The sequence below is a fragment of the Mycobacterium sp. NGS62 genome, assembly GCF_059812285.1.
In genome coordinates this window covers 1,026,219-1,077,279 of the sequence record NZ_JCALCK010000001.1, presented here as the reverse complement: position 1 = coordinate 1,077,279, position 51,061 = coordinate 1,026,219, and the positions used below count along the sequence as shown (strand labels likewise).

Below are 51,061 nucleotides of genomic sequence, written 5' to 3'. Positions count from 1 at the left end.
CAAAAAAGGGCACCCCACAAAGGTGCCCTTTTTTATTTCCAAAAACGCTAGTCGAAAAGGGTCAGCGTCGCCGATTTGCGGCTTTTCTCTAATTCGAGCAGCGTTCGTTTACGCTGCAGTCCGCCGCCATAACCGGTGAGGCTGCCGCTTGCACCAATAACTCGGTGGCAGGGCACGATAATCGCGATCGGATTTCGTCCATTGGCCAGGCCGACCGCGCGAGCGGCTCCCGGCGCGCCAATCTGTTCGGCGATCTCTCCGTAGGACCGGGTTTCTCCATATGGAATCGTCATCAACGCCTGCCACACGCGCCGCTGAAACACGCTGCCCGCCATGCTCAACTCGATGTCGAAGTCGGTGCACTCACCGGCGAAATACGCGTTGAGTTGGTCGACGGCCGCTGGGAAGGCGGTGTCCTCGGGCACCCAGTCGGCGCGGCTCGGCTCGTAGGTCTGGTCCACCATGCGCAGGTTCGTCAGGACATGGTCATGGCCCGCCAAGGTCAGCAGGCCGATCGGGCTGTCGATGGTGCGGTAGTAGATCATGCGATCTCCTTTGATGGCCAATGGTTCACCGGGTGGTCCAGCGTCGTCCACAGATGCTGGGTGGCGTAGGAACGCCAGGGCCGCCAGGCCTGGCTGCGAGCGATGAGCGCACGCTGTCCGGCAGGCAACCCCAATTGTTCGGCGGCCAGCCGCAGCCCAAGGTCGCTGGCGGGAAAGGCATCTGGGTCTCCAAGTCCACGCATGGCGATCACTTCTGCGGTCCAGGGTCCCACTCCGGGCAGCGCGAGCAGCTGCCGCCGGGCACCCTGCCAGTCGCAGCCCGCATCCAGCGTCAGACTGCCGTCGGCCAGCCCGGTGACAAGCGCTGTCAGCGTTCGGCGACGGGCGGCCGGAACGGCCAGGTGGGTCGGGTCGATGTCGGCGAGCTCCTCGACCGACGGAAAGGTATGCGTCAGCGCTCCGCCGACGTCGTGCACCGGCTGCCCGTAGCCGGCGACCAAGCGGGCTGCATGGGTTCGGGCGGCCTTCGTCGAGACCTGCTGACCCAACACGGCGCGGATAGCCAGTTCGTTTTCGTCGACGGTGCGGGGGATCCGTTGTCCGGGCGCCTTGGCCACCACAGCAGCCAATTCGGGGTCCGACCCCAAGACGTCGATCACCGCTTCCGGATCGGCGTCCAGGTCCAACAAGCGTCGGCAACGGGCGATAGCGGTCGTCAGATCGCGAAAGTCGTCGAGTACGAGCTGACAGCGGACGTGGTCTGGCGCCGGCGTCAAACTGACGATGCCGTTGCCGGACGGAAGCCGAAGCGTGCGGCGATACCCGCCATCGCGTACTTCTTCGCATCCGGGTATGGCACCGGCGGCCAGATGACCGAAAACGCCGTCGTAAGCGAACGGTGTCCGTACCGGCAGACGTACCGATACCGCTCCCGGCGAGCCGGCGGCGCACCCGAACCGGGCTGCCGCGCGCTTGCGCAGCGACGTCGGCGTGCTGTCGCACACTGTGCGCAGCGTGTCATTGAACTGGCGAATGCTGGAAAACCCCGCGGCAAAAGCGACGTCGCTCAACGGCAGATCCGTCGTCTCGATCAGCACCCGGGCCGTTTGGGTCCGTTGGGCGCGGGCCAGGGCAAGTGGGCCGGCACCTACCTCGGCTTGCAGCAGGCGCTCGAGTTGGCGCGTGGTGTAGCCGAGGTGGCCGGCCAGGCCGCTGACCCCTTCGCGGTCCACGGTGCCGTCGGCGATAAGCCGCATCGCCCGCGCGACAATATCGCCGCGCACATTCCACTCGGGTGAGCCCGGCGATGCGTCCGGACGACACCGTTTGCACGCGCGGAACCCGGCCCGCTGCGCGGCCGCCGCGGTCGGATAGAACCGCACATTGCGGGCGAGCGGGGGGCGGGCCGGACAGCTGGGACGGCAATAGATTCCGGTGCTGAGCACCGCGGTGACAAACCAGCCGTCGAACCGGGCGTCCTTGGACTGCACGGCCCGGTAGCAGCGGTCGAAGTCTTCATGCACGATTGCCACAATTACACCTGACCACCGACATCACTGGCGGAAAAACGACATCGTGGTGGATTGACGGGCCGGATCCGGCTACCCGGGTGACGCGATCCTGGTCGGTTGGTCGTGGCCGCGCAGCGTCACAGTCTCGCCCAACGTCCAGTGGTCACGTTCGCTGTCGGTCGCGCCGTCCAGTACCTCCGAGGACGCCAGCAATCGGGTGGGATGCGATTTGGCCAGGTCGCACAGCCGGGCCGCCTCGTTGACCGGCTCACCGATCACCGTGTACTCGAACCGCTCCTTGGCGCCGACATTGCCGGCGACGACCTCTCCGGCCGCCACCCCGATGCCGGCCAAACATTCCTGCACTTCGCTGCCGAGCCGCCGTGCGATGGCTCGCGCGGCGGCCAGCGCCTCATCTTCGGGGTGTTCGAGGCGATTGGGGGCGCCGAAAACCGCCAGCGTCGCGTCGCCCTCGAATTTGTTGACCAGCCCGCGATGGCGGTCGACTTCGTCGACGATCACGGCAAAGAACCGGTTGAGCAGTTGGACGAGTTCGGCCGGTGGTCGGCTGGTCACCAGCTGTGTCGAGTCCTCGATATCGACGAAAACCACTGCGACATGGCGCTCTTCGCCGCCCAACTGCGGCCGCTCCCGTTCGGCGGCAGCGGCGACCTCACGCCCGACGTGCCGGCCGAACAGGTCGCGCACCCGCTCTCGGTCCCGCAATCCGGCGACCATCGCGTTGAATCCACTTTGCAACTCGCCCAGCTCGGTCCCGTCGAACACCACCAAGTCGCCTCGCAGGTCGCCCTGTTCGACGCGCTTGAGCGCCGCGCGCACCACCCGCACCGGTGTGGCGATCAGCCAGGAGAGCAGCCACATCAGCGTGAAACCGAAGATCAGTGTTGCCACCGACAGGATCAGTACCGCAACACCGAATTGCGTCTGGGTCAGATTCCGCAGCGTCAACGCAAAAAACGCGGTCAGTGCGATGCCGACGACGGGGACGCCCGAACCGAGCAGCCACACCACCATGGTTCGGCCCATGATGCCCGGCGCGAGCCGCCGCGGTGGTGGCCCGGCCTGTAGTGCCTGGGCGGCCACCGGACGCAAGGTGAATTCGGTGATCAGGTAGCAGCCGGTACCCACCAGCACGCCGCAGAAGCTGGTCGAGAACACGACCTGCGGGATGAACAGGCTGTTGTGCAGGCCATAGAGCGCCGTGAACAGCGCCGCACCGACCGCCCACAAACCGAAGGTGACGATGGCGACTCGTGCCGGGGCCTGAAATGTGTTGCTCTCGTCGGCCTGGGTCGGGCTGCGTTCCTCGATTGCCCATCGCAGTGCGGTGACGGTGCGCCGGGTGATCCAGTAAGTGCCCAGTATCAGAGCGACGACGATGTAGGCCGGTACCAGCGCGTATGTAAGCCATGCCGGTGCATCGCTGAAGACGCTGGGCACCGGAAAGGCGACCGTCAGCAACAGCGCGTCGACGCCCATTCCGATGAGATTTGTCCCCACAATGAACACGGTCAGGATGACCTGAATCCGCACCCGGCGACGGGCCTGGCTCTCCGAAACCCGTCCCAGCAGCCAGGAGCCGTATGCCGGGGTCTCGGACAGCCGACCGCTTTGCCGGGTCACGCGCTCCAGGACCCGCCCGAGACGCTGTGCCACCGTTTTCTTGGCCATCATGGTGGCGTCAGCCTAATTTGTCCGGCGGCCGGACCTTAAGGTGAGTCGGGTGCGTCTCGTGATCGCCCAGTGCACGGTCGACTACCTCGGTCGGCTCACCGCCCATCTACCCTCTGCGCGCCGGCTGCTGCTGTTCAAGGCCGACGGCTCGGTCAGTGTGCACGCCGACGACCGCGCCTACAAGCCGCTGAACTGGATGAGCCCGCCGTGTCGGCTCTCCGAGGACCTCGACGGTCCGCTGCCGGTATGGGTGGTGGAGAACAAGGCCGGCGAGCAGTTGCGCATCACCGTTGAGGGGATCGAGCACGACTCCAGCCACGAGCTCGGCGTCGATCCCGGATTGGTCAAGGACGGTGTCGAGGCGCACCTGCAGGCATTGCTCGCCGAGCATGTCGAACTGCTCGGCACCGGATACACGTTGGTGCGCCGCGAGTACATGACCGCGATAGGACCGGTCGACTTGCTGTGCCGCGACGAGCAAGGGCGCGCCGTGGCCGTCGAGATCAAGCGGCGCGGCGAGATCGACGGCGTCGAGCAACTCACCCGCTACCTCGAGTTACTGAACCGCGACAGCCTGCTGGCGCCGGTGAGCGGAGTATTCGCCGCCCAGCAAATCAAGCCGCAGGCGCGGACTTTGGCTGTTGATCGCGGAATTCGTTGCCTGACACTCGATTACGATCAAATGCGGGGTATGGTCAGCGACGAGTACCGACTGTTCTGAGTCGGCAAATAGACTGGGCCAATGGCCCGCCGCCGTACACCGCAACGCCGACAGCAGCCGCTACGGTCGCTGCCGGTGGCGCGGCGGATGGAAACCGGACCCGATGGCCGTCAGTACGAAGTTCGGCCGGTGGCCGCCGCCCGGGCTGTCAAGACGTATCGCTGTCCCGGCTGCGATCACGAAGTTCGTTCCGGCACAGCACATCTGGTGGTATGGCCGGCTGATTCAGGAGAGGCCGGGATGGAGGACCGCCGGCATTGGCACACGCCGTGCTGGGCCCACCGCGCAACCCGCGGGCCCACCCGAAAGTGGTCTTAGTGGGTCAGTGCGATCCGTCGGAATCGGCTGCCGGCTCGACCAACTCGATCAGGACACCGCCGGCGTCTTTGGGGTGGATGAAGTTGATCCGGGAATCCGCGGTGCCTCGCCGCGGTGCGTCGTAGAGCAACCGAATGCCTTGGTCGCGTAGCCGTGCAGTCAGCGTGTCCAGATCGCTGACCCGGTAGGCCAGCTGCTGGATGCCCGGGCCGCGTTTGTCGAGGAATTTCGCGATCGCCGACGACTCGTCGATGGGAGCCATCAACTGGACCTGCGCGCTGCCGACTGCGGCGCCGCGCACCGCCAGCATCGCCTCGCGGATGCCCTGGTCCTTGTTGATCTCCTCGTGCAGCACGATCATGCCGAGCGTGTCGTGGTACCAGGCAATCGCCGCATCCAGATCTGCCACCGCGATGCCGACGTGGTCGACCGCTGTCACCAACGCGCTGGCCAGGGTACGTCGGACGTCGACATGTTCGGTGGTCATAACGTCACGGTAACCTGGCGGGAAAGATTGCGCTTCCTCGGCCTGTTTTTCGGCCGCTTCTGCTCGCCCCGGAGGTATTCATGACGACGTCGGTGATAGTTGCTGGAGCCCGCACGCCCATCGGGAAGTTGATGGGCTCCCTGAAGGATTTCTCGGCCAGTGATCTGGGCGCCATCGCTATTGCGGGCGCGTTGGAAAAGGCCAACGTGCCGGCGTCGGCGGTCGAGTACGTGATCATGGGCCAGGTGCTGACCGCGGGAGCCGGTCAGATGCCTGCTCGCCAGGCCGCGGTAGCGGCCGGTATCGGCTGGGATGTGCCGTCGTTGACGATCAACAAGATGTGCCTGTCCGGTATCGACGCCATTGCTCTGGCTGACCAGCTCATCCGGGCCGGCGAGTTCGATGTGGTGGTGGCCGGCGGCCAGGAGTCCATGACCAAAGCCCCGCATCTATTGATGGACAGCCGGGCGGGCTACAAGTACGGCGATGTGACTGTGTTGGACCACATGGCCTACGACGGCCTGCACGACGTGTTCACCGATCAGCCGATGGGCGCGTTGACCGAGCAACGCAACGACGCGGACAAGTTCACCCGCCGCGAACAGGACGAATTCGCGGCAGGCTCGCATCAGAAGGCGGCGGCGGCTTGGAAGGACGGCGTTTTCGCCGACGAGGTGGTGCCGGTGAGCATCCCGCAGCGCAAGGGTGATCCATTGCAGTTCAACGAGGATGAGGGCATCCGCGCCAACACCACCGCCGATTCGCTGGCCGGTCTCAAGCCCGCGTTTCGTTCCGACGGCACGATCACCGCAGGCTCGTCGTCGCAGATCTCTGATGGCGCGGCCGCCGTCGTCGTGATGAACAAGGACAAAGCCACTGAGCTGGGGTTGTCGTGGCTGGTGGAGATCGGCGCGCACGGTGTGGTGGCCGGCCCGGATTCGACGCTGCAATCACAACCCGCGAACGCGATCCAAAAGGCACTCGGCCGGGAGGGTATTGCTGCCGACCGGCTCGACGTGATCGAGATCAACGAGGCGTTCGCAGCGGTAGCGCTGGCGTCGACCAGGGAACTTGGTGTCGACCCGGAGATCGTCAACGTCAACGGCGGTGCCATCGCCGTCGGGCACCCGATCGGCATGTCCGGTGCGCGCATCACGCTGCATGCGGCGCTGGAGTTGGCGCGCCGGGGCTCCGGGTATGGCGTCGCGGCGCTGTGCGGCGCGGGCGGTCAGGGCGACGCGCTGATCCTGCGGGCCGGTTAGCCAGGCCATTCGCCTGACCGGCGTGACAAAGATGGTTGCTGGCGTTGTGCGCGGCGACCGTCTCGCTCGGAATTGTGATCTTGGTCACCACGATGCTCCCGACCGGGTGACGGACACGCCTGGCGGCGTGCCAGACTTGTCGACGTGAGCCGTCCCCGCCCTCCGATTGGGCCTGCGCTGGCCGGAGCGGTCGATCTGTCCAGCCTCAAGCAGCGCCCCCAGCCGAACGCGGCCAGCGGCAACGATGCCGTCGGCGCGGGATCGGCTGAGCTTGCCGGTGTGCCGATCACCGAGGCCAACTTCGAAGACGAGGTGCTGATCCGGTCCAACCAGGTGCCGGTGGTCGTGCTGTTGTGGTCCCCGCGCAGTGATGTGTGCCTGCAGCTGGCCGACGTCCTTGCCGGCCTGGTGGCCGCCGACGACGGCAAATGGTCGCTGGCGACTGTCAACGTCGACACCGCGCCCCGGGTGGCGCAGATCTTCGGTATCGAAGTGGTCCCGACCGTGGTGGCGCTGGCCGCCGGGCAGCCGTTGTCCAGCTTTCAGGGAATGCAGCCGCCCGACCAGTTGCGGCGGTGGGTGGATTCGCTGTTGTCGGCGACGGCCGGCAAGCTCAGCGGTGCACCGGGCGCCGAAGAAGACGAGGAAGTCGACCCGGCGCTGGCCCAGGCGCGGCAACAGCTCTCCGACGGTGACTTCGCGGCGGCGCTCGACTCGTACCAGGCGATTCTCGACGCCAATCCCAACCACGCCGAAGCCAACGGGGCGATCCGCCAGATCACCTTCTTGATGCGCGCGACCGAGCAGCGGCCCGACGCGGTGGCCGTCGCCGATGCGGCCCCCGACGACCTCGAGGCGGCGTTCGCCGCTGCCGACGTACAACTGCTCAACCAAGATGTGAGTGCCGCCTTCGACCGGCTGGTTGCCTTGGTGCGACGGACATCCGGGGACGAGCGCACTTCCGTGCGTACCCGGCTGATCGAGCTGTTCGAACTCTTCGACCCCGCCGATCCCGAGGTGATCACGGGTCGGCGCAACCTCGCCAACGCGCTCTACTAAGAGCGCTCCGCGCTGGTGGCGAGCGCTACTCGGGGGCCAGCCACAGTGCCGATGTCGGCGGCAACACCAACACCGCCGAAGCCGGCCGCCCGTGCCACGGCTCATCGGTGGCATCGACACCACCCATGTTGCCGACACCGGAGCCGTTGTAGGCGGTCGCGTCGGTGTTGAGCACCTCACGCCACCGGCCGGCGGTGGGCAGCCCGAGGCGGTAGTTACCGTGCTCGGCTCCGGCGAAATTGAACACGCACGCCATCACCGAGCCGTCGCTGCCGTACCGCAGGAAGCTCAACACGTTGTTGGCCGAGTCGTTGGCATCGATCCAGGAGTAGCCCTCCGGGTTGGAGTCCTGGCTCCACAACGCCGGGTGACTGCGATAAGTCGCGTTGATGTCGCGCACCAACGACAAAATGCCGGTGGAGAAGCCGTTCTCGTCGAGCTGATACCAGTCCAGCCCGCGTTCCTCGGACCATTCGGCGCGCTGTCCGAATTCCTGGCCCATGAACAGCAACTGCTTACCGGGGTGCGCCCATTGGTAGGCCAGCAGGCTGCGTAAGCCTGCGGCCTTCACATGGTCATTGCCGGGCATGCGCCCCCACAGCGTGCCTTTACCGTGCACCACCTCGTCGTGACTGAGCGGCAGCACGAAGTTCTCGCTGAAGGCGTAGAGCATCGAAAAGGTGATCTCGTGGTGGTGATAACTACGGTGCACCGGGTCATGGCTGATGTAGTCGAGCGTGTCGTGCATCCAGCCCATGTTCCACTTCATCGAAAAGCCAAGCCCACCGACGCTTGTCGGCCGCGAGACACCCGGCCACGACGTCGACTCCTCGGCGATGGTGACAATGCCGGGCGCCGCCTTGTGTGCGGTCGCGTTCATCTCTTGTAGGAACTGCACGGCCTCCAGGTTTTCCCGGCCGCCATAGATATTCGGCGTCCAACCGCCGACCGGACGCGAGTAGTCCAGATAGAGCATCGACGCGACGGCGTCCACGCGCAGGCCGTCGATGTGGAATTGCTCTAGCCAGTACAGCGCGTTGGCGACCAGGAAATTTCGGACTTCGGGCCGCCCGAAGTCGAACACGTAGGTGCCCCAGTCGAGTTGCTCACCGCGCTTGGGGTCGGAATGCTCGTAGAGCGCCGTGCCGTCGAAGCGGCCCAGGGCCCAGGCATCTTTCGGGAAGTGGGCCGGGACCCAGTCCACGATCACCCCGATGCCGGCCTGGTGCAACGTATCGACGAGGACCCGAAAATCGTCGGGGGTGCCGAAGCGTGACGTCGGCGCGTAGTAGGACGTGACTTGATATCCCCACGATCCTGCAAACGGGTGCTCGGCGACAGGCAGCATCTCGACGTGGGTAAAGCCGTGCTCGACAACGTAATCCGTCAACTCACGGGCCAGATCGCGGTAGCTGAGCCCCGGTCGCCACGAGCCCAGGTGCACTTCGTAGGTGCTCATCGGCTCGAAAACCGGGTTGCGCTGCGCGCGCTGCGTCATCCAGTCGGCGTCACGCCAGGTGTAATCACTCGATGTCACTCGTGACGCGGTGTGCGGCGGGACCTCGGTGGCGAAGGCGAACGGGTCGGCCCGGTCGGTGACGGCCCCGTCGGCGCCATGCACCCGAAACTTGTACAGGCCGTTGGGTGGGAACTCGGGCCAGAACAACTCCCACACTCCGGACGAGCCGAGCACGCGCAGCGGTGCGTCGTTGCCGTTCCAGCCGTTGAAGTCACCGATCAGGCTGACGCCCTTGGCATTAGGTGCCCAGACCGCAAACGACACACCCTCGACGACGCCGTCGGCCGTGGTGAACGAGCGCGGGTGAGCGCCCAGCACCTCCCACAACCGCTCGTGGCGGCCCTCCGCGAATAGGTGCAGGTCGACTTCGCCGAGCGTCGGCAGGAAACGATAGGCGTCGGCGACGGTGTGCGGATCGGAACCGTCGTAGCTCACCTCGAGGCGGTAGTCGATGAGATCGGCGAACGGCAACGCCACGGCGAACAGCCCGGAATCGATGTGCTGCAGTGGATACCGCTGTTTGCCGACGAGCGCGACGACTTCGGTGGCGTGTGGACGAAAGGCCCGGATGACAGTGTGATCACCGTACTCGTGCGCGCCCAGAATGCCGTGCGGGTTGTGGTGTACACCGGCCAGCAGTCGATCGAGGTCATTGGGCTCGGGCGTCAGATGGGTCCGGGCCAGTTGGTCGGTTGGTGTCATCGCGGCGTCACCTCCGGCGCAGCAGCGTGCTTCGGGATTCGAGTGGTATCTGCGGCATGTTGATGATGTGGGCGACCGCCCGGCCAGGGTCGATGCGCACGTAGTTGGCTGCTCCCCACTGGTATTCCTCTCCGGTTATCTCGTCGCGCACCCAGAACCGTTCGTAGCCCTCCATACCCAGCGCGGCCATGTCCAACCACACGGTGCCCTCTTCGGGCCCGAATGCATTCAGTGTCACCACTACCAGTACGCAGTCACCGGTAGTCGGGTCGAACTTGCTGTAGGCGAGCAGGGCATCGCTGTCCACGCTGTGGAATCGAATGGTCCGCAACTCCCGCAGCGCGGGATGCAGTCGACGAATGTTGTTGAGCCGGGCGACGAACGGCTCCAGCGATCGGCCCTCGGCCAGGGCAGTGGCGAAGTCCCGGGGCCGCAACTCGTATTTCTCCGAGTCCAGGTACTCCTCACTACCCTCGCGCACCGCGCGATGCTCGAAAAGCTCGTAGCCGGAGTACATTCCCCAGGCCGGACTCATCGTCGCGGCCAGCACCGCGCGGATCGCGAACATGCCCGGGCCGTTGTGCTGCAGGATGGCGTGCAGGATGTCGGGGGTGTTCACGAACAGGTTCGGGCGGCGGAAATCCGCGAATTCGGCGATCTCCTGGCCAAATTCGGTGAGTTCCCACTTGGCGGTGCGCCAGGTGAAATACGAGTAGGACTGGGTAAAGCCGAGCTTGGCCAGCCCGTACTGGCGCGCCGGCGGTGTGAAAGCCTCCGACAGAAACAGCACGTCGGGATCGATCGCTTTGACCTGGCCGATTAGCCATGCCCAGAAGTTGGGTGGCTTGGTATGCGGATTGTCGACCCGAAAGATCTTGACGCCGTGGTCCATCCAGTGCCGCACCACCCGCAGCACCTCGTCGTAGAGCCCGGCGGGATCGTTGTCGAAGTTTAGCGGGTAGATATCTTGATATTTCTTGGGCGGGTTCTCCGCATAGGCGATGGTCCCGTCGGGCAGTTCGGTGAACCATTGGCGGTGTTGTCGGGCCCAGGGATGGTCCGGTGCGCATTGCAGCGCAAGGTCCAGCGCCACTTCCATGTCCAGATCGCGCACTGCGGCCACGAAGTCGTCGAAGTCGTCGATCGTGCCGAGTTTGGGATGTACTGCATCGTGTCCGCCCTCGTCGCTGCCGATCGCCCACGGCGATCCCACGTCGCCCGGAATGGCGGTGGCGGTGTTGTTGCGGCCCTTGCGATGGATTTTGCCGATGGGATGAATCGGCGGCAGATACACGACGTCGAAGCCCATCTCCGCGATGCGGGGGAGCGCCGCGGTGGCGGTGGCAAAGGTGCCGTGCACCGGATTGCCGTCGGCGTCCCACCCGCCCGTCGAGCGTGGGAACATCTCGTACCACGCGCCGAAGCGGGCCTCGGGCCGGTCCACCCACACTCCGTACTGTTCGCCGCGGGTGACCAGCTCACGCAGCGGGTATTGCGCCAGCAGCTCCTCGACTGTGGGTGCGAGCGCAGCGGCCGCGCGTGTCACCGGATCGCCCGGGTTGCGCAAAGCGGCGGCGGCGGTCAGCAGAGGCTCGCGCCGGCTGCGGGGCACCCCGGTGGCGGCGCGTTCCAACAGCTGCGCCCCGACGAGCAGGTCATTGGACAACTCGGTCTCGCCCTGGCCGGCGTCCAACTTCGCGATGATGGAATGTCGCCAGCTGTGAATCGGGTCGCCCCAGCCGTCCACCCGGAAGGTCCACAACCCGACGCTGTCCGGGCTGAACTGCGCGTGGAAGACGTAGGGCTCTTCACCCATGGTCATCGGGACCAGCAGCGGCTTGACCCGCGGCGGTGCCTCGGCCCCGTTTTTCAGGTCTGCCTGCACGGCCTTGATCCGCCGCGCTTCGCTGGCCTGCGGGTAGCGCGGCCCCAAGTAGCGCACCACCAGGGTCGCCGCCACCGCCTCATGGCCTTCCCGCCACACCGACGCGCTGACTGGAACTACCTCACCGACCACGGCTTTAGCCGGATATGCGCCGCACGACACGACGGGCTGGACGTCATCGATCTCGACACGACCTGGCACCGCACTCCTTCGATCGCCCGGAAACTCTCTTTGCGCCCAATACCCACCGTAGTGTCGGGCCACACCCGGGGCGCGTGAAAGCGCTGGCTGTCATGACGTCACCCCGGGCCCGTCGTCAGTAAGGTATTGACGCGTGAAAGCCCTCCGCCGGTTTACCGTCCGTGCTCACCTTCCGGAACGCCTGGCGGCCTTGGAGCAGCTGTCGACAAACCTGCGGTGGTCGTGGGAGAAGCCCACGCAGGACCTCTTCGCAACGATCGACTCGGCGCTGTGGCGGCAATGCGGTCAAGATCCGGTGGCACTGCTGGGTGCAGTGACGCCGGCACGGCTCGATGAGTTGGCCGCCGACGTCGACTTTCTCCGGCGGCTCGACGAGTTGGCCGCGGACTTGGACGACTATCTGAGCCGCCCGCTGTGGTATCAGCAGCAACAACGCGACGGCGCTGCCATGCCGTCGGCGATCGCCTATTTCTCGATGGAGTTCGGGGTCGCCGACGTGCTGCCCAACTACTCGGGCGGTTTGGGAATTCTGGCGGGCGACCACCTGAAGTCGGCGTCAGACTTGGGGCTGCCGCTGATCGCGGTCGGCTTGTACTACCGATCCGGCTACTTTCGACAGTCGTTGACGGCTGACGGCTGGCAACAAGAAACGTATCCATCACTGGACCCGCAGGGGTTGCCGTTACGGCTGCTCACCGATGTCGGCGGAAATCCGGTGCTGGTCGAGTTGGCCTTACCCGATACCGACCGGCTGCGCGCCCGGGTCTGGGTGGCGCAGGTGGGGCGCGTCCCGTTGCTGTTGCTGGATTCCGATGTCCCCGAAAATGAGCATGATCTGCGCGGTGTCACCGACCGCCTCTACGGCGGTGACCAGAACCACCGCATCAGACAAGAGATTCTGGCCGGCGTAGGCGGGGTGCGGGCGATCCGGGCCTTCACCGAGATTGAAGGGCTGCCCGCTCCCGAGGTGTTCCACATGAACGAGGGCCATGCCGGATTCCTCGGTGTGGAACGCATCCGCGAACTGGTCGACGCGGGACTGGACTTCGACACCGCCCTGACCGTGGTGCGTTCCTCCACGGTGTTCACCACCCACACCCCGGTGCCCGCCGGTATCGACCGGTTCCCGCTGGAGCTGGTGCAACGCTATTTCGACGACGCAGAATCGGGCCTGCTGCGGGGTCTGCCCCGCGAGCGAGTCCTGGAGCTGGGCGCCGAAGAGGATCCCGACAAATTCAACATGGCTTACATGGGTCTGCGGCTGGCCCAACGGGCCAATGGCGTCTCGCTGCTGCATGGCCGGGTCAGCCGGGTCATGTTCAACGGGCTCTGGAGCGGATTCGACCCCGACGAGGTGCCAATCGGGTCGATCACCAACGGTGTGCACGCGCCGACCTGGGCCGCCCCGCAGTGGTTGCAGCTGGGCCGCGAACTGGCCGGGGCCGATTCGTTCAGCGAACCCGAAGTCTGGGAACGGCTCCAACAGGTCGACGCGAGGCACTTGTGGGGGATCCGTTCGCAGCTGCGGGCATTGCTGGTCGACGATGTCCGGGCGAGACTCCGGAAATCCTGCTTGGCGCGGGGAGCGTCTGATGCCGAACTAGGCTGGATCTCCACGGCTTTCGACCCCGACGTGCTCACCATCGGGTTCGCCCGCCGCGTCCCGACCTATAAGCGGTTGACGTTGATGTTGCGCGACCCGGATCGACTCGAGCAGCTGCTGCTCGACGACGACAAGCCGATCCAGTTGATCGTCGCGGGCAAGTCGCACCCGGCCGACGACGCGGGCAAAGCGCTGATTCAGCAGGTGGTGCGGTTCGCCGACCGCCCCGAGGTACGTCACCGCATCGCGTTTTTGCCCGACTACGACATGTCGATGGCGCGCCGGCTGTACTGGGGTTGCGACGTCTGGCTGAACAACCCGCTGCGCCCATTGGAGGCCTGCGGAACGTCAGGGATGAAAAGCGCGCTGAACGGCGGGTTGAACCTGTCGATCCGCGACGGCTGGTGGGACGAGTGGTACGACGGCGGAAACGGTTGGGAGATTCCCTCCGCCTCCCGGGCGGCCGATGAAGCCCGTCGGGACGACTTGGAGGCCGCCGCGCTCTACGACCTGCTCGACCACTCGGTGGCGCCGACGTTCTACGAACGAGACGAGCACGGGGTGCCGTCGCGGTGGATCGCGATGGTTCGGCACACCCTGCAGACACTGGGCCCGAAAGTCCTGGCGTCTCGGATGGTGCGGGAGTACGTCGAGAACTACTACACGCCGGCGGCGCAGTCGCTGCGCAACACGGTCGCGAGCGAGGGCCAAGTGACGTTCGAGGCGGCGCGCGAGTTGGCCGGCTACCGCAGACGCGCATTTGCGGCGTGGCCGAAGATACACATCACCGATGTGGACAGCACCGGTCTGCCGGACACGCCTGTGTTGGGGTCGAAGCTGACCCTGACGGCGACCGTGCAATTGGCCGGCCTGCGGCCAGACGAGGTTTCCGTTCAGGCGGTAGTCGGCCGAGTCGACGCCGGCGACGCACTGATCGACCCGGTCACGGTTGAGATGCCGTATACCGGAACGGCTTTGGGCGGCGACGCGGTCTTCGCGATGACGACGCCGCTACCCGTCGCCGGGGCGGTCGGTTACACGGTCCGGGTGCTGCCGAAGCACCCGATGCTGGCCGGCGATACCGAACTGGGTTTGGTCACGCTTGCGTAAGCCCGCGCTTGCGGGCGATCTAGCAGTTCTCAGATCACTAATTCGACGCACTTACCGGTGCTGTTCAGCGACAATTGCGACACCACCCGGGTGGGCAACCGCCGCACTGAATAGAGGTGCGTCATGGCGAACAGAACTGCTGCCCCGTCCGCGACTCGCGGAAGGCACACCGCCGAGCGCGCCAGACACAAAAACGCCCGGGCTGCCGCCGGTGTGGACCGGGCCACGAATTCGCCGACCAACCGCCGCTTCCGGGCAGGCCGGCGGCGCGCACCGCTCACTAGGCGCCGCCAGCCTGCGCCGACCGCGGTGTTGCTGGTGGCGGCGTTTGGCGCCTTTCTCGCGTTCCTCGACTCCACGATCGTCAACATCGCTTTCCCGGCCATCCAGCGGTACTTCCACAACAGTGATATCAGCAGCCTGTCGTGGGTGCTGAACGCCTACAACATCGCCTTCGCCGCGTTTCTGGTCGCGGGTGGCAGGCTTGCCGACCTGCTCGGGCGCAAGCGGATGTTCATCTACGGCGTGGTGTTGTTCACCGCAGCGTCCGGGCTGTGCGCGGTCGCCGGGACGGTCGGGCACCTGATTGCGTTCCGGGTGGTGCAGGGCATCGGCGCGGCGATCCTGGTGCCGGCATCACTGGCGCTTGTTGTCGAGAGTTTCGACGCCGCGCGCCGCGCTCACGGAGTGGGCCTGTGGGGCGCAGCGGCGGCCATCGCGTCGGGTCTGGGTCCGCCCATCGGCGGTGCCCTGGTGGACGCGTCGAGTTGGCGCTGGGTGTTTTTGGTCAATCTGCCGCTGGGCGTCGTGGCGGTGGTGGTCGCTCGCCGGGGGCTGGTCGAAAGCCGCGCCTCCGGACGGCGACGGATGCCCGATTTGCGCGGGGCGGCGCTACTGGCAGTTGCGCTTGGGTGCCTGACGCTTGGCCTGGTCAAGGGCCCAGACTGGGGCTGGACCGGTCCGGCGACCATCGGATCGTTTCTGGCCGCGGTGATCGCGATGCTCGGGTTTGTGCTCAGTTCGCAGAATCATCCGACGCCGCTGATCGAGCCCGCGTTTCTGCATGTCCGATCGTTCATGGCGGGCAACACGCTGACGCTGGTCGCCAGTGCCGGGTTCTACGCCTATCTGCTGACCCACGTGTTGTTCTTGAACTACGTCTGGGGTTACAACCTGTTGCGCGCGGGCCTCGCCGTCGCGCCCGCCGCATTCGTCGCGGCAGTTGTCGCAGCGGTACTTGGCCGCGTCGCCGACCGCCACGGTTACCGTCTCATCATCATTGTCGGCGCCCTGATTTGGGCCGGCAGCCTGCTGTGGTACATCGAACGTGTCGGATCCCAACCCGATTTCCTAGGGGAGTGGCTGCCCGGTCAAATACTGCAGGGCCTGGGGGTCGGCGCGACGTTGCCGATGCTCGGTAGCGCGGCGCTGGCCGGCTTGGCCGCAGGCGGCAGTTACGCCACTGCTTCGGCGGTGGTCAGCAGCACCCGCCAACTCGGCGCCGTGATCGGCATCGCGCTGCTGGTGATTGTGATCGGCACGCCGGCGCGCGGCGCCGCCGAAGAGGCGCTGCGGCGAGGTTGGGTGCTGGCCGCGGTGTGCTTTGCGCTGGTTGCAATCAGCGGGGTGTTGCTGGGCCGTACCCGCCATGTCGCCGCAGCAACAAATGAGGTCGAGCCGCCGCGGCAAATCGATCCGCGGGAATTGCGGTTGAGGCCTGGGCTGGTGTCGCTGCCCGCTGAGAGCTGCTCGGTCGCGGCCGGTGAGGTCGATCCGCTCGGCGCTTTGCCGCTTTTTGCCGGGCTGGACGCCATTACGCTGGCAGAGCTGCGTGACCACGCCGAGCAGATCGAGTTGGAGGCGGGGTCGTATCTCTTCCAAGCGGGCGACCCGTCCGACTCCCTCTATGTGGTGCGTAACGGCCGGCTTCAGGTGCTCCAAAACGAGGTAGTGTTAACGGAATTGGGCCGCGGCGAAGTCGTCGGCGAGCTCGGATTGCTGATCGACGCGCCCCGTTCGGCATCGGTGCGCGCCGTGCGTGACTCGACACTCATGCGACTCAGCAAGGCTCAATTCGACACGATCGCCCATTCGGGCGTCCTCGAGGCACTGATCCGGGTGCTTGCCACCCGGCTACATCAAGCTCCACCGCCCGCGGTCCCGCGCGCACCGACACCCGAAGTCGTTATCGCGATCGTCGGCGTCGACGCCCAGGCGCCAGTACCGACGGTGGCCACCGAATTGGTCACTGCGCTGTCGGGACGGCTCCAGGTGGCAGACCCGGGCCGGGTGGGCCGCGACGGGTTGGAGCGCGCCGAGCGGGTGGCAGACAAGGTGGTGCTGCACGCGGCGATCGGCGACGGCGACTGGCATGACTTCTGCTTGCGCTCGGCCGATCGTGTCGTGCTGGTTGCCGGTGACCCCGCACCGCCATCGGCGCCGATGCCTTCGAGAGCGGTGGGCGCTGACCTCGTGCTGGCGGGACCGCCCGCTGACCGCGAACATCGGCGGCAGTGGGAGGAATTGATCACGCCGCGGTCGGTGCACTCGGTCCGCCTCGCTCATGCGTCTATTGACTTGCGCCCGCTGGCCGCCCGCATCGCCGGCCGGTCGATAGGGCTGGTGCTCAGCGGTGGTGCCGCGCGGGCATTTGCGCATCTGGGTGTACTGGAGGAGCTGGAGGCCGCCGGGGTGGTGATCGACCGGTTCGCCGGCACCAGTATGGGAGCGATCATCGCGGGATTCGCCGCCACCGGTATGGACGCAGCTGCGGTAGACGCGAACATCTACGAGTACTTCATCCGCAGTAACCCGACTAGCGACTACACCCTGCCGAGCAAAGGACTTATCAGTGGACGTCGCACGTTGGGCGCTCTCAAAACGGCTCATGGCGGGCGCTTGGTAGAGGAGTTGCCGAAGGAATTCCGCTGTGTCAGCGTCGATCTGCTGGCCCGGCGGACCGTCGTGCACCGCCGCGGCCGGCTCGCCGACGTCATCGGCTGTTCCCTGCGGGTGCCGGGACTGTACGCGCCGATTGTCTACGACGGCTCACTGCACGTCGATGGCGGCGTGCTGGACAACCTGCCGGTCGCCGCGCTGGCGCGCGAGGAGGGGCCGTTGATCGCGGTGAGCATCGGCACCGGTAACCAGGCAAGTCCCGTCGAAGTGACGAAAATGCCGCGCTCCCCGCGGGTTCCGAGCATCGTCGACACTCTCATGCGCACGATGACGATTGGTAGCGCAATGGCGTCATCCGAAGTGCTGGCGCAGGCTGACCTTTCCATCCATCCCGATGTTGGCGGCGTCGGATTTTTGGAATGGCACCAGATCGACGCCGCTCGCGAAGCTGGCCGGATCGCGACTCGTAAGGCGCTGCCGCAGATCATGGAGGTGGTAGCGGGTGGCTGACGTCGCGGTGGTTACCGATAGCACTGCCTACCTGCCGGATGCGCTGGTGGACAGTCTCGGCATCACGGTGGTGTCGCTGTATTACAACGTCGGTGACGGCTGGCTGCGTGAGTCGGAGTTCGACGGCGATTTCGGACGGTTTTACGCGGCGCTGGACGAGTCGAAGAGCGTCGCGACAACGTCGGAGCCTGCCGTCGAGGATTTCGTCGCGGCCTTTGAGCGGCTGCTGCAGCAGTACAGCGCCGTCGTCGCCGTACTGATCTCCTCGGGCTTTTCCAAGACCTGCTCGAACGGTCGGCAGGCAGCCACGCAGCTGGAATCCGAGTGCCCCGGCGGCGAGCGGGTAGTGGTGATCGACTCAGCCGGTGCGGCTGGCTCCCTTGGTATTCAAGCGCTGGCAGCCGCGCGGGCGGCCGCTGCCGGGGAGGACGAGGCAGGGGTAGTCGCGGCAGTGCGTCGGGCGCGCCAAGGGGTCAGGCAGTGGTTCGTTGTCGACACGCTTGAGTATCTGCGGCGCGGCGGTCGGATCGGCACTGCAGCGGCGTGGCTTGGATCGGCGCTCGACCTCAAGCCGATCTTGGAGATCGAATCGGAATTCCGGGCCGTTGAACGCGTGCGCACGCGCAGGCGCGCTGTGGAGCGGTTGGTTGAGCTGATGCGCTTGCGCCGCGCGGTGGGCGCCGACCGGTGGTTCGTCAACCACTCATATGCGCACGCGGACGCAGAGATGCTCGTGGAGCGTCTAAGTGCGGTGTTCGATGCACCGCCCGAGTTCGTTTCGGAGCTCGGTCCAGTCCTTGCCACGCACGCGGGCCCCGGGACCCTTTCGGTCGGAGGTCTTCCAAGCGCGGCTTTGGGGGGTGCGCGTGGCTGACGTTGCGGTAGTTACCGACAGCACCGCCTACCTACCGAGCGCCCTCGTCGACAGTCTCGGTATCACGGTGGTGCCGCTGTATTACGACGTTGGTGGCGGCTGGCTGCCTGAGTCGGAGTTCGACGGTGATTTCGGAAGGTTCTATGCGGCATTGGACGCGTCGCAGAGTGTGGCGACGACGTCGGAGCCTAGCGTTGAGGACTTCGTCGTGGTCTTTGTAAGGCTGTTGCAGAAGTACAGCGCTGTTGTCGCGGTACTGATCTCCTCGGGTTTTTCCAAGACCTGCTCGAACGCTCGACAGGCAGCCGCGCAGCTGGAATCTGAGGGCCGCGGCGGCCAGCGGGTAGTGGTGATCGACTCAGCCGGCGCGGCGGGCCATATGGGTATTCAGGTGATGGCGGCAGCGCGGGCGGCCGCCGCGGGAGACGATCCCTCGGGGGTGATGGAGGCGACGCGCCGGGCGCGTCAGGAGGTCAGACAATGGCTGCTCGTCGACACGCTTGAGTATCTGCGGCGCGGTGGCCGGATCGGTGGCGCGGCAGCATGGCTCGGGTCGGCGCTCGACCTCAAGCCGATCTTGATGGTCGAATCAGAATTCCGACCGGTCGAACGGGTACGCACACGCAGACGTGCTGTCGAGCGGTTGGTCGAACTGATGCGCCAGCGCCGCGCGGTGGGCGCCGATCGATGGTTTATCAACCACACCTTTGCGGACGACGACGCACAACGGCTATCCGAGCGTCTCACTGAGCTGTTTGGTACCCCACCGGAGTTCGTCGCCGAGATGGGCCCGGTAGTTGCGACACACCTCGGTCCGCGGGCGTTGGCTGTGGGAGGTCTTCCAAGCGCGGCGCTGGGTTAGCCGACGGCAACTGTTACATGCAGGTTTCGTATTAGATCGAAGTCAGCGGATCTCTCTCGGCTGGGGGTCTGCGGCGGTACCGTTACACGGTTAGTGATTGTGGCTGGACAGGTGGTTCACGCCGAGCAGGATGACGGCCTGCGAGTGGCGATTCCACGGTGTCGGCGTCCGGTTGGAGTGCGCGCGTGTCTGACGTCGCAGTGGTTACCGACAGCACCAGTTATCTGCCGCGCGCGCTCATCGACGGCCTGGGCGTCACGGTGGTGTCGCTGTATTACGACACCGGTGGCGGCCCGCTGCGTGAGTCCGAGTTCGACGGCGAATTCGGACGGTTCTACGCGGCGCTGGACGCGGCGAAGAGCGTTGCGACGACATCGGAGCCTACGGTCGAGGACTTCGGCGTGGTCTTTGAGCGGCTGCTGCAGCAGCACAGCGCTGTCGTGGCCGTGCTGATCTCCTCGGGCGTTTCCGGGACTTGCTCGACGGCCCGACAGGCAGCCGAACGGCTGCAGGCTGGGGGCCGAGGCGGCGAGCGGGTGGTGGTGATCGACTCGGCCGGCTTCGGTGGCCACCTCGGGCTGCAGGCGCTGGCGGCGGCGCGTGCCGCGGCGGGGGGCGCCGATCTGGATGGAGTGGTCGAGCGGGTACGTCACGCCCGTCAGGAGGTCAAGGGCTGGGCTCTGGTGGATACGCTCGAGTACCTTCGGCGAAGCGACCGGGTGGGCACCGTCGCCGCCTGGATCGGATCGGCTCTCGACCTCAAGCCGATCTTGATGATCGAGCCCGAGCTCAAGGCCATCGAGCGGGTACGCACGCGTACACGCGGTATCGAGCGGTTGGTCGAGCTGATGCGCCAGCGCCATTCTCTCGGCGCCGACCGGTGGTTCGTCCAACACGCGAATGCGCACGAGGACGCGAAGCGAGTAGGGGAACGTATTGCCGAAATGTTCGGCACGGAGCCGGAATTCATCTCCGAAGTCGGACCCGTCGTCGCAACGCACGTCGGACCAGGGACGCTGTTGGTCGGCGGACTTCCCGGAGCGGCACTGAGGTAACCGGGCCATGAGTACGGCGGCGAGTGTCGAATGCAGCCAGTGCGGGACCGGGAACCGGCCCCAGGCCAGGTTCTGCGGCGGCTGCGGCGCCCCGATGGTGGTCGAGATTGCCTGTCCGAGGTGTGGTTCGCGCAACCCTGGCTCGCAGCGCTTCTGCGACGAGTGCGGTGCCTCGTTGGCCGTCCAGTCGGTGCCGGCGCAGCCGCCCGACACGCCGCCGCCTAAAACCCTTGCAGGCGGCCGGTATACGCTTGGCCGCCTGCTCGGTGAAGGTGCCGGCAAACGTGTATACCTGGCCACCGACACCCGCCTGCAGCGTGAGGTCGCCGCCGCTGTCTTCAAAGCCGCCGGGTCGGACGAAACCGCCATGCACCGGGCACGCCGAGAAGCCGAGGCGATGGCGAAGCTTGGCGAGCACGCCAACATCGTCAATGTCTACGACTTCGGCGAGGAATCGGGCCAGCTGTATCTGATCAGCCAGTACATGGCCGGCGGTGACCTCTATGACCTGCTCTCCGACGCAGCGGATCACCGGCTCGCCGTCGAGGAAGTGGTCCGGATCGGAATGGACATCGCCAGTGGGCTTGCGCACGCACACGCCCATGGCGTCGTGCATCGTGACGTCAAACCGCAGAATGTGTGGCTGACCCCGGACGGTGCCGCCAAGATTGGCGACTTCGGGCTTGCGGTCGCCGAAGGTGGCACGCGCGTAACAGCCGTGGGAACAATCATCGGCACGGTTGCCTACATGCCGCCTGAGCAAGGTCTCGGTCGCGGTTCTGACGCACGCTCGGACATCTACTCGCTCGGCGCCCTGCTTTACGAATTACTCTGCGGGATACCTCCGTTCGCTGGCGAGTCCGCGGCTGCGGTTGTCTCCCAGCATGTTTCGACGGCACCGGTCGCGCCGAGCGGACATCGCTCCGGTGTTGCCGCCGCGCTCGACCAGTTGCTGCTGAGAATGCTGGCCAAGGCGCCGGAAGCCCGCCCCCAGCAAGCAGCCGAGGTTCGCGACGCGCTTGGGGCGATCGCTGCCGTCGTGGCGCATGGCGACACCGCCACTCACGACATGGCCGCGCTCGACCGGATCACCGACAGCGGTTTCGTTGGGCGAGAGCGCGAGATGCAAGAACTGCGCGCAGCGATCGACGACACGGCCGGCCGCCGCGGGCGCACCGTGTTGATAAGCGGTGAGTCTGGGATCGGCAAGACACGGCTGGCGTCGGAGGCCGCGGCATACGCTGCGCTGCGCGGCGCGCAAGTTCTGTGGGGCCGCTGCTACGCGGGCGAAGGCGCGCCTGCCTACTGGCCGTGGATCCAGGTGATCCGCGACTATGCACGCGAACACGACGCCGAGACAGTCGCTTCCGACCTGGGCTCTGGCGCGTTTGAGATCGGACAAATCGTCTCCGAGGTGCGCGAGCGGATACCGGAGATCCCGGAGTCGCCGCCGCTCGACGCCGAGCAGGCACGATTCCGCTTGTTCGATTCGGTTTCGCGATTTCTGATCGGAGCTTCGGAGCGTCAGCCGCTCGCGATCTTCCTCGAAGACCTGCAGCAAGCCGACCGTCCCTCGCTGATGCTGCTGGCTTTCGTCGCGCGCGAGCTGTCCCGCTCGCGGGTATTGCTGCTGGGCACGTATCGCGACGACGAGGTTCCCGGGGAATATCTCAACGAAGCGCTGACCGCGCTCAGCAAGGAGCGGGGCTATAGCCGTATCAGGCTGCGAGGGCTATCCGATCAGCATGTCAAAGCCATGCTGGAAGCGGTGCTGCAACAACCACTGGAACAACGAGATGAGCTCACCCTCGCAGATGCCATTTGCCGTGAATCCGAAGGTAATCCGTACTTCACCGAGGAGATCATCCGCCATCTGATCGACTCTGAAGTGCTCGACTGGCGCGACGGGCGCTGGGTTACCAACCTCCGCGGAGACGACGAGCTTGGGATTCCCCGCGGCGTCCGTGAGGTCGTCGCCCATCGGTTGGAGAAGTTGCCGGTTGACACCCTCGAGCTGTTGTCGACGGCCGCCGTAATCGGGCGTGAGTTCGACCTCCAGATCCTGACGCGCGTCAGCGGGCTGGAGGCGGGCGTCGCCCTCGAACGGCTGCAGACCGCCCTGGACGGGGCGATAGTCACGCACGCCAGCGGCGAGCCCGGGCGGTACGTCTTCACCCACGGCGCCACCCGTGATGCCCTGTATGACGACCTGCCCGGGCTGCGCCGCTCTGCGCTGCACATCGCCGCCGGCGAGGCCATCGAGGAACTCTACGAAGACCGGATCGAATCCCACTTGTCGGCGATCGCCTACCACCTGGCGAAGGCGGCACCACAGGGCGACGTCGGCAAGGCAGCCGACTACGCCTGGTGGGCGGGCGAGCGGTCAGCGGCGACGTATGCCTACGAAGATGCCGTCGGGCTTTTCGAAACGGCGCTGCGATTGTTCGACATGCTCCCGGAGGTGCCGCAGCGTCGATGCGATCTGTTGCTGGCGCTCGGGGATGCCCGATGGGGCGCAGGCGAAGCCGACGGGGCCCGTGAGACGTTCGGCGAGGCAGCGTCGATGGCACGTGAACTCGCGCTCAACGACCACTACGCGCGCGCCGCGCTTGGCTACGGCGGTGGGCCGGGCGGCTTTTCGATCACCGATCGAGCCGACGAACAGTTGGTGGCGATGCTGGGCGAAGCGCTTGAGGTGTTGCCGGCGCGCGATAGCGCGCTACGAGTGACGGTGCTCGCCCGGCTGGCCCTCGAGCTTCGCTGCAAGGGCGCACTGGAAGAAGCCGATCGGGCAAGCGCAGAAGCCACCGAGATGGCCGAGCGCGTCGGCGACACCAAGATTTTGCTGCTGGCCATGCACAGCCGCCAGTGGTCGACATTGGGTCCCGACCGGCTCGACGAGGCGGTCAAGTCGGGTGAGGAGATGGCGCGACTGGCCCGGATCGTCGGTGATCGCGACATGGAATTCGAAGGTCACCATCTGCGGCTGATCGCGCTCGCACAGTTCGGCGACTTCCGGGCGGTCGACGAGGAGATCTTGGCGTGCGACCGACTGGCCGGTGAACTGCGTCAACCACGCTACTTGTGGCAGGCCGCGGTTTTCCGCGCGATGCGAGCGCTGATGCGGGGCCGCCATCAGGAGTCCGAGCGGTTGGCGCACACGGCGCTCTCGATCGGACAGCGCGCCGAACCGGAGGTAGCCGCAGTCGTGTTCGGGGCGCACTCCTTCCTGACCCGGTTGGCGGACGGCAGCCTGGACCAGCTGAGAGACGCGGGTCGTGAGGCCGCTGCACGCTACGGCCAGGCGTGGCCGTCGGCCTATGTGTGGCTGCTCACCGAAATCGGCGAACTCGACGAGGCCCGTGCCAGATTCGCCGACCTGGCGGGGGACGGCTTCGAGGCGCTCCGACGCAGCAGTGACTGGTTGACGTCGATTTGCGCACTCTCCATCGCCTCGGTCGCGATCGGGGACCGAAAAGCCGCAAGCACGCTCTACGAACTACTGGTGCCCTACGCGGAACGCTGCACACTGTTTTTGGCCGGCGCCGGCTGTCTGGGCTCCAACCAGGCGTTCCTGGGCGTCGCCGCCGCGGCCGCCGACCGCCAGCAGGAAGCTGCGCGCCACTTCGAACTCGCGCTCACGCGCAATGCGGAGATCGGCTGCGACTACGTGACCCCCCGGGTCTGCTACGAGTACGCCCGCACCTTGCTCAGCACACGGGAGCCGGCGGCTCGGGAGAAAGCGATGGGCTTAATCGACCGGGGAGTGGCGCTCGCTCGGCAGATCGGCATGCGTGCCGAAGCCGATCGGCTCACGCGATTGCGCCATGAGCACCAGGAGCAGAAGTCCACGCTGGGCTGGTCGGCCCTGGAGAGTGTTGCCCAATCTGTCGAGCTGACTCGGCCCGACCTTCGAGGGGTGGCCGCGCCCAACGGGACGGTCACGATCATGTTCTCGGACATTGAAGGCTCCACGGTGCTCACCGAGGAGTTGGGCGACGAGCGTTGGCTAAAGGTGCTGCACCGCCACAACGCACTTATCCGCGGCCATCTGGCCGCGCACCACGGCTTCGAGGTCAAATCGCAGGGCGACGGTTTCATGGTGGCATTCGCCAGCGCCGGCAACGCGATCCGCTGTGCAGTCGCGATCCAGCGCGACTTCGCGGCGCGTCGCGATCATTCTGGTAGCCAGGTGCTGCGCGTCCGGATCGGACTGCACACTGGAGAGGTGATCCGAGAACAGGATGACTTCTTTGGGCACACCGTGATCCTGGCGGCGCGGATCGGGGCGAAAGCCAACGGCGGCCAGATCCTCGTGTCAGAAGTACTGCGCGGGTTGGTCGCCGGCAGTCACGAGTTCCGATTCGGTGACTCCCGGGAGGAACAGCTCAAGGGGCTGCGAGATACCCAGCGGGTCTATGAGGTGTGCTGGCATTAGCGCATCAGGCGCTTGGATCGCCCCCATCCTTCAGGTTAGTGAGTGCCGGACTCGTTGAGTCGTCGTCGCTCTCGGGGTTGCGGGCGATAACCGGAAACACGGTCTCCATCCCGCTGCGACCTTTGATTTCAACGGATTCACCAGCGCCCCAAACGAACTGCTCCGCGACTGCGCCGTGTACTCCGCTGGTCACCATAACCGCCGCCCGTCCATGGCGGCCGGCGATCCCGGACAACCGGAATGCCACGTTGGTCGCATCACCGATCACGGCGTCGACCGATCTCGTCATCGCGGCCAAGGCGGCCATGCCCCGCACCACGCCCCAGCCCATGTGGATCGGCGCGCCGTCCGGCCCGCGCAGCGGCAGCTCGGGCGCGAGCTGCTCGACAAGCTGATTCGCGGCGAGAGCGAAATCGATCGCCAGCTCGATCGCATCCGGGAACCTGCTCATCTCCCAGATTGCGAACAGCGCATCCCCAGCGTAGTGATTCAGGGTGCCGTGATGGGCATGCAGGACACTGCCGAGCTGATTCCATAGCGTGTGCAAGCTTCGTGCCATGACTTGCTCGTCTGTTACCTGGGAGATCGTCGAGTAATTGACGATGTCACCGACCACCATCACCATGGCGGCCTGGCTAATCCGTGCCCGCGTGCGCTGCGCGACTTTTACGGGGACCGCGGTGAACCGCTGCGAGGAAAAGGTAAGTGCCACATCGCCGATCCGGATCTCGTCGCCGGGTCGGATCGGCAGCGGAACCGCCCGTTCAAGCCGCACACCGTTGAGCGACGTGCCATTGCTGCTGGTGTCGATCAGGAAAGCCTGATCGCTTGCCCCGTCCAGCCGGATCTCGAGGTGGGTGCGGGAGATCTCGGGGTCGTCGATGAGGAGCCTGCGCGATTCGCTGATTCCTGCGCATTCTCGACCAACAAACAACTGGTCGAAAATCGGCACGCTGCATTTCGAATCGCCGTCGCCGACGATGAGGTATCCCAGCGGCTCGCCGGGCTGTCCGCCCGGCACATTGACAAAGGCCGCCATCATCGCCTCGCCGCTAGCCGTGGCCGCGCCCATGCGGTCGGTCGCATGGATGCTGTCGCAGTTCGTTGGGTTTCGGACTGGACCGGGCTGATCATACCGAGTTGGGGGCGAAAAAGACGCCGGTTGCAGGCCTGGAGGCGTTCGAGAAGGGCAAACTCATAAGTCGTGCGGCGCCGCGATGAGTTTTGCCCTCCTGTGCAGTCTGATCTGCATGGGCAAACTCATCTATGGCTTCAACGTGTCGGTGGACGGGTACATCGCCGACAACCAGGGCAGCATCGACTGGACCGATCCGAGCGAAGAACTGCACCAGTATTGGAACGACTTCGAGCGGGAGACCGCTCTGGCGTTCTACGGACGGCGGCTCTACGAACTGATGTCCGCGTACTGGCCGACCGCCGACAAGACCCCGGACGCCACCCCTCTGATCGTTGACTTCGCCCGCATCTGGCGCAACATGTCCAAGGTCGTGTTCTCGCGCACCCTCAAGTCCGTCGACTGGAACTCCCGCCTGGAACGCGGCGACCCAGTCGAGGTGGTGACGAAGCTGAAAGCCGAAACCGACGGTGAGCTGGAGGTGGCCGGGGCGACGCTGGCCGCGCCGATCGTGCAGGCCGGGCTGGTGGACGAATACCGGATCGTGGTCGCGCCCACCGCCGTGGGCGGCGGCACCCCCTTCTTCCCAACCCTGCCGTCATGGATCTCGCTGCGACTGTTGGAGAACCGCACCTTCCCGGGTGGCACCGTCCTGCTGCGCTACGAGGCAAAACACGACTGACCGGACATACACAGCCATGGGGCTGCGGAGGCGTCACCGGGAGACTCACAGAACGACCGATCGATCCGCCAACCACCCTGGAGGCCGCCTGAAGCTCGCCCATCCACCAAACCCCGGCCAAAGTGCCTGCGGCGCAATGCAAAGCACCAAGCGAATGATAGCTCAGTGAGCGCGCGCGACAAGTTGAGTGTGCTGACAAATATCCTCAGGGCGGTCATGCCAAGGGGTTTCAACTGACGATGGGTCGCTGGATGGCCGGTCGACCACCGGGTTGGTGAATCGACGATAGCGGTGACGGCGGGTGGCTAGCATGTCCCACCAGGTGGGTGAGAAAGGCGCGATCGGTGGATGAGGTTGCGTTTGGGCGTTACCGGCTGATCGAACTGATCGGCGAGGGTGGCATGGGCAAGGTGTACAAGGCCCACGACACTGTGATGGGTCGCGATGTCGCGATCAAAGTGTTGCCGCCGGAGTTGGCTAGGGAACGTGGCTATGAGGAACGGTTCCGGCGTGAGGCTTACACCGCCGCCCGATTGATTGAGCCGCACATCATCCCGATTTTTGAGGCGGGGGAAATCGAGGGACGGCTGTATTTGGTGATGCCGGTCATCGAGGGCGTCGACGTGCACAGTCTGCTGCAGCGCGACGGGCCGATGAGTCCGCAGCGGGCTGTCCCAGTGATCGAACAGTTGGCCGCGGCGCTTACTGCTGCGCATCAGCATGGGCTGGTACACCGTGATATCAAGCCGTCCAACGCATTACTGACCGGTGACGACTTTGTGTATCTGATCGATTTCGGTATCGCTCACGACGCCGCAGCCGCCAGACTGACGAGCACCGGCATGATGGTGGGCACGCTGCACTATATGGCCCCGGAGCGCTTCACCACCGGCACCGCCGATGCCCGCTCGGATGTCTACTCCTTGGCCTGTGTGCTCTATGAGTGCCTCACCGGCGCCACGCCCTATCCCGGCGACAGCATGGAACAGCAGATCGCGGGACACCTGGCCCTCGACCCTCCCAAACCCAGCAGCGCCGACCTCGGCATCCCGCCGGGGTTCGACGAGGTCATCGCGATTGGCATGGCCAAAGCGCCCGACGAGCGCTATCAGAGCGCCCGCGATTTAGCGACGGCCGCCCGGCGGGCCCTCACCGTGGTACCCACGCCAGCCCGCGTTCCGCACTCCGCGCCGAGCCAGCTTGCCGACCCGACGCGGGCCGCGTCAAAGCCGTCCCAGCAATCTCGAAAGTCAGCGACCACACGACAAGTGATCCCGCGTGACAAACTGGGCGTGCTGAGCAAGATCGGCCAGGGCGGCCAGGGTGTCGTCTATGGCGCGCCCAATGTCAAGACCAAGTTCTCGGAATCGATGGTCTACAAGGAATACAAACCGCAGACCCTGGCCGACATCGACTTCACCGCATTGGCAGCCATGCCGGCCCTGGTCGAAGACTCGCTGTCCTACGCGCAGGCCGAGCGGCTGATCTCGTTTGCCGCCTGGCCCTGCGCGATCGTCGAAGACAGCGGCAGGCCAAGAGGATTCGTAATGCCGGCCATCCCACCCGAGTTCTTCATCGACCTGACCACTGTTAGGGGCGTGTCGAAGACCACCGCCGAATTCCAGCACCTGTTCAATCATGTCTCGGTGCTTTCCGCCCGCGGCATCAAACTCGATGACGTACAACGCTATTCGCTGCTGCGCGAGATCGCTTCCGCGCTGACGTTTCTTCACAAACACGGTGTGTGTGTTGGTGATATCTCACCGAAAAACCTGCTGTTCACGCTGACCCCGCATGAAGCGGTCTACTTCATCGATTGCGACGCGATGCGGATCAACGCCGTTTCGGCGCTGCCCCAAATGGAAACCCCGGGTTGGGGCAGTCCCTCGGGTGAGGAACTGGCCACCATCTACACCGATAGCTACAAACTGGGGCTGCTCGCGCTGCGGTTGCTCGCCGGTGACCACGACACCAAAAACCCCCACCACATCCCAGCCACAGCGACCGACCTGTTGCGTCAGATCGTCACCGACACATTGACCAACCAGCCACACCAACGCCCGCTACCCGAAGCCTGGACCTACGTACTCGGCCACGCCATCGAACACGCCCAACACCACAAGAAGACCGCAGCAGCGGCTGCAGCACCCGTGAGCCTCGCACCCGAACCGCCAGCCACCCCGGTCATGCACTCCAGACCGCCCGTATCTAGCCCACACTCCAGACCGCCAGCGCCCACCCCGCAATCCAGACCGTCAACCCCAGTTCCGCCACCGCCGGCATCGGCGCCAGCCGCCCCGTCGAGCCGCCAACGAGGCCGGCCGGGCCTCATCGGCGTGACCATCGCGTTTGTCGTGATCGTGACCGCCGCCGTCATCGTCTTTCTGCTGTCGCGACTGGACTCGTCGCCTTCCCAAACCCCAACGGCGCAGCCGACGCCCGCTTCAGGGCCGGCCGTCGGGTCCGCCCCGCCTTCATCGGAAGAAGCTCCGACGACCACCCCTTCCAGCACCGAAATATCCGGGTTGGCGCCGTTCGTCGGGATTTGGCAGGCCCATACGCAGAAGGTAGTGATCGACAGCGCCGGTACCGGTCATTTGAACTACCAGGGATGCACCGCGTGCGCGACACCTACCGAAAATACGGTGGATTTCACGTTGACGTCGGTATCGAACGGCATCGCCAACGGAAGCGTCACCACGACCACAGACGCGTATTACACCGGCAAACCGGTGGTTGCCATGGTCACCGCGGGCTCACCGGGCCAGCTCCTTCAGATAACCATCGGTGGCCTACAACAACTACCGCTCTGCAACGGCGTCGCTGAGGCGGCTGGCGAGTGTGGTGCCTGACCCAACTTGGGCGGTATGCACCAACCGCGCCAAGGATATTCCAAGCCGTTTGTCGGAGCCTTTTGTGGACGGGCACCAAGACTACGGGCTCGGTATCGATTGCGTGTGCCACGAAGGAAACGGGTATGACAAAGACCGCATGGGCAGGAAGCGCAGTCATGTGCGCGATGGCGCTTTTCGCGCCGCTGGCTGAAGCTGATCCCTCCCCAGGGCACTTTGTGAACGTGCGGACGCCGTCCCCGCCGATGCGTTGTGAGGTGGGCTCGGATGACGGCGACGGAGTGGGCCCTAATGTGGTCTGCCAGACGGCCGGCTTCCCGCAGGCTCCGATGGATCCCCCACCTTATCCAGGATGGCCGGGAGATCCCTCGGTGTTGCACCAGGATCAGGCCATCATTACCGCAGCGGGCCAATTCACGTGGCGGACCGCCAATCTGGGAATGGCTCCGCCTGGACAGCCCGACGTCGTCCTCACGGATGGTCAGACGTATCACTTTCAAGGCTGGGCGATAGTGGTGAGCAGCGACGGCACCACCTTCACCCACGATGCGACCGGCCACGGCATGGTCATCGACGGTGGCTACAACGTCAAGCCGTTCTGACTCAGAACTCGGGAAGCAGATGAGGTTTGCAAGGCTGGCTGAGTTGTCCGCTAGATAGTCAGTGAGGGGTTGTTTTCATGCAGTACGCCTAACACCCGCCCGATCGGGATGAATGAACTACTGCAGTCACCCGGCGTACCGGGCTCATTATGCGCGGCGTCGCTAGTGACCTCAATTCCTAGTGCTCCGTTGCTGTTATAGACCGCTCCGCCGCTATCACCCGGATGCGCACAGTACGAGGCGGTGGTGACATTTTCCAACCAGGAATAGCCGGTCACGGTCTGGCGAACGTTCGTAGCTGTCACCGCTCCACAGTTTGACGTGTCGTGCCGATCACCCACCAGACACGCCTCATCACCCACAGCACCCGCTATAGGGTTGTCCGGAATATGTTCCCAGCCAGTGCCATACAACTTCTGTCCTGGAAACATCTCGACCAACGACACGTCGTCATAGATTCCCCCGCTGGGGATCGTATAGGTGAGTTCAAAGCCCACGGCGGTGCTATGGTCCGAGGGACTGTAGATTTCGACCCCAGACCCGTCGGGCTGCTGGTAGTGGATGCCTGCCTCACTACGGAAACAATGCCCAGCGGAGATGAAATACCGATTGCCGGAGCTATCCCACGCCGGGAACCCTACGCTGCAGTTGTACCAAGAACCGTTCTTGTAGATGTCGTACCGCATTCCTGGCCACGCCCAATCGGCGCTGGTTGCGGCGTTCGCTTGCGGCCCCGCAATCACGGATGACGCAAAAGCGCAAGCAATGGCAACGCCGGCCACCGCTGCAATTCTTACGTTCCTCATCGTCGTGCTCCCAATCTCGTGGCCAGAGGCAGTCGGACGGTCAGGCGTCGAACTACCGTTGTGTGGGATTAGGGTGCGGCGGCCGCCTTGGAGGATTCTCAAGGGATTCTTGCCGAATTGATCCGGTGCCCGGTGTCGCCAGCAGTGCATAACACCGACAGCTCTGCTCGTTCGAGCGTCAGGCCTGTTTAGCTACGTACGTGTGACGACGCGCGGCCGAGTAACTGAGGAAGATCTAGTGATCACATTGCCCGGTAGGCAATTCCGCCATGTGGGAATTCAACCACTTGCTTACTTCAGTGAGTTCCTGTGTGCCGTCATCGAACGATCCCGATGCCGGCTCTGTCGCCACCGCTACGGCGGTCAGGCCGGTCGGCGTCTTCAGCACCCCCAGTTGTCGCACCAGATAATCACCGGTAGGTGAGGGACCCCACCCGCCTTTGAACCGGGTACCCGGAATGACCCCAAGCCCCCAACGCTGGCCGGCTTCCACCTCACCCATCAACGTGAAGATCGGTGCGCTCCCGCGGTCGCATGCCGCGGCGGCGGTGAACCGGGCCTGGTCGGTCAACGACCATTTGGTCTGGCCGAAGGCGGTGAATTGCGGGCGCAGCTTCCGCCATTCGACGGTCGTCGGATCGCCGAGTCTGCTCATGAAGGCTTCGACTTTGTGCGCCGCCGTGACCGGATCGCCCAGGTTGTCCCAAATCGACTCGGCGGCCGCGTTATCGGACTGAGTAATGGCAGCCCGCATCGCGTCGGTGACGGTCGGCGGGTCTTCTTCGCCCAAGGCGGTGATGGCCACCGGAACTTTCATCGTCGACCAGGCGGGTCCGCTTGTCCAGTCGCCGAATACGAGTTGCTTCGGGTCGGCACCGATGGCACTGATGACGAGACCCATCTTGGCTTCCAGCTTGTTCTGCAACGTGGCGAATTCTGCCGCCAGCGGTGTGGCTGCGCCGCTCGGAGCCGGTCCCGGTGCAGTCGTCGTCGCTTGCGGTGGTGCGGGGGCAGCGGTGTGGCGTACCGGCGGGTTGGGGGTCGGCAACGGGGACACAGGAGCTGCATGGTGCCCGATAAAAGCGCAACTTGTCAGAACCCCACACGCCGCCAGCATGAGGGTGATGCCAGAAGCGAGCCGTGTCCCGCCGCGGGCTCGGCTACCGCGCATCCCCGTCGATCCGTTTCGAAATCCGCGCCGCAGTGGTGGCCGCACTCATTTCAGGTACCCGCGCCCTTTCCGCTGAGGTAGGTGACTATTCCCTCAACGACTGCAGAGGCATATTTCGCTCGGCCATCAGCGCTCTGCATTTGTGCGGCATCGTCGCCGTTCTTCATGTTGCCGAGCTCGACCAGAACCGCCGGATACTGGGCCAGGTTCAGGCCCGCGAGATCGGCACGGCCATACAGGCCGTCAGAACCGATATAGGTGGACGGTTGAAGACCTGATGCGAGCAATGCATCGCGCATCGCGTGGGCGAGTTGTACCGCTGGCCCGGCCTGCGCTTCGTTGAGCGGGGGACTGGAGTAGTTCACGTGAAACCCCCGACCGGTCGGCGGTCCACCGTCGGCGTGAACGCTGACGATTGCGTCCGGATGCATCGCGTTAGCCAGCGCGGCGCGCTGATCGACGCAGGGGCCGACTGAATTGTCGCCTTCCCGGGACAGCTGGGTGCGTGCACCCATCTGGTCGAGTGCATCACGGATGCGCAATGTGACGTCCCAGTTAAGGGCATGCTCGGAATAGCCGTCGCTGGTCGCGGTGCCCGTCGTGTTGCACTGCTTCTCACCGCCCCGGCCATTCGGGACTTGCCGGGTTATCGAGGGGTCGGACACGCCATTGTGGCCGGGGTCAAGGAAGACCATCATGCCGGCGAGGCTGGCGGACAAAGCTTTCGGTGCGTTAACCATTGCCGCCGACGCGAGGTTCACTACTAGCACCGCGACACACACGTACCTCACGACGTTCCGTCGTGAAACTGATCGCAGTCCGCCGCACCCGCGCGGTGAGGGCGAATCGAGCACGCCAGGATCGTAGCAATCAACCATGGAAGCCGTCGATTCACCCGAATACGATTGCAATCCTTGGGGTTCCATTGCTCTAGTAGAGGTAGACCTTGGCGTCATTGCCTCCTGTGCACGTGATCCAGGGGTCGTCGCCATTGGCAACGCACGTCATCAGGAAGTCGTTGCCGGAGCATGGGATGGGTGTACTTGCCTTCGCACTCACATCACCGCACGGCACCGTGCCGCCAGCGACAACCTCACGCGAGTCGCGGCTCGGCGAGGGATAGGTGTTCCAATAGGACTGCAGAACATTGTTCGCAAATAGACAAGACGTTTCAGTGGTACCACGCCCTGAGTTCGTCGCCCACCCTGAACGGTCCGGGCGGTGATACCCGTCGGAACAGTTCACACCGTAAGAGTCCGGCGTCTGCACCAAATCAGGCGGAGGCACCGACGCAGTCGGTGTATTCGCGTAACTCGTCGTCGAGGTGGTTTCTGAATCGGACGGGTAAGTCGAAGCTTCGGTGGTGGTTGTCGGTGTGGCGGATGGGGTGGAGTTGTCTTTGGTGGCAAGTACGGCGATGACCACGATCAGCGCGGCGACGACGACGGTCGCCAGACCGAGTCCGACCCACACTGGCGTCCTCGATGGGCTGGCTGCCGGTGGCGCCCATGCCGGCGGTGGCGGCGGTGGCGCTGGCGGTCTGGACTGTGCAGTAGGCGTCGGTGGTCTGGACTGTGGGGTAGGTGTTGGCGGTCTGGAGTGGACGATGGGGATGGGCGGCGGATCGGGTGCGACGCTGACTGGTGCTGCCGCTGCTGCTTTGGCTTTTGTCCGGTGTTGGGCGTGTTCGATGGCGTGGCCCAGTACGTAGGTCCAGGCTTCGGGTAGTGGGCGTTGGTGTGGTTGGTTGGTCAGTGTGTCGGTGATGATCTGGCGCAGCAGTTCTGGTGTGGTGGGGGGTAGGTGGTGGGGGTTTTTGGTGTCGTGGTCGCCGGCGAGCAGGCGCAGGGCCAGCAGTCCGAGTTTGTAGGTGTCGGTGTAGATGGTGGCTAGTTCTTCACCGGGGGGTGCGTCCCAGCCCGGGGTTTCCATTTGGGGCAGCGCCGAGACGGTGTTGATGCGCATGGCGTCGCAGTCGATGAAGTAGGCCGCTTGGTGTGGGGTCAGGGCGAATAGCAGGTTTTTCGGTGAGATGTCACCGACGCAGACGCCGTGTTTGTGCATGAACGCCAACGTGGAGGCGACCTCGCGCAACAACGTATAGCGCTGGGCGTCAGTGATGTTGAGGCCGCGTGCGGCCAGCACTGAGGAGTGGTTGAGCAGGTGCTGAAATTCTGCGGTGGTCTTTGACACGCCTTTGACGGTGGTCAGGTCGATGAAGAATTCGTCGGGGATGGCCGGCATCACGAAGCCCGTTGGGGCGCCGTCGTCTTCGACGAGGGCGCAGGGCCAGGCCGCAGTTGAGATCAGCCGTTCAGCCTCGGAGTACGTCAGCGAGTCCTCCACCAGCGCGGGCATGGCGGCTAGCGCACTGAAATCAACTCCGGCGCGCATCGAGGCCTTGTATTCCTTGTAAACCATCGACGTCGCGAACTTGGTCTTGACGTTGGGCGCCCGATACACCACCCCCTGGCCGCCTTGACCGATCTTGGCCAACACACCCAACCTGTCACGCGCGATCACCGGCCGCGCCTTCGCCGGCTTTCTACGCTGCTGGGAAGGCGGGGCCGCGGCCAGGGTCGAGTCGGCGGGCTGTGGCTGGTCTGTGTCGGCTGCGGGTGCAGGTTGGGCCGCGGCTGCCAGCAAGGTGGGAGCGGAGCGCGGAGTGCCTGCTGTGGTGGTAGTGGTCAGGGCTTGCTGGGCGGCGGTGGCCAACTCCCGGGCGCTCTGATAGCGCTGATCGGGGTTTTTGGCCATGCCCGCTGCGATCACGTCGTCGAAGGCCGCTGGAACGGCGGGATTGACGCGGCTGGGTTTCGGCGGGTCCAGCGTCAGGTGTCCGCCGATTTGTTGTTCCATGCTGTCACCGGGGAAGGGTGGGGCACCGGTCAAACATTCGTAGAGCACACATGCCAGTGCGTAGACGTCGGCGCGGGCATCAGCAGTACCGGTGGTGAAGCGCTCCGGGGCCATGTAGGCCCACGTACCCACCATCATGCCGGTATTCGTTAGCTTGGTGGCCGCCGCGTCGTGAGCGATCCCGAAGTCGATCAGGTACACGAAGTCGTCGCCCGTCACCAGCGCATTCGACGGTTTGATGTCCCGGTGCACCAGCCCGACGGCATGCGCCGCGTTTAGCGCTGCAGCCAGTTGCGTGATCACCTGCACGCTCCGTTGCGGGTTCATCGGCCCGTCACGAGCCAGCAGACCGTGCAAGTCGATGCCGTCGATAACCGGCATCACCAGATACAGCTGGCCGTCGACTTCTCCGGTGTCGTAAATCGGGATGATGTGCGGCTCTGTCAGCCGGGCTGCGGTGTACGCCTCGCGGCGAAACCGTTCCCGATAACCGGGCTCAATGCTTAGTTCGGTGGGCAGCACTTTGATCGCCACATCGCGGCCGATCACGTCGTCATGGGCCTTGTACACCTTGCCCATGCCGCCCTCGCCGATCAACGCGATCAGCCGGTACCGCCCGAAACCCACCTCGTCCACTGCGGCCTCCATCACCGCATCCCCCGTTGGCTCATGCTAGCGAACCACCCCCGTGCTCACAGTCGATTCGACAACGAGCTCGGCCACATCCCGCGGTCCCCTTCGCATCTCGTCTTTCAGCCGCCGCACCACGAGGGATTGGAGCCGCAGAAGAGCCCCTCGTCCTTACCGCCGATGGTCCAGTGGATGGTGTCCAGCTCGCCCAGCCTGGCTGCCACTGGCTCACCTACCGAAAACTGTGGATCCGAGCTGGCGGTGACAATCCCACTGGCGGTGTCGCCTGAAACCGACATCAGCCTGAAATCCAGTGTGTTGTAAGGTATGTCAGCCATTGACGTACAGCTCGGGCAGTCCATCATGTAATGGAACTGCCCGGTGCCGGCAGTGTCGATGACGATACTTTCCCGCGCCCCGCGCCATTCCCGCACGAACGGCGCCAACCCCGGTATGCCGGCGCTGGTCGAAGGTGGCGCCTCCGATGATGGCGACCCGGGTTGCGCGATTGCCTCGGAATCGGACGGGTAGGCCGATGCCTCGCTGGTGGTTGCCGGTGTGGCCGATGGGGCGGAGTTGTCTTTGGTGGCAAGTACGGCGATGACCACGATCAGCGCGGCGACAACCACGGTCACCAGCCCGACCCCAACCCAGAGTGCCGCTTTGGATGAGCTGGCTGCCGGTGGCTCCCACGCCGGCGGTGGCGCCCATCCCGGCGGCGGTGGTGGCGGTGGCGCTGGCGGTCTGGAGTGTGGAGTGGGCGTTGAAGGTCTGGAGTGGACGATGGGGATGAGTGGCGGCTCCAGTGGGGTGCTGGGTAAAGCCGCTGCGGCTGCTCCCATCTTTGTTTGGTGTTGGGCGTGTTCGATGGCGTGGCCCAGTACGTAGGTCCAGGCTTCGGGTAGTGGGCGTTGGTGTGGTTGGTTGGTCAGTGTGTCGGTGATGATCTGGCGCAGTAGTTCTGGTGTGGTGGGGGGTAGGTGGTGGGGGTTTTTGGTGTCGTGGTCGCCGGCGAGCAGGCGCAGGGCCAGCAGTCCGAGTTTGTAGGTGTCGGTGTAGATGGTGGCTAGTTCTTCACCGGGGGGTGCGTCCCAGCCCGGGGTTTCCATTTGGGGCAGCGCCGAGACGGTGTTGATGCGCATGGCGTCGCAGTCGATGAAGTAGGCGGCTTCGTGTGGGGTCAGGGCGAATAGCAGGTTTTTCGGTGAGATGTCGCCGACGCAGACGCCGTGTTTGTGCATGAATGCCAGCGTGGAGGCGACTTCACGCAACAACGTATAGCGTTGGGCGTCAGTGATGTTGAGGCCGCGTGCGGCCAGCACTGAGGAGTGGTTGAGCAGGTGCTGAAATTCTGCGGTGGTCTTTGACACGCCTTTGACGGTGGTCAGGTCGATGAAGAATTCGTCGGGGATGGCCGGCATCACGAAGCCCGTTGGGGCGCCGTCGTCTTCGACGAGGGCGCAGGGCCAGGCCGCAGTTGAGATCAGCCGTTCAGCCTGGGCGTAAGTCAGTGAGTCCTCTACCAGCGCGGGCATGGCGGCTAGCGCGCTGAAATCAACTCCGGCGCGCATCGAGGCCTTGTATTCCTTGTAAACCATCGACGTCGCGAACTTGGTCTTGACGTTGGGCGCCCGATACACCACCCCTTGGCCGCCTTGACCGATCTTGGCCAACACACCCAACCTGTCACGCGCGATCACCGGCCGCGTCATCGCAAACCTCCCACGAGCGTTATCGACCCGGTCAGTACGAGTCAAAGTTCTGGGCTGCGACGGCCATTCCGTGGCCGGTCGCATCGTTGATGAAGCGCGACCAGCCGCCGCTGGCCACGATCGTCCAGCCGTTGGCGTGATAGGTCTGGCCATTCGAGAGCTGCTGCATCGCCGAAGACGAGCCGATATCTGCAGGATTTCGATCGACGATGCCCACGGTGTTGACTGCTACCTCGGGCGCGGGATCGGTACACGTATAGGCGTTGGTAATGACCTCTCCCGGGATACACGTCTGGCATGTGACCTGATCCGCGGTGACTAGACAGCCCGTCCCCGACAAGGTCTTGAAGTACGCCGACGTGGGGACCGCCCTTGGCGGGGGCGCCAGTGGCGGATTTTGCGCTGAAGTGGGTGGGGATTGCGCGGTTGGGACTAAAGACGCCGGCGCCGGTTGTGCGGTCGGGGTTTGCGACCGGTGGGACTGCTTCACGAGCACATAGCCGGCGACGGCGACCGTGCCGACCAAGGCCGCGATGGCCACCCAAAGCGCGGCGATCAGAGCTGCACCGCGCTGAGGCTGCGCAGTCGTTGGGATCGCCCGAGCACGGGGCTGGTCGGCCGGTGGCAGTGTCTCAGGGATGTCGTTGTGCCATTGTTGGCCATCCCAATACATCCGGCCCGGCTCGCCGCTGGGGTCCGGGTACCAGTCGGCGCCCCGTGGCTGAGTCATCAGCTTCTTCTCCTCGGGGAAGAGGTCCAGCGGCGCGACTGGCGTGATCGCGCGGGCTGGCCGCTGGTATCGATTAATGAAGTCACGGCAACACTGGCGGAATGGCCTTGGAGGATCCTTGGCGCGCCTTGGTCGAACATTGTCAGCACAGCCGACCCGTCATGTTCGATCACCCGCGGTGTCATTGCAGTCCTTCCACGGCACTGGGTTTCCGAGGCTGCACCGCGGTCTCGGGATCCACCGGTATTCGCGGCCAAACTGCAACCAAGGTCCGGTCGTCGTCGAAGGTTTCCCGGCTGAAGTCCACCGCGTGGGCGAACTCGATCAGCGAAGGCGCCGACGCTTTCGTCAAGACTTCGCGGAACAAATCGCCCACCCCGCCTTGTCCGGTTCCCAGCGGATCACCGATTCCGTCGGTGCCGATCAACAGCACATCGCCGTTGGCCACATCGACCACTTGGGGCGTGACTTCGGTTGGCACGCGAGGCAACCCAACAACCGCGGATGAGGCGATCCCCGACTCTGCGGGCACCTTGCCGGCGAGGATCTCGACGAACTGGCCGGCTGAGAGCAGCCATGCAGCCGAATCGCCGACACTCACCAGATGAGCGCGCAGGGCTCCTGGGCCGGTGGGTTCGACGATCGCACACACCAAAGTGGTTGCGAGTTCCTGCTCGGCGCGTACCGGATTGGGGGCGTCAAGTCCCAGAAGGTTTTGCGCTCGTTCGTTGAGCGCCCACGCGGTGCTTTTGAGCAGGGCCAACCAGTCGGTGCCGACGATGTCGTCGCTCAACTGAGAATGCAGCCATTCGGCGGCTTGCTTGATGGCGGTGCTCGCGCCGATATGCGACTGTAATGCGCCCGAAACACCGTCGGCCACAAGGACAACCACGCGTCCATCAGGGAGAAGATGCGCCGCGAAGTCATCTTGGCGTGGCGCCCCGTTATAGCGGTGCAGGTGTCCGCGCTGTGACACGCCCCGCACCGTCATGGCGTCGGTGGACCACCCATCGATCACCACATCGGGACGAAAAGGCAACGAGCAATATTCCGTAGCAATTGCTGATGGTTCCACCGCCGGCGAGGGTGACCCGACTGTGATTTGCGGGATGACGGTGGCCCCAACGACTTCGGCAACCCTTGGAATGTCAGACTCCGCTGCGCTCGGTGCTATCGGCTCGGCGGGGGAAGCTGTTGGCTGCACTGCCGGCGGTGGGAGCGGCGCAGCAGAGTCCTCGTCGCGCGGTCCCCCGTGCTTTCGGTTTCGCCACGCGATCATGAGCGTTCGCCTACACGACGTCGACGGCTAAGGTAAACCCTTCTGGTTTTTCGAATTGCAGTTCAGCCGAGCCGGTCGCGATGGCCTGCCCTGAGCTGATGACCGACTGCGTCAGCGAGGTGAGGAACTCGGAGATCGCCGCGCCCGCATCGACTCCGCGGGCGGCAACGAAGGCGAAGTGGGGCTTGGTCGCGACCTCACCTATGACGGCCGCGTCGGCATCCCCAATGCCAAAGGCAAGGATGTTGGGCGCCGCGGGTTGGGTTAGCAAGTTCGCTCGAACTGAGCGCCAATCCTCGTTTTCGTTCGGCAGCCCATCAGTCAAGAAAAACACCGCGGGCCGATGCACGGTGTACCCCTGAGCTTTCAAGCTGGGAACGTCGACGCTGATGCGGTAGGCGAGTTGGTCGAATGCCGCGGCATACGAGGTCAGGCTTTGCGCGGTCAGCACCGGCATCCCCTGGAGGACACGCAAGTCGGCGGGTTCAAGGTAGGTAAACGAAGTATCGGAAAAGCCGATCACCGATAACCGAACCTTGGCGGCGGCGAAGGACTCTCGTTGCAATGCGTCGTGCAACGAAGCTAGGCCATTGTTGAGTTCGTCGATATTGCGGCCCATCGAGCCGGACTCGTCGGCAACGAAGTAGACCAGAAGAATCGATCCTTTGGGCTCCACCACAGGACACCCCACTCTCTCCGAGTGGCTGGGCTGACCAGCACAACCGCCGTAACTCGGCGGTCAAAGTGTACTGCCGCACTCGCCCATGGGGACCGTTTCTTTGGCATTAGCCAAAACATGAAGCCGGCTGGCTACTAGGCGCGAAATGGCCGCAAGCGCTGGGGTGACACTCTTGGTAGGCCGCGACCCGTCCTTCGAGGCGCCGCACTACAAGAGGCAACGGCAACCTTCCTCCCATTTGTCACAGTCAGCGCCCGCTCGCGGGATCGGTCGAGGTTTCAGCCCGGGGCGACGCGCTGGGTCCAACCGCCGTGCGGCTCTGGATGGTCCGTCGATCACCGACGCAGAATCAGGGCTACTAAGGCTCGGAATCCCACGCGCCCAACTGGTTACGGACTGTGTCCCGGCGGGTCCATCTGGTTAGGCGATGCGACAGTGCCGGGGTATCCGCATTTGAGCGCGATCGTGGCTGGGTCGTGTTTGGCTTGGGCTTCGGCGTGGAGGCAGTCGTTGCACGCCGCGGTGACGCTGCCATCAGGGGTTGCGCAGGGCACGGCCTGGGCGGGCCGAGCTGGCGCGAATGCGGAGGCAATGACGGCTACTGAGAGCGCTGTCAGAGCGACTTTCATGGGAAACCTTTGCGCGATACGGGCTTGGAACTTCATGGTTTTACCTCCCTATCTGGGCAGCTATTGGCAGAACTGGCGTTCGGCGGCGAGCGGGTCGGCCGGGATCCGCAGGCTCGTGCGGGACAGCGAGCCGGTCAAGTTGTGCCAGAAGCGGGCCGGGCTCATTGGTTGATTCACCGAATCCATGAGTTCTTTGAGGCTGGTGCAGGACAGGGCATGCCGAGCCGCAAGCGCTTGCGCCTTCGTCACTTCTTTCGTGTCTTTCATGTTGTTGATCGCGGCGGGGTCGGCGTACTCGCCCAACACCCACGCAGGCGGCAGCCACTTCTCGTGACCCGGCCTACCGCGCTGTTGCAGCAGCAGATGGCCGGCCGCTGGGGAAGCCAGTCCGTTCGGGTCGATCACGGTGCCGTCTAGCGGCATCACCGCGGCCGCGACACCCATGTTGTGGTACACAAAGCCAATTCTGTCTGGCACCGACGGTGACATCGGGATGGTCCACGGTGCACTGTGTGGGCTCCCGATGCCCATCACTAGCGTGCGGTCACCGCGGTCGATCAGGCCGACGAGCATGGGCAACTCGTTGAAATTCCGGAAGCGCGAATCGGTTGTAGTGAGGTCCGGGCTACCGGCGTAGTGGACCGTCTCGTAAGCGCGCTCGTTCGCGATGTCGCCCGGGCCGTAGTGCTGCCCCTGGTATGGCGGGTGCAGGCCCAGCCCGGCGACCAAGGCCCACACCGTGACCAGCGGGGCGCCAACCAGATTGGCGCGTCCGGCCGGCAGCATCATCACCGGCAACAGCAGCGCGAACATGACCGGAATCCACATGCGCGCATGCATGTAATCGCCGCCGACCTTAACTACGTACAACCCCAGCAGTAGGCCAGTGAGCACGGGCGCGGCGAACAGGATGGTACGGCGCCGGTCGATTGCGGTCCGGTTGCGCAGCAATCCGACGCTGACAAACGCGATCAGCAGCAGCGGAATCCAAAGTCGGTAGGGGTCGAAGAAGTCGGTGAGGTATCCGATCCCGCGTCCCCACAGAGTGTCGCCGGCTTCTTTGGCCAGGGCCGGCATCGGAACCATGATGCCGTAATAACCCATGCGGAAGATCTGATACCCGGCCGGCAGCAGCGCGCCAATCCCGGCGTAGGCAAGTGCGCGTCGCCAGCCCGGCCGCACGATCAGCAGCAGCGTGATCCCGAATACGCCGGTGGCCAACGCGAAGTCCGGCCGGACGAGCGGACCGACGCCGACCACGATCGCAACCGTGGTAAGCCGTGCGCGGCTTGTCTTTTCGGTGACCGACACCAGCAGCCACCACACCAGGCCAAGCCAAAAGAGGGAAAGACCGGTTTCCAGTCCGGATGTGGCGAACTCCCAAAACGCAAGGATCCCAAGGGGTACCAGGGCGCCCACCGGTAGTAGCACGCCGGTCGCACCGCACTGCCGGTGCAAGGTAACACTGCCGCGTAACGCCAGCGCCATGCCGGCGACCGCGAGTACCAGGCCGAGCATGACCGCGTCGACCGCGATGTCACCGCGGGCGAGGAACGCGAGCGCGGCCAACAGCCATGTCCACAACGGGCTGGTGTCAACCTCGTCGCGCTCGAACGGGTTGAAGTTGGGGCCGGCGCCGGCCAGAATCTGCCGTACCTCGCGGACCACGATCATGCCATCGTCGCTAATCCAGCGGTGCTCGAAGGCGAGCACGCTGAAGAGCACGACGGCCAGGGCACCGACGGCCAGGGTGATAAACGATGTGGCACGGTCGGACATCCGGAACCGGCTGCCGGCATCCGGGTTGGGCGCACGGGAGGCGGCCGGGGGGGTTGCCTCAGGCGGCAGCAGGTCGCGCCGGGCCGGCGGCAGAGTTGTCGTCTGCGAGGCTTCGGCCGGCGGGCCGATGATTGTGCTCATGACCCGCGGATTTGAGGGCAGGACAGGTCGGAAGTGAGATTCCTACTGTCGTCACCCTCGTGCGTCCACTGCGCAGCGGTCAGCTTGGTCGTACCCGGACACAGTGCTGTGTCACCCCCTGCTAGAACGGCCATGGGTGAGACCTCCTTGGACACGGCGGACCCGCGCCGCAACCGGTAGCGCCAAATATCACATACTTCTGATCGTTGCAACTCGTTTGGGAAAAGAGTTAACAGTAATGTTTGTGGCTCTGGGTAACCCGGATTGATCAAGAGGGACACATTGCGGGGCTCCAGGTCCGGCAGCAGATCATGATTTCGCGGACCGTGCTTTGGTCCAGGGTGTTGTCATGGTCCTGGTCCTTCTCCGGACGAAATTCGGCTCAGAAACGGCATGCCGGCGATGTCGTAAAGTGCCGGTCGCGCAAAGACTGCCGCCGCCGCCTTGGAGGATTCTCAATGGATTGTTGGCGTGCCGGCTCCATGAGACGGTGACCCGACGATTCGGTGCAGTGCCTGCCCGCCTGATCATTGCGTCCCACCAGGTCGCTCCAGTCGCCTAAATCGGCGATCGTGGTCGCCGATTGGTCCGGCCGCGTCACAATAAGAGGCGACGCCGCCGACGACCGGGAGGGCTGGAAAGGCGATGGTCGAAACTCGTCTCGAGTTTGGTCTTCTCGGACCGTTGTCGATGACCGTGGCGGGTACGCCGGTGGCATTGGGCACGCCCAAGCAGCGGGCGGTGTTGGCCATGCTGCTGATCAACCGTAATCGTGCGGTCAGCACGGCATCGCTGATCAACGGCGCCTGGGATCAGTCGCCCGCACCGGCGGCACGCGCAAGCATCCACTCCTACGTCTCCAACCTGCGCGGGCTGCTGGGCGGCGCCGAGGTGGACCCCCATGCGGTATTGGCCAGCGCACCCCCTGGCTATCGACTGTATGTCGCTGACGGCGACTGCGATCTGGACCGATTCATCGCCGAGAAGACTGCGGGCATTCACGCTGCCGCAGCGGGACAATTCGAGCAAGCCAGTAGTCATATGGCGGCCGCGCTGGCCGAATGGCGCGGGCCGGTACTTGATGACTTACGCGACTTCACCTTTGTCGAGCCGTTCGCGACCGCGCTGATGGAAGACAATGTGTGGGTTCACATCGCCCGCGCTGAAGCCGAAATCGCCTGCGGCCGGGCCCATGCCGTTATCGGTGACCTCGAAGAACTCGCTGCCGAGCATCCCTACCGTGAACCGTTGTGGGCGCAGTTGATCACCGCGTACTACGTGGATGAACGCCAGTCCGACGCACTGGAGACCTATCGGCGGCTCAAAACGACGCTGGCTGAGGATCTGGGCATTGACCCGGGCCCGACCGTCGAGGTCCTGCACACGCGAATTCTGCGCCAAGAGCGTCTGGATACCAAGCATGCTGGCAAAACCACTGCGGCACGTGCCCTTGCCACCGCGCATCCCGCTCTTATTCGCCGGTCTGTTGTTGCCGGTTTGCGCGATGCATCCGGTCGGCGCTATCCGCTACAGGCGCCGGCGACACGGATAGGGCGCCTGGCAGAGAATGACATCGTTCTCGACGATGCCGAAGTTAGTCGACGTCATGCCGTAATCATCGATACCGGAAGCAGTTTCATGATCATTGATTTGAAATCGGCCAACGGCGTGTTGGTGCAGGACCGGCCCCTGGATCCCAATGCCACCCTCGCCGACGGAGACCACATCCGGATCTGCGGCCACGAGTTCACTTTTGAGCTCCAACCATAACCAAAGCGTCGCTTCGCCGATCCTGAGTCGTGCGCCTAAAATTGCGCAGTACTTCAGTTCACTCGGCCCTGCCGCCTAGGTGTTTGGTGAGGAACCGGTCGGCCCGATGATAGAAGTCGAGGCGGTTCTCGGGCTTAACCAATCCGTGCCCCTCGTTCTCGTACATCACGTACTCGTGATCAATCCCACGCTCTTTCATGGCCGCGACGATCTGTTCTGACTCCGCCCGTTTCACGCGTGGATCGTTCTCGCCCTGGGCGATGAGGATGGGTATTCGGATGTCGTCGACTTTCGACAGCGGCGAACGCGACCATAGAAAATCTCTGTCTTCGCCGACTCGCTTGTGCCACATCGCGATCATCGGCTTCCAGTACTCGGGAAACGACTCGATGAGTGTGTTCAGGTTGGATGGGCCGACCATAGATATCGCGCACTTGAAGACGTCGGGGGTGAATGTTGCACCGATCAGCGCAGCATACCCGCCGTAGGATCCGCCATAGATGGCGAGGCGCTCACGGTCGACAAGGCCCTGCGCTGCAAGGTGATTGATGGCGTCCAACAGATCGTCGTGCATTTTGGCGCCCCACTCGCGGTTACCCGCGTTCAGGAAGTTCTTGCCATAGCCGCTGGACCCGCGGTAATTCACGTGCACGCACAGGTAGCCGCGGTTCGCGAGCCACTGTGCCTCGGGGTCCAGTCCCCAACCGTCTCGAGCCCACGGGCCGCCGTGCACGACGAGGACAGCCGGCAGGTTGGTGCGCTCGACGCCGGACGGGAAGGAGAGGTAGCCGTGAATCGTCAGCCGGTCGCGCGCGGCGAAGGTGAAAGGCTCCATCGGCACCAGCGGGTAGTCGTTGAGTTGCGGGCGGTGGTCGAACAGGAACGTCGCGGTCTGGGTGGCGCGCTCCCAGGTATAGAACTTCACGGGTCCGGCGTCGTTGTCGAAGGCGACCAGCCACGTCGTGTCGTCATCGTTTCGCGCGCTGATCACCAAGTCGCCTGCGCTGAGCCGCTGCAGGGCTTCGATGTCAGCGCGGACCGCGTCGTCGAAGACCTTGTACTCCAGGCGATCGCCGTATACCGTCACCGCCTCGATCTCTCGCGTGTCGGGGTGCCGCATCACCCCTGCAATGTCGTAGGTGGGATCCTCAGCGATCACCTGGATGGCACCGGTCGCGATGTCCATCTTCACCAGTCGCCCAGTGTTCGAGTCGACGGATGTCTGGATATACATGCCCAGATGGTCCTTCGTGAAGCCAACGGGCCCTGTCGATTCCGCATCCTCGGGTGGTGCCTGCAGCAACGGCCGCCAGTCGGCGGCCTCGTCGTCGCGTACCGAAATGACCGCGCTGCCATCGGCCGTCATCGCCACCGCGCCACGGACCTTCAGGTCGTGGTTGATCACCCAGCCAAGAAAGCCCGGGTTCTCAACGATCTTCTCCAGCTGTCCGGTTGTCAGATCCAGGTGGTACACATCGTGCAGTTGCGGATTGTCCTTGTTCAAGCCGATGAGCACCTCGTTCGGAAAGTCCTTGCTGTGAGCGATGACTCGGCATTGCACACCGTCGAGCGGCGTGAGGTCGCGTTCGACACCGGTTTCCAAGTCGACGTCGTAGAGGCGGAAGTTCTCGCTTCCGTCGTTGTCGCGCACATACATGATGTGGCGGTTGTCGTGGGCCCAAAAGTAGCCCTGGATCCCGCGGGCGGTGTCGTGGGTCACCGGACGCTCGTCTCCCGTTCCGGCCTCGCCGACGAACACGTTGAGCACGCCGTCAAGTGGTGCAAGATAGGACAACCGCCTGCCGTCTGGCGAGATCTGTGCGGCCATCCGTTCTGGGTGGCCCAAAAGTACTTCGAGCGGGATGAGCTTCACATCGGCCATGCGCGGCCTTCCTGTCTGGAAGGAGAGTAAGCCTCCGCGTGTGGTAACGGTGCCCGATTTGTCGATGGGGATGGATCCGCCTGGCTACTGTTCGCCGAGCACGGGTCATCGCTGTTTGCTACATTCCCGTTCTGCGTTGGTATATAACCATCAGAACCAACACGATGCGGCCCGGAGAGGCTCGGTCGATGTGCGAAGTTGACACGCTCGCCCAGCCAGCTGATAGCCATGCTCACCCCGCACGTCGACGGCTCGACTTCCGGTGGTCGACACTGGTAATTCTTCTCGTCGCGGCGGCCGTTTCCGTGGTAGTGCTGACTACGCTCCCGACGCTGTGGTCGCCCCGCATCGGCCTGCTGGTAGGCGGTGCGGATTACTACGTTTACCGCGACGGCGGTGACCATCTTCTCAAAGACCTGCCGCTCTACGCCAAGCCCCTCGGCGGCGGTCTGCTCCTGTACATCTACCCGCCGTTCGCCGCGCTTATTTTTGTGCCGTTGGCTTGGTTGCCCGACCACGCTGGCGAATTCATCTGGTTGGCGACCAACCTCGTGATGCTGATTGCAATCGTGATGCTGTGTTTTCGGATACTTGGCTACCGAATTACGCCGTACCTCGCCGGCATCTGCGCACTGCTCGCGATTGCTTGCGCGTTTTTGGAACCGGTTCGCCACACGCTGTTCTTCGGGCAGATCAACCTGCTGCTGATGCTGCTGGTGCTCTGGGACGTCTCGTGTGGGGAGCGCAGCCGATTCAAAGGGATCGGCATCGGCCTCGCCGCGGGCATCAAGCTCACGCCCGCCTACTTCGTCTTGTACTACTTGCTCGTACGCCAATGGCGAGCCGCCACGGTCGCCGTCGTCACGCTCGCGGCGACAATTGGGCTGGGATGGCTGGCGCTTCCCGACGACTCCTGGCAGTACTGGAGCGGAAAATTCGTTGACCCCGGCAAAATCAGCAGGTCCCTCTTCCACCCCGACAACCAATCCGTGCGCGGAGCGATTGCCCGGCTCACCAGAGAGGTGCCGCCCCCCTGGTTGTGGCTGCTGGCCGATGGGTGCGTGGTGGCGATCAGCATGTGGATCGCCGTGCGTCTGTACCGCCGCGGAGAAGCATCGCTCGCGGTCACCGTGGCGGGATCAAGCGCTTGCGCGGTGTCGCCGTTTTCATGGAGCCATCACTGGGTGTGGTTCGTACCGATGGTCGTCTACTTCGCGCATCGGGCGCTGACCAACGCGTGGTGGTGGGTCGGGGTAGTGGCATCGTTCGCGGTAATGGGTTCATGGCCGTATACATGGCCCGGTGAACGCAGGGCGCATGTCAGTCTGTACCTGTTCTCGCCAACATGGGGTCGATGGCAGCCCCTGGTGAATCTGCACCTGATGGTCTATGCCGCCCTGCTGATCGTCGCGGGCCTCATCGCCAGCCGTCTAAAGCGCGCAGGTCGCCGCGGCCAGGCGCCGGGGGAAGCACCCCCGACGAGGCAGCCGGCACCGACGGCCGGGGCAGTTTGGTCATCGGACGCCGGGGCACCCGTGGCGACGGCGTCGCACCCGACGTCCGATCAAGGCGGGGCCTGATTGGCCAACTGAATATTGCCGCCGTCAGCCCGAGCTGAAGCGTTCGGGCTTAATTCGCCTTCAGAGGATTTCGTAGGTAGGCGGTCGCGATAACAATCGGTGACTTTTTCGCAGGCGAGCATCTGACGGGTGGTCGCCATTTGTCTACATTCCCGTTCTGCGTTGGTATATAACGATCTGACGTAGTCCGTTGTGGGCCAGAGAGGCTCGGTCGATGTGCGATGTTGCTGCGGTCGCCCAGTCACCGGATGGTCATGCTCAGCCCGCACGTCGACGGCTCGGTTTCCGGTGGTCGACAGTGGTGATCCTCCTCGTCGCGGCGATCGTTTCGGTGGCATTGCTGACCACGCTCGTGGCGTTGTGGGAGCCCGGCATCGGTCTGCTAGTGGGATGGGCGGATTACTACGTGTATCGCGACGGCGGTTACCACGTTCTCAAAGACCTGCCGCTCTACGAAACGCCCCTCGGTGGCGGCCTGCTCCTGTACATCTACCCGCCATTCTCCGCGCTTATTTTCGTGCCGTTGGTCTGGCTGCCGAGTGACGCGGGCAGGTACATCTGGTTTGCAACCAATGTTGTGCTGCTGATTGCGTGCGTGACGCTGTGTTTCCGGCTATTGGGCTACCGACTCACGCCCTACCTCGCCGGCATCTCAGCGCTGCTCGCGCTTGCGTGCGCGTTTTTGGAGCCGGTTCGCACCACGCTGTTCTACGGACAGATCAACCTGCTGCTAATGCTGCTGGTGCTGTGCGACGCCTCGCGCGGGGAACACAGCCGACTTAAAGGGATCGGCGTCGGCCTCGCGGCGGGCATCAAGCTCACGCCCGCCTACTTCATCTTGTATTACCTGCTCGTCCGCCAGTGGCGAGCCGCCGGGGTCGCCGCCGTCACGCTCGCCGCCACAATCGGGCTGGGGTGGCTGGTGCTTCCCAGCGACTCGTGGCAGTACTGGCGCGGAAGTTTCGTTGACCCCGGCCGAATCAGCAGGTCCCTCTTCCGTGTCGGTAACCAGTCTGTGCGCGGCGCGATTGCACACCTTTCGGGAGCGGTGCCGCCAACGTGGTTGTGGCTGCTGGCCGATGCCTGTGTGGTGGCGATCAGCATGTGGGTAGTCGTGCGCCTGTACCGCCGAGGCGAACCTCTGCTGGCGCTCACCGTTGCAGGGCTGAGCTCTACCGCGGTGTCGCCGTTTTCCTGGGGTCATCACTGGGTGTGGTTTGTACCGGTGATCGTCTACCTCGTACATCGGGCGCTGACCAACGCGTGGTGGTGGGCCGGAGTAGCCACAATGTGGGCGGTGATGGGTTCATGGGCATCTGCACGTCCCAATGGCCTTCCGCCATCGCGCATCGGTCTGTTGTTTGTGCCGACATCGGTGCAATGGCGGCCGCTCGTAGAGAATCTCTACCTGATCGTCTATGCCGTCCTGCTGATAGTCGCGGGCCTTATCGCGCGCCGTCTAAAGCCTGCCAGTCGCCGCGGCCTTCCGCCGGGGGAAGGACCCGCGACGAAGCCGCCGGCACCGACGGCCGTGGGAATTTCGTCATCAGACGGCGGCGTATCTACACCCGTGGCTACGGTGTCGCACCCGCAGTCCAAGCAAGGCAGGACATGATTCGCTAACTGACCATTGTCGCGATCTTCTCCAGCTGTCCAGTTGTCAGGTCCAGGTGGTACACGGCGTGCAGTTGCGGATTGTCCTTGTTCAAGCCGATGAGCACTTCGCTTCGGAAAGTCCTTACAGTGGGCGACAGTCGGACACCGTCGAGCGGTGTGAGGTCGCGTTCGGCACCCGCTTCCAAGTTGACGTCGTAGGTGCCCGCAGTTCTTCGCGATGCCAAAACTGTTGCAGAATATTGTTATTGATCCACGACGACGCGACCTCAATGGCCTTCGCGCTTATCACCTGTCGAAACTGAAGCACTGCAGCGCGTTTCAGAAGTCCGGTGCGGCAGCGAGGAGCCGCTCTGCGGCTTTGGTAGTCTCAAAGTCGCGCATGTCGCGGAAACTTTTGGCGGCCCGAAAGCATGGAAACCACTCGATCGCCAGACCCCTACAAGGTTTACTAAGACCGAAGCGCATCAGTGACCACATCCGGCCTCGACGTGCCGCATCAGATGCGACGCGCGTCGACTACTCGGTTTTGTGCATTCGGCGAATTTTCTGGGCGTACCGGTGCGATGATTACCGCCAAATCCGATCGCCGGCTACAGGTGAGGAGACAACGAGGGAAACGTGTCCGCGGATGACACCTGCTGGGGGTGTTCCATCGTCACAGCCGGGGGGGACATCGCATAACGGGGCGCGCCGCCGATGGGGGCGCACCGGTAACCCGAGCTTCGATCACCGTGCCCGCAGCGGGCCGAGTTACCCACAAGTCACCAAGAATTTTCCAAGTCGTCGGGTGAAACCTCAATGTGAACGGATGCAAGGAGCGGTTGCAGGACCAGTCCACGGCATCAGGGCACTAGGACCCGCACGTCGTACGGAGAAAGTCAAAGAACATGGCTACACAACCAACGCCCGCGGGCTGGTACCCCGACCCGACCGGCAATTCCAGTCAGATGTATTGGGATGGCAAGCAATGGCATCAAGGTCAGACACCGCCAACCGGCTCCGGGCTTACCCCGTTCTCCGGGGCGCAACCCGCGGTCGGGCACGCTCCTCAGCAGCCGGCGGGTAACGCGTACGGGTACAAGATGCCGATCCTCTACGCAATTGGGGGTCTGCTGTTGCCACCGCTCGTCTTGTTCCTCATGGGAGGAGATAGAAAGACGTGCCTCATCATGCTTTGTATGTGGCCAATCATTCTGCTCTTAATGTTCGCGTTCTTCCTCGGAGTGATTCCCTGGATCGGCCTCTACATCTGGTCCGCAGTCGCGTGCCACCAGGAGGCTGTGAAGCAGAACCAAGCGCATGGGTTTGCG

General features: G+C 64.4%; 36 protein-coding genes and 1 pseudogene (1 of these 37 running past the window's edge). 18 read left to right on the top strand and 19 right to left on the bottom strand.

Features of this window, described 5'->3' with window-relative positions; genetic code table 11:
- Window positions 1-47: 47 nt before the first annotated feature.
- The 3 genes from AC5Y49_RS04755 to AC5Y49_RS04745 form a co-directional block, all read right to left on the bottom strand.
- Entirely contained in the window at window positions 48-545 is a 498-nt protein-coding gene (locus AC5Y49_RS04755) for a methylated-DNA--[protein]-cysteine S-methyltransferase (protein WP_499884590.1), read from the bottom strand.
- Window positions 542-2,029, bottom strand: a complete 1,488-nt coding sequence (locus AC5Y49_RS04750; RefSeq protein WP_499884667.1) for an AlkA N-terminal domain-containing protein — start codon at window positions 2,027-2,029, stop codon at window positions 542-544. Before AC5Y49_RS04750 ends, AC5Y49_RS04755 begins: the two co-directional genes overlap by 4 nt.
- A gap of 78 nt (window positions 2,030-2,107) precedes the next feature.
- The gene (locus AC5Y49_RS04745) at window positions 2,108-3,712 is read right to left on the bottom strand and encodes an adenylate/guanylate cyclase domain-containing protein (RefSeq protein ID WP_499884589.1); all 1,605 of its coding nucleotides are present in this window, start codon (window positions 3,710-3,712) and stop codon (window positions 2,108-2,110) included.
- A gap of 49 nt (window positions 3,713-3,761) precedes the next feature.
- On the opposite strand from AC5Y49_RS04745, the gene nucS reads away from it, so the two are divergent.
- Both nucS and AC5Y49_RS04735 read left to right on the top strand, forming a co-directional pair.
- Window positions 3,762-4,433 (top strand): endonuclease NucS, encoded by a 672-nt coding sequence (gene nucS / locus AC5Y49_RS04740; protein ID WP_499884588.1) that lies wholly within the window; start codon window positions 3,762-3,764, stop codon window positions 4,431-4,433.
- Window positions 4,434-4,454: 21 nt separating this feature from the next.
- A complete protein-coding gene (locus tag AC5Y49_RS04735) occupies window positions 4,455-4,751 on the top strand; it encodes an Rv1322 family protein (protein ID WP_499884587.1) in 297 nt (98 codons plus the stop codon).
- Window positions 4,752-4,755: 4 nt separating this feature from the next.
- Here AC5Y49_RS04735 and mce read toward each other — a convergent pair whose 3' ends face one another.
- Window positions 4,756-5,238, bottom strand: a complete 483-nt coding sequence (mce, locus tag AC5Y49_RS04730) for a methylmalonyl-CoA epimerase (RefSeq protein ID WP_499884586.1) — start codon at window positions 5,236-5,238, stop codon at window positions 4,756-4,758.
- An 80-nt stretch (window positions 5,239-5,318) separates the two neighbouring features.
- Here mce and AC5Y49_RS04725 point away from each other — a divergent pair, with 80 nt between their 5' ends.
- The gene (locus AC5Y49_RS04725; RefSeq protein WP_499884585.1) at window positions 5,319-6,500 is read left to right on the top strand and encodes an acetyl-CoA C-acetyltransferase; all 1,182 of its coding nucleotides are present in this window, start codon (window positions 5,319-5,321) and stop codon (window positions 6,498-6,500) included.
- 144 nt (window positions 6,501-6,644) lie between these two features.
- Entirely contained in the window at window positions 6,645-7,559 is a 915-nt protein-coding gene (locus AC5Y49_RS04720; RefSeq protein WP_499884584.1) for a co-chaperone YbbN, read from the top strand.
- Between the two features lie 25 nt (window positions 7,560-7,584).
- Here AC5Y49_RS04720 and glgB read toward each other — a convergent pair whose 3' ends face one another.
- Together glgB and AC5Y49_RS04710 are read right to left on the bottom strand one after the other, a co-directional pair.
- Entirely contained in the window at window positions 7,585-9,780 is a 2,196-nt protein-coding gene (gene glgB, locus AC5Y49_RS04715) for a 1,4-alpha-glucan branching protein GlgB (RefSeq protein WP_499884583.1), read from the bottom strand.
- A gap of 7 nt (window positions 9,781-9,787) precedes the next feature.
- The gene (locus AC5Y49_RS04710) at window positions 9,788-11,866 is read right to left on the bottom strand and encodes an alpha-1,4-glucan--maltose-1-phosphate maltosyltransferase (RefSeq protein ID WP_499884582.1); all 2,079 of its coding nucleotides are present in this window, start codon (window positions 11,864-11,866) and stop codon (window positions 9,788-9,790) included.
- A gap of 133 nt (window positions 11,867-11,999) precedes the next feature.
- Here AC5Y49_RS04710 and AC5Y49_RS04705 point away from each other — a divergent pair, with 133 nt between their 5' ends.
- The 7 genes and pseudogenes from AC5Y49_RS04705 (at window position 12,000) to AC5Y49_RS04675 (ending at window position 25,216) form a co-directional block, all read left to right on the top strand.
- Window positions 12,000-14,579: a glycosyltransferase family 1 protein gene (locus AC5Y49_RS04705; RefSeq protein WP_499884581.1), complete on the top strand. Its 2,580-nt coding sequence runs from the start codon at window positions 12,000-12,002 to the stop codon at window positions 14,577-14,579.
- 123 nt (window positions 14,580-14,702) lie between these two features.
- Window positions 14,703-17,987 carry an MFS transporter gene (locus AC5Y49_RS04700; protein WP_499884580.1) on the top strand — a complete coding sequence of 1,095 codons (3,285 nt, stop codon included), beginning with the start codon at window positions 14,703-14,705 and terminating at the stop codon, window positions 17,985-17,987.
- Window positions 17,980-18,861, top strand: a complete 882-nt coding sequence (locus AC5Y49_RS04695; protein ID WP_499884579.1) for a DegV family protein — start codon at window positions 17,980-17,982, stop codon at window positions 18,859-18,861. Before AC5Y49_RS04700 ends, AC5Y49_RS04695 begins: the two co-directional genes overlap by 8 nt.
- Entirely contained in the window at window positions 18,854-19,723 is an 870-nt protein-coding gene (locus AC5Y49_RS04690) for a DegV family protein (protein WP_499884578.1), read from the top strand. Before AC5Y49_RS04695 ends, AC5Y49_RS04690 begins: the two co-directional genes overlap by 8 nt.
- A 185-nt stretch (window positions 19,724-19,908) precedes the next feature.
- Window positions 19,909-20,778 (top strand): DegV family protein, encoded by an 870-nt coding sequence (locus tag AC5Y49_RS04685; RefSeq protein WP_499884577.1) that lies wholly within the window; start codon window positions 19,909-19,911, stop codon window positions 20,776-20,778.
- Between the two features lie 7 nt (window positions 20,779-20,785).
- Window positions 20,786-20,935: pseudogene (locus tag AC5Y49_RS04680) on the top strand (double zinc ribbon domain-containing protein); the annotation flags it as partial.
- Between the two features lie 18 nt (window positions 20,936-20,953).
- Window positions 20,954-25,216 carry a protein kinase domain-containing protein gene (locus tag AC5Y49_RS04675; RefSeq protein ID WP_499884666.1) on the top strand — a complete coding sequence of 1,421 codons (4,263 nt, stop codon included), beginning with the start codon at window positions 20,954-20,956 and terminating at the stop codon, window positions 25,214-25,216.
- A gap of 4 nt (window positions 25,217-25,220) precedes the next feature.
- Here the strand turns inward: AC5Y49_RS04675 and AC5Y49_RS04670 are convergent, their stop codons facing one another.
- Window positions 25,221-26,288, bottom strand: coding sequence for an adenylate/guanylate cyclase domain-containing protein (locus AC5Y49_RS04670; protein ID WP_499884576.1), 1,068 nt, complete (start codon window positions 26,286-26,288; stop codon window positions 25,221-25,223).
- A 178-nt stretch (window positions 26,289-26,466) separates the two neighbouring features.
- Between AC5Y49_RS04670 and AC5Y49_RS04665 the strand changes: the two genes are divergently transcribed.
- The 3 genes from AC5Y49_RS04665 (at window position 26,467) to AC5Y49_RS04655 (ending at window position 30,487) form a co-directional block, all read left to right on the top strand.
- Window positions 26,467-27,033 (top strand): dihydrofolate reductase family protein, encoded by a 567-nt coding sequence (locus tag AC5Y49_RS04665; RefSeq protein ID WP_499884665.1) that lies wholly within the window; start codon window positions 26,467-26,469, stop codon window positions 27,031-27,033.
- Between the two features lie 344 nt (window positions 27,034-27,377).
- Window positions 27,378-29,885 (top strand): protein kinase domain-containing protein, encoded by a 2,508-nt coding sequence (locus AC5Y49_RS04660; RefSeq protein ID WP_499884575.1) that lies wholly within the window; start codon window positions 27,378-27,380, stop codon window positions 29,883-29,885.
- Window positions 29,886-30,010: 125 nt separating this feature from the next.
- Window positions 30,011-30,487 (top strand): hypothetical protein, encoded by a 477-nt coding sequence (locus tag AC5Y49_RS04655; protein ID WP_499884574.1) that lies wholly within the window; start codon window positions 30,011-30,013, stop codon window positions 30,485-30,487.
- A gap of 50 nt (window positions 30,488-30,537) precedes the next feature.
- Here AC5Y49_RS04655 and AC5Y49_RS04650 read toward each other — a convergent pair whose 3' ends face one another.
- The 10 genes from AC5Y49_RS04650 to AC5Y49_RS04605 all read right to left on the bottom strand — a co-directional run bounded on the left by AC5Y49_RS04650 (window position 30,538) and on the right by AC5Y49_RS04605 (window position 42,902).
- Entirely contained in the window at window positions 30,538-31,269 is a 732-nt protein-coding gene (locus AC5Y49_RS04650; RefSeq protein WP_499884573.1) for a trypsin-like serine protease, read from the bottom strand.
- A 259-nt stretch (window positions 31,270-31,528) separates the two neighbouring features.
- On the bottom strand, window positions 31,529-32,350 hold the full coding sequence (locus AC5Y49_RS04645) for a serine hydrolase (protein ID WP_499884572.1): 822 nt from the start codon (window positions 32,348-32,350) through the stop codon (window positions 31,529-31,531).
- Between the two features lie 164 nt (window positions 32,351-32,514).
- Window positions 32,515-33,342 carry an Rv3717 family N-acetylmuramoyl-L-alanine amidase gene (locus tag AC5Y49_RS04640; protein ID WP_499884664.1) on the bottom strand — a complete coding sequence of 276 codons (828 nt, stop codon included), beginning with the start codon at window positions 33,340-33,342 and terminating at the stop codon, window positions 32,515-32,517.
- 52 nt (window positions 33,343-33,394) lie between these two features.
- On the bottom strand, window positions 33,395-35,971 hold the full coding sequence (locus tag AC5Y49_RS04635) for a serine/threonine-protein kinase (RefSeq protein ID WP_499884571.1): 2,577 nt from the start codon (window positions 35,969-35,971) through the stop codon (window positions 33,395-33,397).
- Between the two features lie 104 nt (window positions 35,972-36,075).
- Window positions 36,076-37,665, bottom strand: a complete 1,590-nt coding sequence (locus tag AC5Y49_RS04630) for a serine/threonine-protein kinase (RefSeq protein WP_499884570.1) — start codon at window positions 37,663-37,665, stop codon at window positions 36,076-36,078.
- A gap of 31 nt (window positions 37,666-37,696) precedes the next feature.
- Window positions 37,697-38,395, bottom strand: coding sequence for a DUF2510 domain-containing protein (locus tag AC5Y49_RS04625; protein ID WP_499884569.1), 699 nt, complete (start codon window positions 38,393-38,395; stop codon window positions 37,697-37,699).
- Between the two features lie 181 nt (window positions 38,396-38,576).
- Entirely contained in the window at window positions 38,577-39,434 is an 858-nt protein-coding gene (locus AC5Y49_RS04620) for a protein phosphatase 2C domain-containing protein (protein ID WP_499884568.1), read from the bottom strand.
- A gap of 250 nt (window positions 39,435-39,684) precedes the next feature.
- Window positions 39,685-40,350, bottom strand: a complete 666-nt coding sequence (locus AC5Y49_RS04615; protein ID WP_499884567.1) for a vWA domain-containing protein — start codon at window positions 40,348-40,350, stop codon at window positions 39,685-39,687.
- 392 nt (window positions 40,351-40,742) lie between these two features.
- Complete coding sequence (locus AC5Y49_RS04610) at window positions 40,743-40,982, bottom strand: hypothetical protein (RefSeq protein WP_499884566.1); 240 nt, start codon at window positions 40,980-40,982, stop codon at window positions 40,743-40,745.
- Window positions 40,983-41,042: 60 nt separating this feature from the next.
- Window positions 41,043-42,902 carry an arabinofuranosyltransferase AftB family protein gene (locus AC5Y49_RS04605; RefSeq protein WP_499884565.1) on the bottom strand — a complete coding sequence of 620 codons (1,860 nt, stop codon included), beginning with the start codon at window positions 42,900-42,902 and terminating at the stop codon, window positions 41,043-41,045.
- Between the two features lie 645 nt (window positions 42,903-43,547).
- Here AC5Y49_RS04605 and AC5Y49_RS04600 point away from each other — a divergent pair.
- Window positions 43,548-44,672 (top strand): BTAD domain-containing putative transcriptional regulator, encoded by a 1,125-nt coding sequence (locus AC5Y49_RS04600; RefSeq protein WP_499884564.1) that lies wholly within the window; start codon window positions 43,548-43,550, stop codon window positions 44,670-44,672.
- 58 nt (window positions 44,673-44,730) lie between these two features.
- Here AC5Y49_RS04600 and AC5Y49_RS04595 read toward each other — a convergent pair whose 3' ends face one another.
- Complete coding sequence (locus tag AC5Y49_RS04595; protein ID WP_499884563.1) at window positions 44,731-46,554, bottom strand: S9 family peptidase; 1,824 nt, start codon at window positions 46,552-46,554, stop codon at window positions 44,731-44,733.
- 188 nt (window positions 46,555-46,742) lie between these two features.
- Between AC5Y49_RS04595 and AC5Y49_RS04590 the strand changes: the two genes are divergently transcribed.
- Together AC5Y49_RS04590 and AC5Y49_RS04585 are read left to right on the top strand one after the other, a co-directional pair.
- Window positions 46,743-48,134 carry a glycosyltransferase 87 family protein gene (locus tag AC5Y49_RS04590; RefSeq protein WP_499884562.1) on the top strand — a complete coding sequence of 464 codons (1,392 nt, stop codon included), beginning with the start codon at window positions 46,743-46,745 and terminating at the stop codon, window positions 48,132-48,134.
- Window positions 48,135-48,348: 214 nt separating this feature from the next.
- Window positions 48,349-49,749 carry a glycosyltransferase 87 family protein gene (locus AC5Y49_RS04585; protein WP_499884561.1) on the top strand — a complete coding sequence of 467 codons (1,401 nt, stop codon included), beginning with the start codon at window positions 48,349-48,351 and terminating at the stop codon, window positions 49,747-49,749.
- Window positions 49,750-49,753: 4 nt separating this feature from the next.
- Here the strand turns inward: AC5Y49_RS04585 and AC5Y49_RS04580 are convergent, their stop codons facing one another.
- Window positions 49,754-49,975: a hypothetical protein gene (locus AC5Y49_RS04580; RefSeq protein ID WP_499884560.1), complete on the bottom strand. Its 222-nt coding sequence runs from the start codon at window positions 49,973-49,975 to the stop codon at window positions 49,754-49,756.
- Window positions 49,976-50,638: 663 nt separating this feature from the next.
- On the opposite strand from AC5Y49_RS04580, the gene AC5Y49_RS04575 reads away from it, so the two are divergent.
- Window positions 50,639-51,061, top strand: partial view of a DUF2510 domain-containing protein gene (locus AC5Y49_RS04575; RefSeq protein ID WP_499884559.1) — the 5' portion only. It continues 6 nt past the right edge of the window; 423 of the gene's 429 nt are visible here — the first part of the coding sequence; its start codon is at window positions 50,639-50,641; its stop codon lies off the right edge, out of view.

Bases quoted from the DNA above. Each gene is read 5' to 3' on its own strand.
- AC5Y49_RS04755 (WP_499884590.1), bottom strand. From the start codon at position 545: ATGATCTACTACCGCACCATCGACAGCCCGATCGGCCTGCTGACCTTG.
- AC5Y49_RS04745 (WP_499884589.1), bottom strand. From the start codon at position 3,712: ATGATGGCCAAGAAAACGGTGGCACAGCGTCTCGGGCGGGTCCTGGAG.
- AC5Y49_RS04735 (WP_499884587.1), top strand. From the start codon at position 4,455: ATGGCCCGCCGCCGTACACCGCAACGCCGACAGCAGCCGCTACGGTCG.
- mce (WP_499884586.1), bottom strand. From the start codon at position 5,238: ATGACCACCGAACATGTCGACGTCCGACGTACCCTGGCCAGCGCGTTG.
- AC5Y49_RS04725 (WP_499884585.1), top strand. From the start codon at position 5,319: ATGACGACGTCGGTGATAGTTGCTGGAGCCCGCACGCCCATCGGGAAG.
- glgB (WP_499884583.1), bottom strand. From the start codon at position 9,780: ATGACACCAACCGACCAACTGGCCCGGACCCATCTGACGCCCGAGCCC.
- AC5Y49_RS04700 (WP_499884580.1), top strand. From the start codon at position 14,703: ATGGCGAACAGAACTGCTGCCCCGTCCGCGACTCGCGGAAGGCACACC.
- AC5Y49_RS04670 (WP_499884576.1), bottom strand. From the start codon at position 26,288: ATGGGCGCGGCCACGGCTAGCGGCGAGGCGATGATGGCGGCCTTTGTC.
- AC5Y49_RS04665 (WP_499884665.1), top strand. From the start codon at position 26,467: ATGGGCAAACTCATCTATGGCTTCAACGTGTCGGTGGACGGGTACATC.
- AC5Y49_RS04655 (WP_499884574.1), top strand. From the start codon at position 30,011: ATGACAAAGACCGCATGGGCAGGAAGCGCAGTCATGTGCGCGATGGCG.
- AC5Y49_RS04640 (WP_499884664.1), bottom strand. From the start codon at position 33,342: ATGGTTGATTGCTACGATCCTGGCGTGCTCGATTCGCCCTCACCGCGC.
- AC5Y49_RS04635 (WP_499884571.1), bottom strand. From the start codon at position 35,971: ATGGAGGCCGCAGTGGACGAGGTGGGTTTCGGGCGGTACCGGCTGATC.
- AC5Y49_RS04630 (WP_499884570.1), bottom strand. From the start codon at position 37,665: ATGACGCGGCCGGTGATCGCGCGTGACAGGTTGGGTGTGTTGGCCAAG.
- AC5Y49_RS04625 (WP_499884569.1), bottom strand. From the start codon at position 38,395: ATGACTCAGCCACGGGGCGCCGACTGGTACCCGGACCCCAGCGGCGAG.
- AC5Y49_RS04610 (WP_499884566.1), bottom strand. From the start codon at position 40,982: ATGAAAGTCGCTCTGACAGCGCTCTCAGTAGCCGTCATTGCCTCCGCA.
- AC5Y49_RS04605 (WP_499884565.1), bottom strand. From the start codon at position 42,902: ATGAGCACAATCATCGGCCCGCCGGCCGAAGCCTCGCAGACGACAACT.
- AC5Y49_RS04600 (WP_499884564.1), top strand. From the start codon at position 43,548: ATGGTCGAAACTCGTCTCGAGTTTGGTCTTCTCGGACCGTTGTCGATG.
- AC5Y49_RS04595 (WP_499884563.1), bottom strand. From the start codon at position 46,554: ATGGCCGATGTGAAGCTCATCCCGCTCGAAGTACTTTTGGGCCACCCA.
- AC5Y49_RS04590 (WP_499884562.1), top strand. From the start codon at position 46,743: ATGTGCGAAGTTGACACGCTCGCCCAGCCAGCTGATAGCCATGCTCAC.
- AC5Y49_RS04585 (WP_499884561.1), top strand. From the start codon at position 48,349: ATGTGCGATGTTGCTGCGGTCGCCCAGTCACCGGATGGTCATGCTCAG.